The sequence below is a fragment of the Acidaminobacter sp. JC074 genome (assembly GCF_022496765.1).
GTDB lineage: Bacteria > Bacillota > Clostridia > Peptostreptococcales > Acidaminobacteraceae > JABXKX01.
Genome location: NZ_VANV01000030.1, coordinates 1 through 57,671 on the forward strand (window position 1 = coordinate 1; position 57,671 = coordinate 57,671).

Here is a 57,671-nt window from a genome sequence, read left to right on the forward strand (position 1 = left end):
ATGACTTAGAAAAACTTGATGATCTATTACCATGGTCAGATAAGTTACCTGATATTTGCAAAAAGAAAGCTGACTAAATGATAACCGGATTTGCATACAAATGCATATCCGGTTATTTCATTCTAGGTACGTATGATTGACCGTTTACCTTTTACTTGATCAAGGACATCAAACAAGTTGGTTAATTCTCCTTCTTTAGAATAGATTTCAGCTTGTAGAAGTAAGTTATAGACTTTTCCTAATCGGACTGTAGCAGCTCCACCTTTCATTTTATGTAGAACTCTTGTAATACCATCATAATCCTCTGTTAATCTTAATCCTTCTATTGTAACAAGCGATTCTTTCAACTGACTTAAAAAAGTATTGATTAACTCTTCACATATATCAATATCAAATTCTATTTCATCGCTCAATTTTTTAGCATGTTTTTTAATAAAAGTATCTTGCCTAACATGAGATAAATTACCTTTTCCAGAATCGAGACCCAAAATGCCTGTTAGATGACTAAAGTCAATTGGTTTTTTCATATAATCGTCAAATCCAATTGCCTTGCATCGATCTTTCACTTCTGTATCAGTATAAGCCGTCATGGCAATTATATAGACATCAGTAGAAATACTACGTATTATCTCAGTAGCAGCATAACCGTCCAGTATCGGCATTTGTAAATCCATAAAGATCAAATCAAATTGACCACTTTTAAATTTTTCTACTGCTTCTTTACCATCAAATGCAACATCATATGGCAAATGATATTTGTTGAAATATTGTTGCATAAGTTTCTGATTCACTATGTTATCCTCGACATAAAGTATACGAGAATAGTTTAAACTGATTGTTTCTTCTATATCAACAACCTTAGGAAGTTTAAAGCTGAATCTACATGTCGTGCCAACGTTTAACTCACTTTTAAAGTTAACATTACCTTCATAATGCTCCAATATTTCTTTGGTAATTGATAAACCCAGACCAGTGCCACCAAATTGGTGCGAAATATTTTGAGTGCCTTGTGTAAATGGTTCAAACAACTTGTCTCTTGTTTCATCAGTCATCCCTATTCCGGTGTCTTTTATATGACAATCGATTAAGATGCTGCCAGATAAATGACTGATATGAAAGGCAACTTCAATTTTTCCTTCTAAAGTAAATTTCATAGCATTATTCAGAAGGTTGTTCATAACCTGTTTTATTTTGGTTTGATCCCCTATCACTATGTAGTTTAGCTGATCGAGACCATGAACTTCAAAGTCTAACCCTTTATTTCTAGTAAGCAGCTTAAAGGATTCTGTTACTTCAAATATGTCTTCTTTCAAATTAAACTTTTCACTCTGAAAACTCATTTTTCCTGATTCATACTTCGCATAATCAAGAACGTCATTTATAAGTGATAATAAGACTTTTGATGCATTCAGAATAAGTGTAAGTGTTTCTTTGGTTGAATCATCCTCAATATCCAGAGAAAGCATATGAGAGAATCCAATTATTGCATTCAGCGGCGTTCGCATTTCATGACTCATCACAGCCAGAAACTTACCTTTGGCTTCGTTGGCAGCTGCAGCCAGCTTAGCATTTCTGTTAAGCAGTTCATTGGCATTCTCGAGTTCCTTTGTTCTTTCTAATACGATTGTTTCCAAAGAGCTACTAATTTGCTTAACTTCTTCTTCTGCCTTTCTTCTATCTTGTACTTCTTTTTCTAATTGTCTATTCTTGTCTATTACTTCATGGCTGCGTTTATTCACTTCTTCTTCTAAACTTAGATTCGTTTGATAGATTTGCTCATTTTTTTCTTTGATGTTTAATCCAATAGTAGCAATCAAACTGTCTAGCTTCTCAAATTCCAGGTATATAAGAGATTCGGTTTTCTCGGAAAACTCGTCCTCACCAATACCTGTAACACGATCAGATATAGTCTTGATATCAGATTTCATTCTTTTTACAATAATGCGTATAAAACCAATGACTATCAACATAAAAGAAAGTACAAGAATTAAAATCCTTATAATCACATTGTTGATGTTTTCAATCAAATCATGTGAGGATTCATGAATTGCAACGAATAGATTATCTACTTGTGTTCTTTTAACAACATAGTCATCCAAAACAACAGCATCATTAATACCTGATACATCAAACTGAGTCAAGGACATATCATGGTCGCCAGCTAGGACTTTGCCTTTTTCATTTAAGAGCAAGAAATTGTAACCTAAACTGTCTGCAACTTCACTTTCAAACTCCTTCAATGAAATTACTAACACATAATCCCTTAATGAACTTTTTTTCATGATATAGACACTGTTGTCAATGAGTTCAATGGACCAATCTGAGGTCATTTCATCAAATTTTTTATCAGAAAAAGACAAATAATCATATTTACTGTTGACGATTTCATTAAGATAATCATCACTTACATGTGATTCAAAGTTATCAATAATATCCAGAGCCTCCTCGATATGATTAACAACATCCTTTTCAAAAACCTCAATTGCAATAATCTTTCTTTCGTTTAAAGTCTTCTTTACAGTGTATTGAAGATAGGTTGTCATAAAAAATGAAATGATGATTGTCATACTGATGAAAAGGCCCATAAAAATATATGCTTGTTTACCTAAACGTCTAAACTTTTTCACTCTCACACCTTGTAACTTTCTGTATTAATTCCTTAATAGAATACCCATCATTTATAGATATAAATGAGTAATTCAGTTTTCTTGTCATACTTTCTTTCAATTTTTTTATAACGACTTCTGTATTTTCTAGGTTGGTTTCTGGTAATAATAGCAAAATCTTGTCTTTAGAGTAATCGCAATAACAGTCTAACTGTCTGGTATTATGATGTAAAACATGATATAAATCATCAAAGTATTTGTCCTCTATACATACAATTGAGAAAGGATTTCCATATCTAATATATCTTAATCTTTCATACTCACAGTTATTTAGAAAGTACTTTCTTGAAACATGTTTTGTTACATGATTTTCATCTATCTTAGGTAGAATCTTTCTGTAGTTTTTCTTGTTCATGGCGAGGATCTTTTTGTACTTTCTAATAACGCTTCTTACATCAATATCATTGATCAAAAGTCGCCACTGATGATTTTCATAGATCATCCTTCTTTTAAAATAGTCCTCTTCAACGTGATTCATCAAGCGATTAAACTCTTTAACTTTTACCTTGTAAGTAACTGTTAAACCTTTCTTATCATGATTATATGTTTCTAAACTTGCATTGTACTCTAAAAGATGATGTACTTCTGAAATCAGCTTCTGCCAAGTTACAAAATCTTTTTTATAGAGTTTTCCCTTGTTGTAATCACTTAAAAGATCATAAGCGTCTTCAAAGCTATTGTTACTGATCAACTTTAAATATCTCATTAAAACTTCCTTTACATGATACATGGTGATATCATATAAACTCGGTTTTAATTCTGCAAACTCAAAATCAGCTTCATGTATATAATGGTTCATCCAAGTTCTTATATAATCTTTTTTCTTATCCTTGTTAATCAAAGTCTCATAAGCTTCTTGGATTTGTACAAACTTGTCATGACCTCCTCCCTTATCAGGATGGTGGATTTGACTCAGCTTTCTATAGGCTGTTCTAATCATGTCGTCATTTGCAAAATAATGAACCTGTAATAAAAGATAATAATCAATAAAATCACTCATTTAAGATCTCAAACTTTCTTAATACATCATAAAACTTTGTTTTATTGATGGGTTTGGCAGCATAAGCATCCGCTCCTACTTCAAATGCCTCTCTTACAACTTTTTCGTCATCCAAAGCAGTTGTCATAATAACCTTTGATGCATCAAGATGCTCTTGTTTTTCTAAATCTCTTATAGTCTTTAAAACAGATAAACCGTCTATTTTAGGCATCATGATATCTAAACAAATGAGTGTATAAGGATTTTTTTCCTTTATAGAAAAATAAACAGCATCAACTGCTTCGATGCCATTCATAACTACATCACATTCTCCATAGGGTTTTAAGATTTTAAGCATTATCTTTCTACTGACCAAATCATCTTCTGCTATAAGTACTCGCATCTTTTTTCTCCATTTCATAAGCATGATCTACATGTTCTAAAGCTTCATCCATCCTACCTTTACGATAAGCGATTTTAGCCTTGAAGAGTAGATGGTGAATATGTTCACTTTGTGATTTTAAACGTAAATCCTCAATCAAATCATTAACAGTAACTGTATTTTTAAGCATCACAGCATCCTTTAATGTTTTGTATGCATCTTCATAACGGTAATAGGACAATTCACTTTGTGTCCGGTCTTTAAGGCAAGCCCTTAAATTGTCGTACTTGATTGGTTTAGATAAAAACAAATCAAAACCCGCTTTCATGACCTCTTCTCTCTCCCTCTTAGAAGACAGAGTAGACATAGCTATCACTCGTTCTGTAGGCTTTAATCTCTTTATTTCATAAATGACCTCATATCCATTTTTCTTAGGCATCTGAATATCAACCAAAGTTGTCATATAAGAGTTCATAAGGAATGACTTTAAACCATCTTCACCATTGTCAGTCATGGTCACTTCATATCCCATAGATTCTAACATTTTACTTATAATGATTTGCTGGACGATATCATCCTCCATCACGAGCACTTTATTGTTCATACTTTTATCTATCTTAAGATTTGGTGTTTCAAGTGGAAACAGTGTTGTAATGGCATTGTGATCTTCATTATCAATTTTGTAACGTATATGACCATTTAAGAGTTCAACAAGCTTTTTGACGAGTATCAAACTTGAAGATGGATGCAAGTCACATGGTGAACTTAGACCTTCATTCAAGAGTTTTTTACTTATGCCACAAGATTTATCAAACTTGCTGGAAGTGAGGATTTTTATAATAAGAGAGCCACCATGTATATATGCCTTGAGATGGATATTTCCATGATCAATTGCACCTACTACATTTTTTATCAGTTGCCTAATGATAAAACCTAATTTTTCTTTATCTTGATAAATTTTTGTATTGATCAAAGATGAAAGATCTGTTTGTATATTAAGGCCTTTATCTAAATAGAGTTTCTTAAACATGTCCACATTTTCTTTGATCATATCAGCGACTATAAAATGACTTGGATTCACCTTCTTATTTATATTTTCAAGACTTCTAAAATGCTTGATGCCTTCAACTTCTTTTCTTATAATTTTCGACTTATACTTGGTATCATAGAGATGCCTGTTCCGAACCTCTTCAGGAAATTCAATGAGTTTTTCAAGAGGATCAATCAAGTCTTCAACCATATCGACCAAGTCGTTAGAAACATAGGAATAAAATACGTCTTGTAATTGAACCTTGACAGATTCTTGTATCTTAGAAGTCACCAACTCTCTTCTAAAAGAGTTTTCCGTTGTAACATTTCTAATGACTACAAAAGTTTTATCCAGACGATTTTCCTTAAATGAAACTACATTGACTTCATAATCATCTTCAATCATCTTGTTATCTATTTGATGAGTCATTCTGCATTGAATGATCTGATTGTATGGTTTGTGGTTATTAAGGGTTGAAGACAAAAGACACTGATGACATGTGTCTGTACAGCCGCATTTGGAATCGCTGGTGTTCTTACACTTTAGAAGGTCGCCTATTTTTTCACCCTGGCCTAATTTGGTTTGAAAGCTTCTTTCAATGTATTCATTGCATGCTTCAACGTAATTGTCTTGATCTAAGAAAACAAGACCATATGGGAATTTATTAATGATCTGTTGGAGATTCTCTTTAGAATGATTGACTTCCTTTTCATGCATAACCATTTCTGAGACTTCACGAAAGTTGATGACGACTGTATCTGTATGATTATCTTTACTCACTCGACTGATACTAGCAGATATATACATAGCAATACCATAAGGCGTCATAATATAGGAATTTTTACAGAGTCCCGATTGTTGACCTGTTGTAAATACACCTGTAACAATGTCTTTTATGATAGGACCATCTTTAGACATGACATCAAACCACTTGTCTACAGGTTTCAAAAGTAGTTCATCAATAGAAACATTCAAAAGTTGCATGGCCTTTCTGTTAGCATAAACAATATTCAGTTGTCTATCTACGCATAGAACACCATCCCCAAGCGTGTTCAAAATCTCAAAATAATCCATTCATTCCCTCAAATAATCATCATTTGTTTTTTTATATTGACTTTACCGGTAGAAATATCAATTGAAACCGTACGGCTTACCCTGCCATGGGTTTCATCATCATCATATTTTACCCCATAACTATCCAGTATACTTCTGGCAGTTTCTACATTCTTTTCACCAATCTTAAAAAGATCATTCTTCCGTTTTGAAACCGCACCCCCAATAAGGGTGCATTCAATGTCCTTGACACGGCAATGTGCCGAATGTTTAAAATGTAAAAGCATTTTAGGTAAAAAGTCATCTACATAGTAGGCAGGTCTTACTTCTCTTAAGTGGATATCCTTTGGCTTATTGGCAAGAACAATATGAGCCATGCCTGTCAGTTTAGAGTGAGGACAATGCATAATAACTGCAACACATGTCCCAAGTGCATGAGTAATGATTGTCTCACTTTCATCATTTGTAATTATATATTCTCCTAAACCTATAGCTATCATATTTACCTCAATAAACGGACAATGTTTTGCCCCATTTGACTTAGAGAGACTTGTTTTTCAACAGCTCCTAACTCATATGCAGCCTTAGGCATGCCGTAAACGACGGACGATTTCTCATCTTGACCGATTGTCACTGCACCTCTTCTTTTCATTTTTCCAAGACCTCTAGCACCGTCATAACCCATGCCTGTCAAGATAACACCAAGTGCTCTTTCCTTTAGGACATTAGAAACAGAATTAAATAGTACATCTACGGAAGGACAATGTCCATTGACCTTTTCCCCAGTAAATACCTTTGTCTTGTATAAAGAACCTTGCTTTATTATCTCCATATGTTTATCACCTGGTGCTAGGTAAACGTGCCCAGATAATATTTGATCACCATCTTCAGCTTCTTTGACTTCAAAGTGGGTCTGATTGTTGAGTCTTTCAGCAAACATTCTTGAAAAGACAGGCGGTATATGCTGGACGATAACAATACCTGGTATATCTTTCGGTAACTGCTTAAGGACATTGAAGATGGCTTCAGTACCACCTGTTGAGGCACCTATGGCAATCATGTCATGTTTGGTGTATTGCTTATTATCTGCAACCAAGACTTTTTTCTCCTTAACATGTTCTTTAGCTACAACTTTTGCACCCACAGAAGATTTGATCTTATCTATAATATTATAGATGAACTTCTGTACAGAATCTGCTACTTCAATACTTGGCTTGGTTACAAAATCCACTGCCCCTGCTTCCATAGCATCAAAAACCCTATTGGATACTGAGCTTATGACAATAATAGGCAAGGGATACTGGGGCATCAAACGCCTGATAAACTCAATACCATCCATTTTAGGCATCTCTATATCACATGTGATAACATCAGGCCTCAGCTGAAGTATCTTATCTCTTGCATCAAATGGGTCCACAGCCTTACCAACGACTTGTATTTGTGGGTCAGAGCTTATGCCCTTGGCAATTACTTCTCTAAATATCAAACTGTCATCTACAATCAATACTTTTATAGCCATATTATACCTTCCTATATACTGCTGGTTTTACGTATTTAAACTTAGAATGATTTCTATCAATTGATTCAGAATGTCCTATAAAAAGATAACCGCCATACTCAAGTGCATTGTACATTTTCTCTATAACGGCTTTTTTAGTTGGTCCATCAAAATAAATGAGGACATTCCTACAAAAGATGACATGAAACTTGCCCTTAAAAGGAAATCTCGGTTCTAATAAGTTAAAACGTCTGTATATAACCTGGTTCCTGATGTTAGGTTTGATCTTATAGCCTTCTTCAAACCGCTCAAAATAGTTAAGCCGCCAAAGCTTTGGTACAGCATCAACTTTTTCCTTAATATAGAATCCCTCTTTTGCCTTAGAAAGCACATCTAAAGATATATCTGTAGCCAGTAGCTTCTTGTCCCATTTAACAATAGACTTGCCAAAATAGTCTTCTAAAAGCATGGCTAGTGTATAGGGTTCTTCACCAGTCGAAGATGCTGCACACCAGATTCTCAAATCACGGTTATGTACAGATGTTTGCAAGTAAGGAAACACTTGATCCACCAAGTAGTCAAAGTGTTCCTTTTCTCGCATAAAATACGTATGGTTTGTTGTAATTCTATCAATTACCCTACTGAGTAGTGCCCCATCATTATCCTTAACCAGATGGTCGTAAAAGTCCCCAAACGATTGCATATTAAGCTCATCTAACAAACTCGTTAAACGCCCAATTAACAATGTCTTCTTCTCCGGTTTAAGGTTGATGCCTGTATGTGATTTTATATACTTAGCCAGTTGAGTAAACTCACCATCTGTTATTTTTTTCATAGGACTCCTAATACTTTTCGAACTCGTTGTCACTTAATGCAATTCTCTGAATGTCTTGTGGCTTATGTTTCACAACCTTTTCTGGCATTTGAATGACCTTATGCTGATTCATTTGATCCAACATAGCTGCAACCTCAGGTGTCATGACCTCAGAATGAGAATATGACTTCAGCTTAAATGTTGCAACTTGTGACTTAAGTAGGTCTGCCTGACCAGAAAGTTCTTCACTTGCAGCAGCAGTTTCTTCTGCTGTCGCGCTTGTCGTTTGTACCACATCTGAGATTTGGTTCAAACCTTGATTAATCTGCTCAACACCAAGGGCCTGCTCATTACTTGCAACAGCAATTCTTTCAACTAAGTTGGTTGCCTCTGATACACCTTCAACGATTTCATTTAAGGCTTCTGCAGTTTCTCTGGCAATCTTTGTACCTTCTTCAACTTTACTCATTGAACCTTCAATCATATCGGTTGTTTCTTTTGCTGCTTTTGCTGATCTCGCAGCTAAGTTTCTTACTTCTTCAGCAACAACTGCAAAACCTTTACCATGTTGTCCAGCTCTTGCAGCTTCAACTGCAGCGTTTAAAGCAAGGATATTGGTTTGGAAGGCAATGTCATCAATAACCTTAATAATCTTTGAAATATTAGAAGATGACTCATTGATCCCATCCATGGCGCTTAACATACCCACCATATGCTGGTTGCCTTTTTCTGCAAAAGTATAGGCCTCTGTTGCCTTAGATCTTGCAAGTTCAGCATTCTCTGCATTTTCTCTAGTTTGAGCAGCAATCTCCTCAACAGATGCTGTTAATTCTTCAACTGATGATGCCTGTTCTGTAGCACCTTGTGACAAGGCCATACTTGAATCAGACAGTTGTCTAGAACCAGATGCCACTTCATCAGATGCAGAGTTGATGTTGGTCATGGCATTGTTCATGTTCTCATTCATCTTATTAAATGCCTTACCTAGTTGACCGATTTCGTCTTTAGTGTTGGCATCCAGCTCAACTCTTAAATCGCCATCTGCAATTTTTTCAGCAGCTGATAACATATCCTTAACTGGTCTTGAAATAATTCTTGAAATCATGACTGCCAAGAACATTGAAACCGCAAGACCAATTACTATGGCAATAATTAATACAGTAATAGATGATGAAACTGTGTTTTCTGCCGCTTCAACAGAGGCTACTGAAACAACACGGTTAATCTCAATAATTTTTAACAAGCTGGCTTCAGCTTGGAAAAAAGACGCTTCGTTTACATCTACAGATAAACTTCTCATCTCTTCAAGCATAGTCGACGCTTCAGCTCCTGATGCCTGGTCTCTACTTTGACTGAGTAGGATAAAACTTTCCACATCGCTTTGCCATGTTGACCAGTAGTCCTGGAATTTGCCCCATTCTACAGCTTCTTCGTCTGTTTGTGGAAGGGGCGCATAAACTGCCCAAGCACCTTCTATTCTAGCTTTGATGTCTTCGATGTTGTTATAACTTTCTTGTCTTTCAGCTGTTGTTAAAGCACTGTCTAACAGTGTTTTTTCTTCGAGTCTGATTGCTGTCTGTCCTTCACTGATTACTAAGAGACTTTCAATAGAAGGTAGTCTTACCTTACCGATTTCTTCTACTTGATGATTGACATTTGTAATACCTATGTAACCAAACACACCAATAATGCCCGCAATCAATGCCACTACTAAAAATGACGATATCAGTTTGTTTGCAATTCTCATATTCTTAAACCATTTCATATGCTTCTCCTTATCCAAAATGACTATTCATTGACCTGACTTATTTCTGAGAGCTCATCTTCATTGAGTAAAGCCTCACAATCAATAACCAAAATCACCTTATTTTCATGTTTAGCTATGTTTTTGATGTACTTTCTACCATCACCTCCAACCATCGGTGGTGGTACAATTTGATCGTCATCAATCGACAACACATCTCTTACAGCATCGACTATAATGCCTATTAGAAGTTGATTGACATCGATGACCACAATACATGTTCGATCATTGTATTCTAGCTCACTTTTACCAAATTTCACTCTTGCATCCATAACAGGTATGATGTCACCTCTTAAGTTAATGATGCCTTTCACGAATTCTGGTAATTCAGGTACTACAGTTATTGGTTGAATCCCAACTATTTCTGTGACGTAACAGATATCCAAACCATAGTTTTCCTCATCCAATGAAAAGATTAAGTATTTCCCCTTCATCGTATCTTCTAGCATGTCTTTACTATCCGTCATCCATTCACCTCCTGACTTTCATTCAGTACCTTGGGATCTAATATCAAACTAATATGACCATCCCCTAATAATGTACAACCTGCTACCCCTTTTACTTGTTTTTTCTTTTTTATATAATTAGGAAGTGATTTTACAACAACCTGCTGCTGGCCTAATAACTCATCAGCAAACAGACACATTAAGTTGTTGTAAGTCTCTACCATAATTAAAATACCTTTGTCACATGATTTGACATCAGTTTCTAGATTATAATAAGAATGTAGTCTAAGTATTGGATAACACTCACCTCTTAACATAATCATTTCCTGGCCATTAGGATTTTTAAAAACTTCTTCCTTCCTAGGTCTAAAGGACTCCTTAATGTCCATCAAAGGAAGGGTAAAATGAGATTCGCCAACCTTAAGATTCATACCATCTATAATTGCCAAAGTCAGAGGAATCTTTAACATAATCCTTGTAAACTGATCTTTTTCACTGTCAACTGTGACATGACCACCCAAAGTCTCCAGACTTTTTGACACCACATCCATGCCCACACCACGTCCAGAATAGGACGTTACCTGATCTTTTGTAGAAAAACCTGGTTCAAATATGTAGCTGAATATCTCCTGGTGACTTAAGTCCTCTTTGGATTTACCAGTTAAACCTTGTTTATAGGCCCGCTTGTATATCATTTCAGGATCTAAACCTTTACCATCATCCTCAATCGATATCAAGACATCTCCACCTGCATGTGATGCTTCAAGTGTGATCGTGCCCTCAGCAGTTTTATTAAGTTTAAGGCGTTCATCTTTCGATTCTATACCATGATCTATGGCATTTCTTATGATATGCATAAGTGGATCGGTTAGTTTATCAATGATGTTTTTATCAACTTCCGTTGTCTCACCTTTAACTCTTAAGTATACATCCTTATCCAGTTCCTTGTTCATATCCCTGACCAGACGGTGCATTTTGTTAAATGTTGAAGATATGGGCATCATCCTGATGGCCATTACCATATCCTGCAGGTCAGATGATATTTTCCGAAGGTGCCTTGAAGCCTTTGAAAAACTTTCAATATTTAAATTAGTAACTTCTGGATTTCTGGTAACTAGAGATTCTGCAACCACAAGTTCTCCAACCATATTCATCAGCGTATCTAGCTTTTCAACTGGTACTGAAACAAGCTTTTGTTTTAAAACTTGATCACCATCAGCCTCCTCTAGAACTTTTGGCATTTTAGGTTTAAAATCCTCTTCAACTTGATAAATCATGGCTAACTTTTCAAAGGTCTCTAAGGAGATTTCTTCTAGTTCAAGTGATTTTAAAAAGATGGTTTCCTCTAAGCGTTCTTTCAAAGTCTCATAGGTGTCATTTGTTTTAATTGCAATTGAAAAACCTTGATTTTTAACAACCTCAACAGATTCATCATTGTCTAAAATATCATTTGGAAAATAATATACCAAATGAGCACTTTCCATCAGCTGCTGAATCACTGTGTAAGCCCGGACATTCTCCATTTCACATCCGTCATCAAAAAATATCAAGGCTTTATAGTAATCACCAGCACCTGTTTCTTCTTTAGATATATAGTATTTTTCTTCTGACTCTTTCTTCTTGGGTTGACTTAGGTTATTCTTATCTTTTAAATCCAATATATAAAGTTTTAGGGCCTCCATGATCGATTTGGCATCACCATCTAAATCTTCGCCACAGGAAATTTTAAGCAGTTCCACTTTAAAAAAGTCAAGACTTTCTAAGACCAAATCTGTCAAACTCTGTTTATCATATCTTATGTCAACATGCTCTCGAATCAGATAAAACACATCCTCAAGCAAATGCGACAGGTCACTAATTTCATTAAACATCATCATGGAAGATGACCCTTTTAGTGTGTGCATATATCTAAAAATCTGATTGATGGAAGCTTGATCAAAATGAAGTTCCTGCTCAAAGCGAAGCATCAACTGTTCTAAATCCTCGAGTATCTGACTGGTCTCGAATATATAAACTTGTATCATGGGCTCATCTGTATAATTCGAGTTCATAATCGCTCTCCTCTCAACGCCATAATTACCCAATTCATCCATACATATTCATTAAAGGCTGAAATGTTAGCTGATACTAACAAAACGTTAATTTAAGTGTAATTACACGACACATCATTCAGTCTATTAGGTTTAAAGTTTTAAGTAATTCGTCAAACTTTTGTATGTCTATGGGCTTCCATGCATAACCATGACAACCAGAGTCATAGGCTTCTTCTACGGTATGTTTATCATTAAGTGCAGATGTCATAATGACTTTGCTCATACTTCTGTCTGGGTACTTCTTTTCAAGTTTTTTTATTTCCTTTAAAGTTTTTAATCCATCTATTTTCGGCATCATGACATCTAAACATATAAGGTCGTAGTATTGGTTTTTCTTAAGTGCATCTTCAACCAAATCAATTGCCAATAGGCCATTACTTGCATAGCTTACGTGTCCATATCTAGACAGATACTTTTCCATAAACATGCGACTTGTTAAATCATCTTCTACTAATAATATTTTCATTTTCTACCTCATTAAACTCATCGTTCTATTTATGACTGACTCTGTAAGATTGTATGACTTCCCCTTAAGTTTCCATTTAAAGACTTCCACAAATAGAAGTTCATTAATGGATAGTGCTAGCTCTCTAGGTAACAAGCTACAATCTTTTATAGGATATTTGTTCAACTGATTCTTTAGAAAATCATCTCTCATTTCCAATATGTCGGCAACCATTTTCTTAGTATTTTCATCATAGAAATACAAGTCCATGGAATAAAGTATTGTGGTCAGCTCTGAGTAAGATTGATAAAGCTCTGAATACCTTGTCACATAATAAATAACTGCATCCAGACCTTTCATTTCATTTTCAGAAATGGTATTCATGATTTTTTCATCATATGAAGACAACTCATTGATCATTGCAACAAATATTTCGTACTTGTTCTTAAACTGTCTATAGAGGGCCGGTTCCGAGATGGACTGTCTTTCGGCTAAATTTCGAGTGGTAACATTTAAAACCCCTCCTTGATCTAACAACTCCATTGCTGCAATAATGATTTTATCTTTTCTTCTTATCATAAATCCTCCGTTAGTTATCACTAACTTTTATACCACAACAATAGAATTTCAAACAAAAAAACAGGCAAAAGCCTGTTTGATAATTTATCTGATTTTTTCTCTAATGGTTGCCATAACTTGTTTAATTTCATAGTCAGCAAGTTTTGGAAATGATTTTATCAACCTTTCATGAACAAGGGATCTGTAATCTTTTTGATTCAGCAAACCAATTGTTGTAACAGTAAAGTCCAGTAAAAAATACGAAGTCATCAATAAGGCAAATGACTGCTGGACTGTCATTGTAACACTTTGCAAGCCAATCATCATCTCCGAATGCAAATAATTGATAAGCAAATAGCCAAGCATGCCCCAAATGATTGTAAATCTAAGACAGACTCTACCATGAATGTTAAAGGCTTCATTGGAGTAATCCCACCATTTCGAATGAAATACATTCTCTAATATGACAGCCGTGATGTACTCTATCACAGTTGTTACAACTATCGCCATTAAAATTTTAATTGGCAAACTGTTCATCAGACCTGGCAACTTAGACATTTGTTCAGACAAGGCTATAATGGACAAAGCGCCTACACCGTAAATGGGGCAAAATGGTCCAAATAAGAAGCCACTGTTAACAAACTTCTTATCTCTAATGGATTTAAGGGCAGTTTCAAAACCCCAACCTATAAAAGAATAAATAGTGAATAAAATAATGATTTGACTCATAAGACCTCCTTCGGACATACGTCCGATGCTTTGTAAAAAGATGGACCATATGACTATGGCCTATAAAAACTCCGGAATAATTGACATGGCTTTTAGTGTATCTTCATTCTCATCTGGATCTAAAGTATATTGAAGTGCGATACCAAATATTGCACCTGTAAGTGCCTTTGCAACAGTATCTTTTGAATACTCTTCAGTTATATTTGATGTTGGTATACATTTGATGATAAGGTCTGATATTTCCACCATTAAATTATTAAGCAGTGTTTTAAACTCATTTGACCACAAGGCTAAACTTGAAAGATCGAATAAGAGTTTAAATATCTCAGGCTTCTCTTTTACCATGTCTTGAACGTATTTTACAAAAGTGACCAATGGACTCTTTGACGATGCCTCTAATCCTTTCGAAAAATCTTCTATATACTCATTGACTAAATCCATAACAACTGCCTTATACAGGTCTTTTTTAGAACCGTAATAATAATGCAGTTGACTCAGCGCGACCCCTGCCTCATTGGCTATGCTTCTTAAAGAAACATGTGCATAACCTTTTTTAGTCAAACACTCTCTAGCTGATTGTAAAATCATACTTGATTGATTCATTTGCCCTCCATTCGGACGTGCGTCCAAGATTACTATAACCATAATCAGGCCTGTCGTCAAGGATTTAATAGTTTATTAATAAACCAAGGCCTAAAAAGCAGATGGAAAGTACCATTAATGCAAGTTGCAGCTTGATGATCCATTTAAACCAATTAGGATATGAAACCGATGCCAAACCCAGGGAAATCAGCAAAACCGCATTGGTTGGATAAAGTATATTTGAAAAGCCATCTCCCAACTGAAAGGCAAGTACTGAAAGCTGTCTGCTCATGCCCAGTAAGTCCATCAAAGGTGCTACAATCGGCATCACTATAAAGGCTTTAGCAGAACCACTGCCAATAAAAAAGTTCATACATAGTACCATCATATATATCACAAGTATGGCAAGCATATCTGGCTTATCCATAATCCAATTAGATACCTCATATAAAATCGTATCCATAACATGACCAGACTGAATGATATGTTTGATACCTGTTGCTAGGAGTATTAAAACAACAGCCGGAAGCATGCTGATAGCTCCTTTTAAAAAAACATTTAAAGTTTCTTTAACTGTCATATTTGATAAAATACCGCAGCCTATGCCTGCAACTAAAAAGAGCAAGGCAATAATGGGTAGATTTAATGATGCTACAGCTGGCACAAAAGGTGTTATAAGTATTAAAACAAACAAACATATGATTACAATAGTCAATAAATTTAATGACGCTTTTGAAATAACATCTTCAAAAGAAACATCACCCGATGATTTCTTATATACCTTGTTACCATAACGATTTAAAAACAGGTTTAAAAGTAGATAGGTTATGATAAATATAAAGACTCGGTAAAGCGCGCCAGAAAATATTGGCAAACCACTGAGTTCTTGTGCCACACCAATTGTAAAAGGATTGGATATGCCAGCTGCAAAACCAAGTCCTATTGCCAGAACACTCATACCTAAGCCCATCATATCATCATAACCGAGGGCTTTACTTAAAATTATCATCATAGGTACAAGGGGGACAACCTCTTCAAATATCCCCACAAAAGCACCCAAAGCCATAAAGGCAAAAGAAACGATGGCAATTAAGAGTTTTCTTCTGTCCTTAAAGCGTTTAACTATTTTTGCAATCAAGGAGTCTAAAACATGGACATGATTCATCACATGTATTGCCCCTCCTATAATCATAAGAAAAAGGATGATGGCAATGACAACTGTGTTACCATCAGTAAACAAGACCAGTATAGGTGCCAATAGCCAATCAATTATCCCCAGCCTTTCAAACTCTACATATTGAAATGAGTTTGGTATTATATGTACAAGACCATTAACTGACTCATATTCATAGGTGCCTGTTGGTAATAAACGCGTCAATAAGCCTGCAAGTAAGAGTAAGACAAACAAAATGATCACAGCAGATATAAATGTTCTTTTGCCTATATCCGTATTCATGACAAACCTCTGATGATCTTAACATAACATGCCACACTTTTAATGACGGTTTCCACCCTCATACGTTCATTGTTACTGTGGATTAGAGACAATTCTTCTTTGGTAATCTCAATTGGAGCAAAGCGATAAACATGGTCTGATATGTCATGAAAATGTCTAGAATCAGTACCAGCGATCATCAGATAAGGTGACACAATAGCATCAGGCCATAAGGATAATATCGTCTTCTCTAAAAATCTAAAACTGTCGCTATCATGTGATGATAATGGAGAAGCTTCTCTAGATTCAACGACATTTATCTTATGGTCTCCTTTTATCAAACTTGATACAAAAGCTTGAGTATCTTTTGCAGTGTCCTTATTTAAAAGACGTGCATTGATACCTATTTTGCCGTTTGGAGGTAACACATTAAAGGCTTTAGATCCCTCTAACTTGGTTACAGCTGTTGTTGTTCTTATAAGGGCATTCATTTGTCCACCTTGGCTTGTAAAGAGCATATTCAAAAGAGGTTTTGTCAACCACATATTTGCAAATATCAAACGGTAGCCAAAAGAAGAATGACGACCTAATCTATTAAATAATTCCTTAACAGGTGGTGTAAACTCCGATTTCATAGCCTTACTTTCAAGATCTTGCATAAGTTTACCCATTTGGCCTGTTATTCCCTTTTTAGGTGGCGCAGACGCATGTCCTCCTTGACTTTGAAACTGAACTTCAAGGTCTAAATAACCTTTTTCACCAAGTCCAATCAAGGCAGTTTTCTTATCAACACCTGGGAAGATACCCTCAATGATGACACCACCTTCATCTAACACCATTGCTGGCTTTACATGTTTAGATTTTAAATGAGAAACAATCGCCTGAGCAGAAGGACCCGAGACTTCTTCATCTCCAGCAAATGAAAAATAGATGTCGTTTGCTGGTACAAACTCCTGATTGATCAAATACTCAGCAGATTCCATAATACTTAGTAAAGTTATTTTAGTATCAATGGTCCCTCTCCCCCATATGACACCATCTTTAATCTCACCAGAAAATGGTGGTCGGTCCCAAGACTCCTCATCTGCTGGTACAACATCATAATGAGACATAAGTACAATAGGCTTATCAGATGATTTTCCTTTCCACTTATATAAGATACCTGTTGGACCAATAAAGTTTCTATCACAAGTTTCATGGACTTTTGGATAAAGAGTTTCCAAGGACTTTTGAAATGCCTCAAATTCTTTCATATCCATTTTTTCACTGTCCAAATGCGATACTGTTTTATGCTGAATAAGTCTTGAAAAATTTTTTACGATTAAAGCCTCATTTAAGGCTTCTGGACTGGCCTCTTTAACAGAATGTTGTACAGGTTTAAAAAGAACCGCATTTATAAGAAGAAATATTACTAAAATAAGTAGAAGATACATAATAATCATATAAGCCCCCTTTTATACATAATCCTAGCTGAAATAATGGCAATAATAGCGCCTACTGGTACAAACATCGAAACTGCTGACGCTAAAGATGGAACAAGTGAAAATACTAAAATCATAAAAATCATAGGTACTGCTGCGATTTTATAGTTCTTGCTCACATAAACGACCGCTAAACCTCCAAATAAGGAAGGTAATATCTGATCAAAGGCCGGTTTTAAAAGCTCAGAATTCAATATGGGTGTTAAGGGTGTCAACATAAATACACCTATTGCGATAACAATAATTGTTGTAATCGAAGATGCCGCTATTGCAATGGTAGAAATAATCTCACCCTCTTTAGAACCTTGTTTGTAACCTGAATTTTCAAGGGCCATTAAGGTACAAGGTACTTTTAAGTTGGTCAAGTTACCAGTCACAAAACCTAGATAAGAACCACCCGTACCAAGCATGGGTGTAAAAGTAATAATTTCAATCAAGGCTACTGTCCAAAATATAGGCGCAACCCCCATTAAGCCCTTTAGAACATCTTCGAATATTGGATGAGCATCATAATAGGAACCTACAACTGAAGGCACAAGTAACATAAGTATAAAAGTAGTCCCCATCCATAAACGACCATAAAAATGTGTTCTTTCAAAATATGTATCTTTCATATCAACCTCCAATTATCCTTGTAATTACTATCGAAAATACCATACCACTTAACATAGAAATTGGTAAGGCATAGTCTTCTAGTGCCTTGTATCTATAGACCTTTAAGATAAGACCAATGATGACCATGACAAGTGCTGAAAACATCATTACAAATACAGGTATAAAACCTACTATGCCGGAAGTGATATCCTTAAATACCACACCTAGAAAGGCAGAAATCATGCCTAGAAAAATGGCTGTCATAAAATGTTCACTCCATTGAGGATCCTTATTCTTAATAGATGACATACCACTTTGAAACTTCTTTAAAAAGAGTGGTATGATGACCATGGAAGGAATGATACCTAATGTCATGACCCATAATATGGTCACATAGGTCTGGGGTGATGTTATGGCTTCTGAAATTTGTATCCCCATGGTTGAAGCTGCAGAAGCTGCAGCTGTCAGTTCGTATGTAATAGCTCCCAAAATAGATAATCGTAACCATGGTAGAGGTAAACCTAAAAATTTAGATAAGGTGATGACACCAAGTAGTATAGATATTGCTGGTGCTATGGAAAATGCAATACTGGACTTAATGGTCCTATTTAATGTCTTTTTATCCATACCAGTAGACACACCTTCTCTATAGGCTCTAATGAGAAAGAACAATGCCTGGATGATAACAAATAGAATGAATATACCTGAAACCAAGTATAAAAACAATGAGTTTAAATTAAACACGCTTACCTCCTAACCAAACTTTTTCAATCAATCCAAATAATATATTTAAAGTATCAATGGCTTCAGTAACACAGCCTTTCATCAAGTAACTTTCTATTTGCTGAAACTCTTTATTAATGTCATCATGTCCAATACAGTAAGCTCCCACATTGATGATACCTGGTCTGAATTCATTCATCAGCATGATATATAAATCATTGCCGGTTTGTATACTATAATCTAATAAAATATCAAAGTAGTCCTCTGCACACTCAAATTGAATACATGTTTCTTCTTTCCCATTCTCAAAATACATGAACATATTGGTCATATTGTCCTGTATAAAACGGAGCATGTCCTTGTTAAACTTATTGTCTAAAAGATCCTTACTTCTTTTGCTGACTTCACTAATCAGTCCCATCCTACCATGCATTTTATAATCTAGTACTTGAATACCTTTTCTTGGTCTTATCTTCAAAACCCCTTTTTCTTCAAGACGAATAATGGCTCGGTGAACGACAGGCCTAGAGCAATTGTATTTTTCTGCTAAGTCACGTTCGGGTTCTAACAGGTCTCCTTTTTTAAGTTTACCTTTTAAAACTTCATCTAATAATATGTTTTCTATTTGCGCTTCTTTTGACATAAGACCTCCTGTGGTAATACCACAAGATAATTTTATATCAAATATTTGCATATGACAAGAATTTTCTGAATCTTAAAAAAACTACTTTATTTTTATAAAGTAGCTTTTAGTGTTCTTTATTTCGAAACCAAATGACTTATAGAGATCATAAGCTTTCATTGTTTTTTCAGTCCCTAGTGTTAGGTACTTATAACCTTCTAGATAAGCATAATACAGAACATGTTGTAAAATTTTTGTGCCATAACCCTGATGCTGGAATTTCTTTTTTATACACATACATGAAATATGCTTATGTCCTTCATTATCGTATGAAAAAACAAATCCAACAAGTTCATTTTCCTTAAAAATAGCTGTAGATGACTTTTCTTTTACCGCTAACTCATAATGAAGACAAGTCCAAAACTCTTTTTTTTCCAATCTAGATTGAAAGCTATAAAATTTGGCATCAGAGCCTGAAAAGGCATCGTGATAAACAGCTTTTAAATCTTCTTCTCTTATATCGGAAATCGATACGAATGCCTCATCAGGTAAGTCTGTTTTTTCAATAACCTTTATAAGATCTACGTACTGATAAGATAAGTCCATGGGAATGTTTTTATTTTCAAAATACTCACTTGGCCCGATCATCTCCAAACGTTTGTAAGCGGTTTTATTAAAGAAAATTACAGCTTCGTCAATAAGGTACTCAGCACCTTCACCAATTGGATAACCACCTAAGAACCAAGGATTTAAGGCTATATTGTCGTCATAAGGATATAAGACAACAAAACCAGAACCATCCTCATAATAAGCCAGATAAGCTCTATCTACCAAGGCATATTTTAGGGAAACCAGTAAATCTTCATTGAGTATTTTATTGTGGTTTTTCACATGATTTTTAAACCATGCTATCATTTTTAAGTATAAGTCATCATTTATTATTTTAATCATAAATCCCCCCATTAATTTATACCCTAAACGCAAAAAAAATACCAGATAAACTGGTATTAAAGTTCCTTGTTTATAAAAGTTGCTATGTTCATTGGTTTATCAAAATAGAAACCTTGTCCATATTCAACTTCAAGTTTTTCAAGTATCTTAATGATGGCAGATGACTCCACATACTCTGCTATAACCTTGGTGTTGTAATTCTTAGCCAAGTAGACAAGTGCATTAAGCGTTTTGATCTTTCTTTCATCCTTCTCTGCATTGTTGACAAAAACACCATCTATTTTGACATAATCCACTTCGAGTTTAGATAAAAGTTCCACATGTGCATAGCCCGTCCCAAAATCATCAATGGCAAGCTTAAAACCTTGTGAACTTAAATATCTTAACTTTCGAATAGACTCTTCAAGATTTTCAAAAGCAGCTGTTTCTGTAATTTCAATGGTAATATCTTTTGTTTTAACATCACATTTTTTAACCATGTTCATCAAATACTCAACCGTAGAATTGTTGATAGACTTACCTGAGAGATTGATACTGAGTTTAAGTCTTTTTCTCTTTTCAACAAGGACCTTGTTATAAAAATACATGGCTTGTTTAATAATTGACTTATCTATACTTTCAACCCAACCATTTTCCTCTGCTATCTGAATGATTTCTTCAGGTAGAAGCTGCACAATATTTTTAGGTCGCATGAGGACTTCATATTTAAAAGTCTCTTTGTTCTTTAAATCTACTATGCTTTGAAAATACGGCTCTATGTCGTTATTCAAAATCATAGACTCGACAATGTTTTTCTTATGAATATTTTCATTGTACTCATTCAACATCATGCTGTAATCATAGATTAAACGCTCTCTTGACATATTAAGAGGTTCATAATAATCTTCAACCTGGTTGAGTACAAAAGAGTCTATATCTTGTATTGGACCTTTGGCATCTAGTGAAAGCATAAGGACTTCACCACGTAAGAATAGGCTCTCATCAGATCTGTGTAAGAGATTTTCCTTTAACTTCTTAATGATCTTGAGCATCTCTGACCTCTTACCTTCTAAAACAAAGGCATAGTGGATCCTTGATATCCTGTACATGTCTTTATAGAGTGAAGAAAAAGACCTAAAGTAAGATGATATCTTATAAAAAACTTGATCATCATTAAATGTATACTGGCCATCTGATGAAATGACATTATTGATCTTAAGGATGACCAACTTATCTTTACCACTGCTTTCTTTAGCATAATGTTTTCTAAAGGCACGGTTATTTTTAACTTCTGTAAAGTAATCCGTATATTTCATCAGATAAATATATCTAATAAATACATAGGCACCTATAAATGAACATATAATCAAAGGGACAACTGTTCTTACTGTTGCTATGTACTGAATGTTCTTCATTTCCGTATAGTTAGCTGCCAGTATAATGGTACCTCTAAAGGTTTGTAGGTTTCTTGAAAAGGCAACTTTTTCAATGTGATAAGCATTGTAATTAAAACGCTGGTCTTTAGCAATGGTATTAATAAGTGTTTGGTAATCAGATTCAGATAGACCTGCTTCTTTTTTTACTAATTCTTTATGAATAAAAATATTCTTGCCATAGATATCTTTATCTGGATGATACAAGAAGTAACCATCATTAGACAATAAGTAAGGATAAGAATCAAATGCTGTAATCGAACCTGGGCTGATGACTGCATTGATGTATTTGTAATTCAAGCCAACTAAAAGCAAATATGACTCACCATTTGGCTTGGTAATCTTGTTAACAGCATAAAATTTATTGTCTACAGTTTCACTTTCGATCATACCTGCACACATTGTGTTTTCTTCATCAATGAAAAATGGGCGTGCCATAGACAAATCAATCTCATCTTGGCCAGCGCCAATCACTTCACCTGTATCCTTAATAATGATAAAGTCCTCAATATATATAGAAGACGATGCTTGTTGTTCAATAATATGATCAACCATATCCTCATGATTTAACATCTCTATTGTATACTCTACATTGCTACAGATCTGTAAGAAAACAGTATCATACTGGTGCTGTATAGAATCTGTTAGATTTTCAACCGCTTCAGTGTTTTCTCTTAGTGCAACATGATAGTTTTTATTATAAGTAAATACAGATGCAACAATAACAACTGTTAATAAAACAGAAAAAGCGACGATATACCTGCTTTTTATCATAAAACCTCCGATAAATATGCCGGTTGCGTCACCTAACGTTTGCAACCTGGCAGTCATAGATTAACTCCTTAGACCCATAGCTTTGCGTCCCAAGATTTCTCTTGGTTTGCCGATACATCTTGTATGCTACCACCCAACACATTGCAAGTCAACGAAATGTTACCGTTAACACAATTTTTGTTACTTTCTCACAATTTTACATAAAACAACTGGAATCCAACTAAATATGTGATATAAGCTTGAACACTTGCTTACTTAGTAAAAAAATGTTAAAATTCATATAGCATTTAATCATTTATGGTTATTACTAGCCATACCACTTCACCGATTGAATGCATAAGAAAAACACTGCTTTCGCAGTGTCTTTTTTTATACTTTGAATCTCATAATCAATTGATGTAGATTTTGAACAGATTGTCTCAAATGCTCCGTTTGACTTGTGATTTCCTCCATAGAGGCAAGTTGTTCTTCAGTAGAAGCTGAAACCTGCTGAGATGCTGCTGAAGTTTGCTCGGTGATTGAAGAAACATTGTTCATAACATCTAAAAGTGAGTTGGAGTCATTTTCAATATCATTGTTTTGAGTTTTTATCTCTTCAATGCTACCTAAAAGCTCGTTTAATCTATTGAAGATATTATTAAATGTCTCTTCTGTTGTCTTAACTGCTTCAAATTCCTCAGAATCAATTTTTCTACTTTTTTCAACCGTTTGTACCGCTTCAGAAGATTGATTGAGCATGTTGTCAATAAGCTCTTTAATGTCATTACTAGCATTTGATGATTGTTCTGCTAATTTTCTAATCTCATCTGCAACGACTGCAAAACCTCTACCTGCTTCTCCAGCTCTAGCCGATTCTATAGAAGCATTCAGTGCTAGCAAGTTGGTTTGATCAGCTATTGATGAAATAGTTGTTGTGATCTCACTAATTTTCTTAGATTGCTCATCCACAGACGTAATGATAAAAGATAACTGCTCTGAAGATGCTTCTTTTTCTTTCGCCTTATCAATTAATGTCTTCATAGTATCAAGTCCAGCTTCACTTTGTACCTTTACTGTATCAGACAGCTGACCCATGTTGTTAGATAGCTGATTCACTTGATTAATCTTTTCACCAACCGATGCCGTTCTTTCTGAACCATCACTGACTTCCATTGCCTGTGTGGTCGTACCAGACGCAACGTCTTGAATGGATTGAGCAATCTCCTCTGTTGCCTTTGTTGTCTCATTGATGGCATTGGTCAGATTGTCAGCATTCATTTTTACATCTTCTGACGTTGAATTAATTTCATTAACGATCTCATTTAAAGTATCAATGGTCTTATTAAGGTTGTCTCCCATTTGACCAATTTCATCTTTTCTCTTTAGTGAAACTTTCTCAGTTAAATCACCATCAGCAACCTTTGAAAGCGTGACATTTACCTTATTTAAGTCTTTTGTAATTCTAACTGCTACAATGACAGCAATGAGAATACCACCAATGATACAGACAATCGTAAAGACAAATCCCAGTATTTGAAGTGGTTGGATGTCTGGTTTTAATTCATCTTCAGCAAATGTAACGGCTATCTTCCAACCTGTGTTTGGTTCTGTTACAAAGTACAATTCCTTTTCGACTCCCTCAAAGGTATATTCAACTGACCCACTATCTGATTGAGACATTGGTGCCCAAAAGTCTTTATCATCTATAAATTCACCAATTTCATCAGGATTAGGATGTGAAATAACAGCTCCAGAACTGTCTGTTATAAACAGTGCACCAGTATTGCCGACTTTAAAATCTTTATAAGTTTCTGATATTGTAGAAAGAGAAATATCTGCACCAATAACACCAAGTGCCTTACCGTCTTCACCGACAATTTTCTTAGCCACCGTGACTACTGGTAGGCCAGTAAATGCATCAATGTATGAATCTGTCCATACAACTTCATTTGAACCCATTGCCTGTCCATACCAACCACGGGCGCGTGGGTCATATTCTTGACTATAGAAATGTGGATAAGCAAAGAAACCCTTGTCTGCATTCAATGTGGCTTCATCTGTTAACGAAGCGCCTTTATCAGTCTTTTGATTGCCATAAAAGGCTCTGACATGTTCCTTCATATCTTCTCTGAAATTACTTGTATCTTCATAACCAACATAAATGAAGTCTGCTGCAGCATGAGAATCAACAAAGTTGTTGAAAGTCTGCATAAGCCAGGTGATGCTTGGCTTATAATAAGGTGTTGAAAGTACATTGGAATCAACACTCATCATTTGCATGGCTTCATTATAAGTCACTAAATATTCCGTAATTGTGTCTCTGGTTTGTTCAGTTAATTTAACAGATGTATTTTGTCTCATATCACCTAATCTATTAACCGACATGGTCACCAGTAATACACCAATAATACTCGAGACCACTAATATCGTCAGACCGAAGTACAACGATAACTTAAACACAAAACTTTTCTTCATAAAACTCCTCCTAAATTGCTAAAACAAATAGTGTGGTCACACTATACATTACGTACTATATATATATACCAAATAGTACGTGTTTAAAACAATTATTTAACAAAAAGTAAATTTCTTTCGTTGAAGACTGGACTTACCTGTGCTAACATCATATTTAGGAGGCGCTCATGAACATACTACTCACCGGTCCAATACAAATAGGAAAGTCGACAATTCTAAGAAAAGTCATCACACATTTGAAACTCCAAGTGACAGGTTTTTATACTGGACCCTTTACAATAAATAATGAGGTCATTGGCTATAAGATGTATGATTACAATAAGCTTACAGAACCTTTTATAATAGGCTTAAAAGATACCCCTGTCTCTTGCAAGCCTTATACAGAAATGTTTGAGACAAAAGGCTTAGAAATACTAGAAAAAAAACCTAAAGATGCCTATTTACTAGATGAACTTGGCTTTCTTGAAAGACATGCCCACACCTATCAAAAGAAGATTCATGAGATCTTGGATGGAGATGTATTGGTCTTAGGCGTCTTAAAGGATAAGCATAATGACTTCTTGGACTCTATACGAAATAGAGATGATGTTACAATCATCAGGGTAAGCAAATCCAATAGAGATTACCTAGCCTTTGAAATTATAAGGCTCATAGAAAGTATGTAATATATGACAATTCACAATCGGCTATGCCGATTTTTTGTTTTATCATACAACAAGAATATATTGGTCTTGTAACTTGAAGATGATTATGGTATAGTTTTGTCTTGTGTGTCACTTATATAACAAGGAGTAAAACAATGTACTTAATAAAAGAAAAAATGACATCTACGTTAAAAGACAATATCTTATCAGGTTTAACAGTTGCACTTGCACTGGTACCAGAAGCTATTGCCTTTTCGTTTGTTGCAGGCGTTGAACCATTGGTAGGTTTGTATACTGCATTTATAATAGGCTTAATTGCATCTATATTCGGGGGACGTCCAGGAATGATTTCTGGTGCCACGGGTGCTATTGCGGTTGTAATTGGGTCTTTAGTTGTATCTCATGGTGTTGAATACCTATTTGCAGCGGTCGTTCTGATGGGTCTACTTCAGATACTGGCTGGTCTACTTAAATTAGGTAAGTTCATCAGATTGGTACCTCACCCAGTAATGATCGGTTTTGTTAATGGACTGGCTATTGTTATCTTTATCTCTCAGTTTGAGCACTTTAAGGTAGGACACGAATGGATGGCAGCACCACAACTTGCCATTATGTTTGGTCTGATCTTGTTGACAATGGTCATCATCAAGTTTTTCCCGAAACTTACCAAGGCTATACCTTCTACACTGGTTTCAATTCTAGTTGTTTCAGGTCTAGTTGTATTTTTAAACATTGATACAGTAACAGTTGGTGATATGGCTGAGATTTCTGGTGGTTTACCAAAGTTTCATTTACCACTTGTACCAATTAATTTAGAGACTTTACAAGTTATCTTCCCTTATTCACTTGTTATGGCGACTATTGGTTTGATCGAATCACTTATGACTATGACTTTAATTGATGAAACAACTGATACCAGAGGTCATGGTAATAGAGAATGTATCGGTCAGGGACTTGCTAACCTAGTTTGTGGTTTCTTTGGCGGCATGGGCGGCTGTGCTATGATTGGTCAATCTATGTTGAATATACAGTCGGGTGGTAAAGAAAGAGCTTCAGGTATTACAGCAGCCTTATCACTTTTGGCATTCATCTTATTTGCCTCAGGTCTCATTTCAATGATTCCTATTGCAGCTTTAGTTGGTATCATGTTTGTCGTTGTTATTGCAACTTTTGAATGGACTTCTATTGGGCTTTTAACTAAAATACCAAAGTCAGATGCACTTGTTATAGTTGCTGTAACAATCATCACAGTATTTACAAATCTTGCAGTTTCAGTGGCACTTGGTATTGTACTTTCTGCCCTTGTATTTGCATGGGAAAAAGGTAAAAGAATCTCAAATACAACTACAACTGATGAAGATGGCAGTAAAGTTTACCACTTAAGTGGTCCATTGTTCTTTGCCTCAATCCAAAGCTTTAATGACTTATTTAATGTTCAGGAAGATCCTGACCATGTCATCATTGACTTTATGAATGCACATGTACATGACCATTCTGCTATTCAAGCAATAGATGCTTTAACAGCTAAGTATCTATCAAATGGCAAAGAGATTCATTTAAGACACCTGAGTCCTGAATGTAAGGATCTCTTAAAGAATGCAGAGTTTGTAGAAGTAAACATACTTGAGGATCCACATTACCATGTGGCATCAGATAAACTGGCTTAATTAAGGACTTTTTAGTCCTTTTTTTAATTTTTTGATTAAATCTGCCGATATGTGTTATAAGAGTATACATAGAAGGAGATCATTATGCGCTTTTTACCTGTTTCACATTTAAAAGGCAATGAGACTCTTGCAGTGAACATCTTCTCTAGCAATCTTCAAATTCTTGTTCGTGAAGGAGCAACATTGTCACCTAAAATGATTCATAGACTTAAGCAGTACGGGATTAGGTCTGTATACGTTGTAGATGAGAAAATGTCAAAGATTTTACAAGGCCATGTCAAGGATGTCATCGATACTTCCGTACGTGAAAAATCAGCTTACAACCTAAAGAATTCTTTTGAACGCTTCCATAAGCAAGTCAATATGCAAAAGAATAGCCTCCGTTATGGAGATGTTGGTCAACTGCTTTTTAAACAAGTTAAAGATATCTCACATGATCTTATCAAGGAAATACTCACAGCAAATGATCTTCAAATTACCATGCAAGATATAAAAAGCCTACATGATTATCAATTCAAACATGCCGTGAATGTGGCTGTTTTATCTCTGATCATAGGTGCTGAACTGAACTTGAAGCCGGATCAGTTAGAAAACCTAGCCCTTGGTGCACTGCTTTCTGATATTGGCTTTAACTGGATTGAAAAAGAGATTGTTTTAAAGGAAGATAAGCTAAATGATCTGGAGATGGGCGAAATTCAAAAACATGTTGCTAGTGGTTACCAATACATTAAAGACAACACCACCTTTAATGCACATGTTAAAAGCATCATCATGCATCACCATGAGAGGATGAATGGTATGGGCTATCCTATGGGTCTAGGTGAAAATAATATTCATGATCTTGCTAAAATCGTCATGATCGCAGATGTCTATGATGCCTTAACTTCTGACAGACCACATAGAAAAGCATACAACCAGCATGAAGCCATTGAATATATCATGGCCAATGCAGGCACCTTATTTGATTTTAGGTATGCCAACATTTTTACTAGAAAGGTAACACCATATCCTGTCGGTTCATATGTACAACTGTCCAACCAACAAAAGGGTGTTGTTATAGAAAATAACAAGGACCACCCTCTTAGACCAATCGTAAGAACTTTTGGTATTTCCTCTTATACAGACCAATCGTCTTTTCAGGTCAACTTATTAGAGGAAACCAATATTGTCATAGAAAAAATCATCTATACATTACATTAGGATAATGCTAAGCATTATCCTAATTTTATCTGAGATATTCTCTTAAAGGCTTTTTCTAATGTATTTTCATCAACAGTACATGCAATTCTAACATAACCTTCACCACACTTACCAAAAGCATTGCCTGGTATGGTCAAGACTTTTGCTTCTTCTAAGATAATTTTAGAAACTTCTTCACTGGTTTTTCCAGTCTTTTTAATGTTGATAAAGAGATAAAATGTCCCCTTTGGTTCTAGAACAGACATCCAAGGTATATTTTGAATCAAGTCATAGGCTTTTAAAACACGTGATTTATAAAGTGAAACCATTTCTGGCTGAAGTTCTCTTTTATGTTTTAAGGCATATATAGCCGCTCTTTGAGAAATAGATGGTGCTGTAAATACAACGTTTTCATTGATCATCTGACAGGTTTCAACAATATAATCTGGACCAATGATATTACCAACACGCCATCCTGTCATGGTATAGTCTTTAGAGAACGAGTTTAAAATAATCAAACGGTCTCTGATCTCTTCAAACTCTATCAATGATACAAACTTATCTTTAAAGGTATAAGCACCATAAATCTCATCTGAAATAATTAAAAGATCATACTTTCTAGCAATCTCACTGATGACTTTTAATGTATCTATATTAAAGACTGTACCGGAAGGATTATTTGGTGAGTTAATAATCATGGCTTTGGTTCTTTCAGTAACAGCTGCTTCTAAATCTTCTAAAACCAGTTGAAAATCATTTTCTTCATAAGTTGCAACTTCTACTGGAACCCCACCAGCCAATTGAATTTGCTGAGGATAAGGTGTAAAGTATGGTGCGTGTATAAGCACTTCATCCCCTGGATCTAAAATGGCCTCTAGGGACAAATACATACCTAAACAAGCGCTAGCAGTAACCATAATCTCTTTGTCATCAATTGATACGCCAAACGACTCTTTATAATCATCTGCTATAGCAAGTCTTAGTTCAGGGTCTCCCCTAAAGTCTGTATATTTGGTATGACCTAAATGTGCCTGTTCAAAGGCATAGTCAATTATCGGACCAGGTGTTGTCATATCAGGATCACCTAAACTCAGATTGATTACATCATCATACATTTTTGCCAGTTCATCGACAGCCCCCATAGGTGTGGACATGTCTTTCCAATATTTTTTAGAGATATACTTATGTTTCATACAAAGCCTCCAATATCTGAATTGTTTGATAACTTATTTTAAAAAGAAGCCTAAGACTTCTTTCTAAATAGAGATTTCAAACTGAACTTCTTCTTTTCTTCTTTTTTTATGACAGCTACTTGTTTCGGCTGATTAATCGGTACAAAATTCTTTTCAATCACACGTCTAACAGGTTCCTGATGCATCTTCGGATGTTCCCTTCTATCAGGTGTACGGTGCCTATTATCATGTCTTTTATCAGAAGCGTGTTGCCTTCTATTGTTTTGACGTCTCTTATCTTGATTAGGCTTTCTATTTTGTTTATGTCTGTCAGTATGTTTTCTTTCTCTAGGTTTTTTATCTTTTGCAGCAGCATCATGTCTTGCCTTTCTAGCATTGTAGATTTCTTGCCAGATATCATTTAACTGAGCTTGCCCCTTAGAAACAACTTCCTCATCATATGCTTCCATTTCATCAATTCTTGCGCCAGCATGTTCTTCGACTTCGTATAGTGCATAAATGTCATCGCTCGTTACCATTGAAATGGCACGGCCACCGCTGCCTGCACGGCCTGTACGGCCTATTCTATGAATATAGCTGTCTTTGTCTTGTGGTACATCATAATTGATTACAAGGGCCATATCATCGATATGAATACCTCTTGCAGCAACATCAGTAGCTACAAGAACCTGTATCTTGCCGTCTTTAAACTCCTGAATGGTTCTCATACGTTTATTTTGCGTATTGGCACCATGTATGGCTTCAGAAACAATACCGTTTCTAAAAAGGTATTGATGGACCCTATCTACATCGACCCTCATGTTGCAAAATATCATACAAGATTTAGGTTTCTCAGCATAAATAAGACGCTTTAGCTGTTTTCTTTTCTCATTGGCTTCAACTCTTAAATAAAACTGATCAATAGTATCTACGGTCTTTGTATCTGAATCCAGTTCAATGGCCTCAGGCTCATTCATATACTTGGTACAAATTCTTTGTATTTCTGGCGGCATAGTAGCTGAAAATAAAAGGGTTTGTCTTTGTCTAGGCATAGACTGAATGATTTTATGAATCTGGTCTATAAAACCCATATCAAGCATTCTATCAGCTTCATCCAAAACCAGGTACTTCATACCCTTGGTTTTTAAGTTACCTTCTTTTATATGATGAATCACTCTACCTGGTGTACCCACTACAACTTTAGCACTCTTAAGATCTTGAATCTCCTTTTGCATGTTGTGGCCACCGTAAATTGGTGTAGCCTTTATCGGCGCATATTTCGTATATAATTTGATATCGTTACATACCTGAACGGCTAACTCTCTTGTAGGTGCTAAAATTAAGACCTGTGGTCTTTTTTCTTCTGTTAATTGCTCCAGTACCGGCAGAGAAAATGCACCTGTCTTTCCACTACCTGTTTTAGCCATGACAATCAAATCTTTTTTATCAAGAACTCTTGGTATAGCAAGCGCTTGTACCTCTGTTGGATTTTCAAATCCTAACTCAGAAATGGCTTTTAAAAGATTATTGTCATTAATTAATGTTTCAAATTTCATATTTTCCTATTCTTTCTTATTGTCTTACAACCACTATAGTATTATGTTCTGTCAAAAAATACAAGCTATCTGGCTAAAACAGTATGCATTAAAAAAAGGTTCCTAAGGAACCTGATTATAAACAAGATCTGTTTTTTTCTTTTTTGTCATCAAAACAACAGACGATGAGATCAAGATTAAAGCAATCACATCTTTTGTATAGATGGGTTCATGTATTAAGATAACTGCACTGATTACTGAAAAGACAGGTAACAGATTCATAACAAAGGACATGTATGCAACACCGAGGTGTTTTAGGCCATACATATAACACAGATAACCACAGCCAGAAACTAAAAACGCCAAAACTATCATATTACCTACAACCGACATGTTTGTAAATAGATTAATCTGTCTAATAAGAGTTTCCTTGGAAAATATCACAAGTGGTGTCATGACAATAGAACCTATCAAACATTCATATGTTAGTATTTCTAGAGAAGTATGTCTGACAAAAAGTTTCTCATTAATAAAAGTAAATATAACCCATGCAACAAGTGAAAGAATCATTAATGCTGCACCTAAGAGTGGTGCTTTAGAAGTCTCAGATTCCCCCGTAAGAAGGGCTATACCTATCAACGATATCAACAAAGCCATAATGGTACGTTTCGTTAAAGACTTGCCTCTAAAGAAACGTTCACCAAGTATCGTAAGCATTGGTATGGTACCATTTAAAATACCTGCAAATGATGCTGAAATATAGGAAACTGAATAACAGGCCATTATAGGATAAATTGTAATACCTAATAAGGCTGAAACTATAAGCGTTTTCTTTTCCTCTTTGGTCCAGTTGTTTGTTTTATTCCTAAGCATAAATCTATAGAAGATACCAGCTAGTAAATATCTATAGAAGACAACTTCAATTGGTGTCATATAAATCAACAGTTGTTTTGTAAAGACAAAACTTAGACTCCAAAATACAGCACTCAATAATCCAACAAGATGTTTCATAATCTTATTTTATACCTCAACTTCTAAACTCGATTGATTCACTCTAGTTTTTACTGATTAATTATTCTCATAAAAAATTGATGATTTCAATGAGATTATAAACCTATTATTTATGAAACACAATACTTTTTTAATCATGATTATGTACTTTTTTTAGTACACTTTTCTTGCTGATTAATGATGTTTGATTATGCCACTCTTTTATCATCTAAAACTAAAAAAGATACTACAACAGTATCTTATTTGTCTTTAAAACTTTCATATTCATCATCGTCATAACAGAAATAGTCTTTTCTTATTAGGTCTAAGGCTTTTTCATACTTATGATCATCAATTTGATAGGAATAAGAGTTGATCATAACATCATGGGCAATAAAATCATCTTTTATGTCTATCTCCCCAGGTTCTTGTGTCCAGGTGACTCTAGAAGTTCCTTTTTTTGAAATAACGCCTGATATAACATGGCTGTTATCAACAACGACTATGATGTACCTATCCTTTTTTTCAGCTACATATCGCTCAATTCTTCTATGGGCGACCAAAGTCTCAATAGGACTATTCTGACCAAAATAAACACCTCTAACGGATACACCATCTTTTATTTTTTCTTCTACCATAGGTAAAAGCTCATGTAGCTCCTCATCCCATATGGAAAAAGCAATTCTATCATTAGCATCCTTTAATATCAGATTGATAAAGGCTATGATGTCACCACGCCCTTTAATGATCTTTTGCTCATATTCTTCATGTTTTGTATTGTAGATCTGTTCAGCATAATCATTTAGTTCATCAATCATCAAAGCATATTCATCTTTTAACTTCATAAAAAGAAGTCTAGGTTCTAAGGGTGTAAAAAGCCGTTGATCATTTTCAATATGTTCAAAAGCCGCAGATTTTTGAATCAAACTTTCAACGACTTCATAAATTCTTGACCTAGGTATTTTAGATTGTTTACTGAGACTATAGCCATTAACAGGATGATGTTCTAATAGCGTAAAGTAAGCCTTAATCTCATACTCAGTAAAACCCAGTTTCTTCATGTATTCAACCATAAAAGCTCCTTATATACTCAACAAGAGAAAAACAGTAAGTATTGATGCAAACACCGGCAGTATCATACCACCTCTTTTCCATGCAATAACAAAGGCAACAAGTACACCCACTAATGATATCATCCATGAACCTTCAATGGCTGAAAACATACCCGGTACAATCAAAGCTCCCAATGCTGCAAATGGGACAAACTCCAGAAACTGCTTAACATACTTGGGAAGTTGTCTATCTGATATCGTTACAAAAGGAATCACTCTAGGAATATAGGTTACCAGAGCCATACCTAAAATTACCATCATTGTTTGACTCATGATGCCTCCTTTCTGTAAATTACAACACCAAGTGTTGATACTACCACTATAGTCAGTACAACGCTCCACCCTTGAGGAAAGTGAAGGCCCCATCTAAATATTGTATTAATAAGACCTGCCATCAAGGTTAAAACAACAGCCTTTTGGTTCTTTTTAATTTCCGGTACAATAATTGAAACAAACAAGGCGTATAGACCTATACCCATACTTATTTGAAGGACTTCGGGGAAGAAATTCCCCATAACAAATCCTAAACAAGTACCTGTGACCCAGCTTAAATAAGATACCAGTTCCAATGTCAAAAGATAAGAAGATGTCAACTCACCTTCAGAAAATGAGGCAACAGAAAAAACCTCATCTGTCACAAAGAAACCCAGTATAGGTTTTAAAGGATTTGGGACATGGTGTAGCTTTTCTACCAAAGAAGCTGACATAAAGAAATGTCTAAAGTTTAGAAGAAGTGTCGCCAGTACGACCTCGCCCATACCTGCACCTAAAGCCAGCATGGACACACCTATAAATTGACTAGCACCTGCATATAATATAAATGAAAAACTTAATGTTTCCATGAAGTTAAAGCCATTTCCCTTTGATAGTATACCAAAAGCCATGGCAACCGGAAAATACCCCAACATAACTGGAAATCCAGCTTTTACACCGTCTTTACAACTTAATTTCATACAACCTCCTATTAGTAATTATTCTAGTAACTACTAAGTAGAAAGTCAAGAAAAACTTTAAGCTATGCCTAAAGTTTTTATAACCACATTTTTTTCACTTTGAATAAAGCAAGTTTTAAATGATCATTTGATAAACTAGAATCAGATATTATCAGCCATTCCTCTAATGTTTCATACAAACCAATGACAAGCTCAGAATAATTGCATTGTAGTACATCTAATTTCAGCAACTGATAAATGTGTTTGAGACCTGATTTTAATTTAGATAATGACTCCTCATTTACAATATCCACCCGATTCAATCCTTTAATAAACTTTTTACATATTACATCCACATTGAGATCCAAAGAATAAAGGATTTCTAAGGCTTCCAAGGACATAGACTTACTCTTGTACTTGATGAGCTGATCAATATCATCACTGATTTCACTATCTGATAAAAGACGGTGTTTTTCCATAATCGCCTCTTCGTGTGACACTTTTGTTAACTTTTCAAGCTCTTTGAAGTAAGCATTAATCTCTTTCAACTCATCGGTCATACAGTCATGTTTTTTTATCAACCAGATGATTGCACGAACTTTTTTTGAGTAATCATGGAGGTTTACAGCACTCATGGACATATAGTCTGTTTCGATTAAAAACCTTAAAGCATCCGGATTATAATTCATAACAAGTTGATCTTTAGTCTCAACAGCGACTAAGGCTCTAAAACTTTCGTACTCATCCATATCTTCATGATCGTACTCATGGGCCATAGCATCGGCATCTTTAATCATTTCGTCATAAGGGCCATGTATGAGGTCTTTCTCACTGTGATGAAAAATGGCATGAGAAATTAGTTCGATTTTGTCTAAATCAAGTTCGTAGTGATTAAGTAAACGTTCCGCTTCTACAGCACCCGTATGACCGTGGGGGTCACCAAGAGACTTCATACGTCCTATATCGTGTAACCAACCAATCAATTGAGCATCGTCTTCATCGAGTTGCCTCAGTTTTGCAAGTAACTGCATATTTTCAGAAACATGAATGGCATGGCTAAAATCCTTATTTGGATGACCACTAATTTCAGTTAATCCTAAAACATAATTTCTAATGCGTGTAACAATTAAAGATTCTTTCATACAAAACCTCCCATTTAAGGAATACCCCTATTCTCTATGATTATTCAAAAAAAACTTCACACCATCTACAACACCTCTTTGTGTAACACTATAAGCAGCAACTTTAGATGCACTTTCAAGTGCCGTCTTAAAGTTTAATTTTTTCAGATATCTGTAATAGCAATAAGCACCATGAAATACATCACCTGCTCCTAATGTATCGTGCACTTTAACCTTAATGGGATCGATCCATCCGCTACTATCAGAGTCTCTATAATAAAAAGACTTTTCGTTGTCCGTGATGGCTAGATTTTTCTTAACAAAATCTTTTAGATTTTTCTCTGGATGTGTACAGTTAGTATATGCAATGACATCCGTTGCAAGTGACATACACTCTCCCATATGCGCTTTCCAAGACCCCGCATCAAGTACACTTGGAAGAGAACAATTCCTTAATACCTGTAAGGACACATTAGGCAAGTTACAGTCAAGTAAAACGCAGTTGACGTCCTTAAAAACAGTGAAATCTTCAAAATCATCTGCAATTAGATTTTGACCACTTATAACAGTTCTATCACCTTTGCCATCTATATGGATAGATGAAACAAAAGGCAAAATGTCTTTCCCTTCTGCTAAATCAATTATTTCAATATCATAGCTTCTTAGTTGATCTTTGATCATGGTACCAATCAAACTGTCTCCTATATGAGTAAGCAGCTTCGCCCTACCACCTAGTAGACAATAAGTGATGGCCGCATTGGCAGCTGGACCACCAATGTAAGACTTGTAATCATTCGTTTTAGTTTTTTCATTACTACCAATATGTTTATCTAAATAATAAACATAGTCCAATCCTGTTATTCCAACAAATAAAGCACGTTTCATAATATTCTCCTTTGAGAATATTTTAACATAATTTTCTATTTGTTGTGAAACAATTCTCTTTTCATACATTTTGTAATAATGTAAGAAAATTATGGTATTTTAGTAATATATGTTAAAAATGAATTTACAAATACAAGCTTTTACTATACTATATAAGTAGGTTTACATTTTTTACTAAGAAAGGGTAATTTAATGAAGTCAACAGGTATTGTTAGAAAGGTCGATGAACTGGGTCGTGTGGTAATTCCAATTGAGTTAAGAAGAACATTAGGAATTGATATCAAAGACGCATTAGAAATTTTCACCAGTGAAGATACTATCATTTTAAGAAAATACAATCCTCTTTGCTACATTTGTGGAGACTCTGAAGATTTGATTTCTTTTAAAGGCAAAAGAATCTGTGGAGATTGTGTCAGTAAATTAGGCGAAATGAAGTAATTAAATCCCTCAGGGGATTTTTTTATTGCCCTCGATAATTACATATACAAAGAAAAAGACTGCTTTCGCAGTCTCTGTAGTGATTAAGATTCATAATAATTGCCAACATATTCAACTTCTGAGCTAAAGCCCATATAAAGCATAAAGAATGGTGTAAAGAAGAAATACAGAAGAAATCCTCCAATACCAAAACCATAGCTTTCTACAAACTTATAAGCGAAGTAAATGCCTATTACACCATTGATCAATGGCACCAATAATAATAAAATAAATAATGGATTTAAACCTGAAATCTTTAACATTTCCCAAATATTAAGAAATGGAATGAGTGATTTCCAACCATCTACATCAGCCTTTTCAAATACCTTCCACATTGCTATGATTGATACAACAATCATTCCCAACCACAAGAGGAAAAAACCACTTGAAAAAAATGCAAAAGCTCCTAATTCTGCGCCTGAATAATTCATAAGACCCCTTTCTTTCACTACTTATATATTTTATCAGACATCTTAACTTGGATACATTAAGTAAATCTTAAATAAAACTAAACATTTTTAGTTTCAATCCATATTTCTAGATGATCTCTATTGTCTGGATTGACATACATCTTATAACCTAGGCCTCTGGTCGCAATATCATAGGCAATGAACATTTCTAGGCCATGTTTATCAGAGTGGATGTTTACATCAAAATAAGCTTCAAATATACGCAAGAACTTCTCATCAAATAAAATACTGGTATCGGCATATTTTATTGTATCGTTTTCATATTTTATATCTACCTTCATACCTGTTTGATTCTCTTTATAAGAATATAAAAGAATATGTGCAAACATTTCTAAATAAAGGTTAGAGACTCCTTGTATTTCAATATCCTCAGTGACCAAGTTTTCATAAGGTATTTTGACATCATTTTCAAACATGAACTTTTTAACACAATAGTCAATGGTTGTTTTAAGGTTGAGCTGAGTAACATTCATATCATCGTAATTCTTTAAAAGTTTACTCATGCCATCAACAATCTCTTTAAGGTTTTGCTGTGAAGTATGAATAATATCAATTGAAGTTAAGACTGCTTGATCAGTCGAAAAATCTATGGACTTTAAATAATCTGAGGCAATTAAGGTTGAACCTATAGGTGTATTCAAACGATGTGCAAGATTTTGAATCAAATACCTTGATGTTTTTGATTTTTCAGCTTCCAGAATGACTGCCTGCTGACTCTCTAGTTGATCTAAAGATGCCTCTAACTCAGCGTTTACCTTTGAGAGCTCTGCAGTTCTTTCATTTACAAGCGACTCCAAATGCTCATTGTCAAATCTTACCCTATTCAAATCATCAATCAGATGTTTTCTCATTGATTCTGCTGATTCTACCAATCGAGATATCTCTGTATTACTATTTAACAGTTCATCTGGTATTGTTTTAGCCAAGTTACCATGACTGATATCACTTAAGATTGTAGAAATGCTGACTATTGGATTAGAGAGTCTCCTACTCATATAATTAGAAATAATAAATGCAAATATAATAGTCAAGGTAACGATTAAAATCATAACCACAATCAAGTTTCCAAAGACATCAAATACCTCCCCCTTTGGTATCATACTTGCCATTGTCCAACCATTTTCTAATTTCATGTAAGCTAAAACAAACATTTGCTTTTCGGCTTCTACTTCAAGACTACCGTAATCATTGGCGTTGATGATATCCAACCACTGATTAAAATCATTGATTTCATCAGGTACTTTTCCGAACTCATATCTCGGGTGATAGATGGTTCTTCCATCAGGATAAAGAAGATAGACTTCACCAGACTCATAAAGTCTTGAGTTTTCAAGGTAACGGATCACATCCGTAAGATATAAGTCCATGCCTGCTACACCAATAACTAAACCATCTTTTTCTAACGGTACAACATAGGAAGTAATAATTTGATCTATAGAACCTCCGGCAATTGATAAATACGGAAAAGTCCAAACTGGTCTTTTTTCTGCAATCGGCACTTCATACCATCCTCTATAATTTTCATCAAAAAATTCCATAGATAAAACTGCTTGTCTTTCATAGACTCCTTCATCTACACGTAACATCCAGGTATCTATAGCCTGACCCCAGAGATCATGGTTGAAATATACATAGACAGAAGAGGCTAAGTCTGTTCTTTCGCCAATGAGTTCTAAATCATCAACTATGCCCTCATTATATTCAAATACATAATTCGTATCAGCTTCAGCTTTTTTTACGTCAAAGTTTGAAAGAATCACACTCTCTAAAACTGTTACTGCAGATTCGATATTAGAAAACTCCTTATTAAACTCATTCACATTGACTTGAAGTTGAGTATCTGCCATCATAAGAGATTCTTCAGTTAGTACATTTCTAATATAAAAAAAGAGCACTATAAAGACAACAGCCAAAATGGAAATATTAACTGTCATAATTGCTCTTCTAAACTGACCTGATATACTGATGTTGTCTCTAAACTTATTCACAAATAACTCACCTCATGTTTGTTATACCCATAAAGCGAATAGATTATAGCTTTTTTATCATTTCTTTCATCACATGTTTCTGATATTCAAGTGTCATCCGTTTGATCTCGGTATGTTTAAGATGCACCAGTCGGTGATCATCTTCACCAGAAGCGACTTGCTCAATAAGTTTCACCTCATAACAATGACCAATTAACTCGTAGTAATTTTTAGATCTAAATGATTGGTGATACTCTCTTTGAACACCTAAATAATCACCAATCTCAATGGTATAACCAACTTCTTCTAAAAACTCTCTTTTTAAACATCTCTCATGACTTTCGCCATCTTCTAGGCCACCACCAACAAAGAAATAACCATCATTAACTTTTGCCACTACAAACTCGCTTCTAGTGTAAACAAGACCATATACACCAACCCTTTCCTGGTATCTTACACCTTCTTGCTTTTCACCAAACTTATTTCCCATATGTCACTTCCCTTGTTATATATTTTGTTAGATGACCATCTCTATAGGATTTCTTTTCTACATAGTCTCCTTTATCATTATACACATACTCATATTCTCTTGTCATAAAAGGGGATATTTCTGATACTCTGTTACCATGTTCGTCATATGAAATAGACATTTCAGAGATTTCTCCATTACTTGTAGAGATTGTACGGATAAGATTGTCCTTGTCATCGTAAACATTTGTTGTTTCATCTCCATCCTCTGATAAGTAATGTTCAGCTTTACCATTCTCATGTAAAGTAATTTGTAATGTATGTTTTGTCTCATCTGGGTAGCTTATTATTTCTGTATATCTCATATTACCATCTGTTTTTTCAATAGATTCAGAATAAAGCTCACCATTAATATAGATAATAGCTTTTACAGTATCCTCATTATATTCATAAAGTGTTTTATTGATTTCCACATCATTATGGTATACCTTAACAGATTTCGTTTGATCACCTGCATATGTGTACTCTGTAAAATACTCGTTGATACCATCTATTCTTTCAATGGTATCTAACAAGCCACGCTTATACTTGTAAGTACTGATATTATGGTGACTACCATCAGGTGCCATGGTATAAGCCTTCATGAGTAAACCATTCTTGTATTCCTTACACTCCGAATAGGATATTTCTCCTGCTGTGTATGTATCATTTATATATTCAATATTATGATAATGTATGATCTCTTTTGTTATAAGTCCTGATTCGTCTTCTTGGCATCCAACCAATAAAAGTAGAATCAAGACAAATAGTAATCTCTTCATAAATTTTCCTTACTCTAGTGTGAACTCATCTATCAATGTTATTTCATCTTCTATTGCATAAGCTTTTACTTGAATTTTATTTTCTAAAAACATGACTTTAACAAATACAGGATTATCCTCGTCATATACCACATCTTGCCATGACCTTTCAACAGCTTGTTCATAGTACTTAGAGCCTGAACCGGAACCACCGACTACATAATAGGTGCCTTGATCATCTTTTTTATCGTCTTTCATCTGCGTACGGGAATAGATATGATCATGCCCACTTAAAACAAGGTCAATTCCAACTTCGTCAAAGGTCCCGTAAAAGTCTCTTACAGATGAGCCATCATACTTGATTGGGTATAAACTCCTATGCATGAATACAAGCTTAAACTTGTCTACATCCATAATTTCTTTAAGCCACTCTTTTTGCCTTGTATGAGAACCCTCAGTGTTTATAACAGCTACACGGGCATGAGGTAGATCAAAGTAATAATTCTTGTTTGAGCTTCCATTATCAGGGTAATTAAAACTATCAATATAGTTTTCTGGCGTCCCATAAGTATCATGATTGCCCATACATGTGGCTAGGATTTCAAGATTAGTATCTGCCATGGCCTTGTGAAAATAGGTCCACTCAATAAGTGAATCCCCTCGGTCCACAAGATCTCCTGCTATGTATGCCATATCAAAGTCTTTTGCCATTTCATAGTTTTCGCGAAATCTCATGTACTGCTTTTGACTGTAGGCTTGAATATCCCCAAAGTAAGCCATTTCAACTTCATCATCAGGAAGTGATTTGAAATGATAATATGTAGATATCACCTGATCATTGCCAACTCTGAATCGATAGGTAGTATCCTCTTTTAAATCATCCACTATTAGCTTATAAATATATTTATCCGAAGTTTCAGAGTATTCATATGGTATTTCTTCCTCAAGATCATCTATATAAAGTCTATAATCTTCTGAGTGATCGAGTGCAAATGTTATGCCTACCTTTGAAATATCTTCTCCTATGGATACATGAACCCTATCAAGTTCCAAGAGTTCTCTTTTGCCTCCAATAAATAAAATCCCATTAAACTCATAATCAAATCCCAGAATGTCATGGGCAATTTCCCAAGTTAAAGGCATATAAACGATGTCCTTGTAGAACAACAACGGATAATCTGACTGTATCTTCTTATTATCTACTTTCACATCAAAAGGCACAGTAGTGACTTTGAAGCTTTGTCCTACTTCATAATCACCGTCATTAAACATAGGGACAAAAGCTTGTGCCTTAACCTTTAGTATATTAAGCCCTCTTTCACCTGAGTACTCAAGTCTTAAACCTAAGCCTTTTACATAATCTGATGTCATAGGTACATAGGTGATATTCTTATAAGTAAAAATGGGATATGTACTATGAGTCTTATCAACAACAACACCCTTAATAATGACATCAAACTCAGGAATTGTTACATCATTGTCACCGTATGTCACTGGTAACAACAAAAGAAGTATAATGATTAAAACTTTTTTCATTTTATCACTCCTCACGTTCAATATTATTAGTCAACTTAAATCTTAAAGGTACGAAATGTCTTACTTCTATATTTTCACCTTCGAAGAAATCACTTTTATCATAGTTTATATGACATTTTATGAGATAATCATCATATTGAAACTGATAGCCTTGTTTACAATTAGACAACTTATAATTTTTGAACAAACTTACTAAATTAACTTCTTCATCATACAAGAAATCAATTTCTATTTCTTTCAAAATCGGATTGTAACCAGTAAAGTGATATGAATTTGGCCCTATCCAATTAGCAAGCCTTACATAGACCAATTGCAGTCGCTCCTGATCATTTAAAAATCTAGGATTGTAATGACCGTAAGTAACACGGTCTAACCATCTGCCATCTATATATGTATGCTTGTAAAGGTGACCTTCTTTGAACATACCCAGCTTTTTCATAATGTTTTCGGACCGATTATTCAAATAGACACACCCTGTTGTGATCTTCTGAATCCCCATCTCAAAGGCATAATCGACAACTGCCTTGCTGGCCTCGAAGGTATAACCTTTGTGCCAAAACTTCTTATGGATAAAGTATCCAAGTTCAGCATTGCCACTGTCACCTTTTTCAAGAAGAGTAAAGCCTACAGAACCGACATGTTCATTATTCTCTTTTAAGAAGATGCCAAAAAAATAGCATTTTCTATCTTGCCTATGAGCTTCATCAATACTAAAGACTAGATTTTCTCTAGACGCCTCATATGAATGGGTTTGAATATCCTGTATGTAATACATGACCTCATCATTAGATATTAAGTCATGGTGGGCTTCTAAATCATTTATCATCAAGTCTCTAATATAGAGCCTCTTAGTTTCAAGTCTTACCATTATACCTCCTAACTTCTATACAATAAGGATACCCAAAAAAAACCATGATACATAAGAAGTTCTCAAAATTTAATAAAAAAAAAAGAAATGAAAAACTTATTTCATTTCCGAATCATTTTCTGCAAAGTTTAGAATGGCCTCCCTTAAAGCTTGTATGCCAAGTAAAGAACAATGAACTTTTTCATCTGGCAAGCCCCCGAGTGCTTGAATGACATCATGATCACTTAACTTGTAGGCGTCAATAATATTTTTCCCCTTTGCAAGTTGGCTAACCATACTGGATGTGGCAATAGCCCCTGCACAACCATGTACCAAATACTTGATGTCACCTATATAAACATCTATTATTTCATTACCAGATTTTTTCTTATCTATTCGTAAGGTGAGCTCCATATAATCACCACAGTCTTTATCACCAGCATAACCTTTGCCGTTAGCGTCTTCTAGAATCCCAACATTTTTGGGATTCATAAGATGTTCCATAACAATATCCGTATATATTTCCATTAAAAAATAAACTCCTTTCCACTAGAAAGTCTATGTAAGCGTCCTTTTAAATGCTTTTGTAGGTATCTATAGGCATATCTACCTGTACAGTGTCCTGTGTAAAATATTGTAGACATTCTTAATAGTTCATCCTTCAAGCCTTCAAATTCATAGGTCTCTTCATAATCTTTGAGATGCATCCCACCGAAAGCATGACTTACAGGCTTACTAAACTTATTTTCTGCTGTATAAATCATATTGCTTATGCCTTGATGGGAGCAGCCAGAAAACAGGACTAAGCTAGATGGCAATTCTATTACCAGCATGAGTTCATGAGAAAAATCATCCAAACAATCATTTCTGAACAAATGATCATTATCAGGAACAAAGCCAAACTTAGACTGGTTTGTAAGTAGATGAATGTTAGATTCTATTGTAGCCTCCTTGTCTACTCGAATACAATCATAGTCTGGCATGCTGATATCACGATGCCTTGAACTTAAAACTTCTGAGGCACCTGTTTGTATGTATACAGGCTTGTCCTTTAGGTAATTTAAGCCACCTGTGTGGTCTAGATGACCATGTGATAAAACAACATAATCTACTTCATCGATAGCCACATTCAGCTTTTTTGCATTCTCTATAAAAGTCCTGTCAGGACCCAGGTCATAGAGTATCTTAGTTCCATCATATTCTATATACAAAGATAAACCAAATGCAGCGTCTACTTGCGAACTTTCTTGAGTATCTTCAACCAAAACGATAACCTTCATAACACCCTCCATTAGCATATGCCAATAATAATATAAATCATTCGTACAAAAAAGTCAAAAGTAGAAGTCTCCTTCTACTTAATGTCCCACTGATCAAGCTTAGCTTCAATTATCCCACTTTCAATGTAAGGATCCCTATTCAAATCAAGCTTAAGTTGATCTTTATCTCTGGATTTAATGACCATCAGAGCACCAAAAGCGGTTTGTCCATATGTTAAGTCATAATCATCTTTCAGACCATCCATATAGACTTTTCTAAAGTTCATAAGTTCTTTATCAGCTTCTTTTACACTTCTCTCTATACGGATATATGTTATGATCGGTTTTTCAACTGATATATCTTCTTTTTCTTCCTCTGCTAAAACTACTTTTACAGGTAACTTATATTTAGATGATAATAGATAGAGATATGTTTTTAACAAAATCTCATCTTCGTATTCACGGATGTCTATGGTCAAATCTTTGGTCTTTAGTTCTGCTTCCGTTTTAGCCACAAAACGAATACTTTCTAAATTTTCATTAAATGATAACTCAATGAAGCTCAACTCTGTTAGATAAGCTGAGTACCTAGAATGCATGTCCCTTTCCATGTCGTTTTTCTTCATCCAGTTGATAAATAGCTTTTTATCATGACTGTAGTTAAAATCTATATATTCCTTTCTGTGATAAACACCGAATAAAAAGGAACCTAGAAGTATTGGCAAACCAACAACAATTAATAGTACCAGAAGATCCATTTCACTAGAAGACCCAACTAAAAACATAGCAAATAATGAGCCCAAAACTCCAATAAACCATATCATTGACTTTTCTCCTACAACCCCATACTTAAAATCTCGAGTAGGAAGCCAATCACTGATATCAAAACTTTCTTTTAGGCCTGAAGTATCCAACAAGCCTTCCTTTTCATAGGCCTGATCAACAATACTTCTAAATAACCGCTTGTCTATGGTTTCTTTATGGTCTTTGATTTCATTGCCACAAACCCTACAAGTCCCATAGTAAGGATTCTTCTTACTACCACAGAAGTTACAGGTTTTTTCTATAAACTTAAAGGTCACTTTGTCTTTCTTATCAACGTCTCTCTCATTAATAGTCCCGCATTTAGGGCATTCTGGTTCATAATCTTCATACTTTCTAAAACATTTTCTACATCTAATCATCATATATTTCTCCTAGTACAACAAATCTTTTTCTTCAGCTTCTTTTTCTTTTTTCATACCAATGACGCTACCTAAACATAAACCAAGGCTTAAAAAAATTGCCAGACTGCTTGTTATAATAGATGTTAAGGAAACACCTAAACTCACACCAAATAAAAGACCCAAACCCGCATAGTGATTACGAATACTATCCTTTTGTTTAAAACCGTATCTTTCATCAACAGTCTTTCTTAACTGGTCATATAATTTCTTAAAAATTTTGCTATCTACGGTCTCGTCGAGAAATAGGTCATTTATAGAATAAAGCATTTTACTGATATCTTTATCATCTGCCTTAATTTTGTCAGATAAATTAATGATATGGTCTATTTGGTACTTTTCTCTTTCTTTATCTCCAAGATCCTTGGTGTTTGATATAAATGTATGTTTAAAATCATTATTCATAATCTTATCCTCCTATATACATAATAGACCAAAAAACTTATAAAAAGCATCTACTCGCCTCAAAATGTAATATTGTTGTACAAAAATGTAATTTTGACATATAATTATATGTGTGTAACCTTAGGGGCAAGAACATTTAATTGTTTGTGCCCTTTTTTGTATATTGGAGGAAATATGAAAAGAATAATTGATCGATTTGGAGTAAATGATGCATTTAATAATGAAGATTTATTAGAAAGCATAAAAAAAGCAGAAGGAAGAACCATGGTCAGCGAAATCATATGCCCGATAACACCCCTACTTTATGATGTGAGCAATGTAGAACTAGCCGCAGCCTTTGGGGCAGACATAGTCCTCTTAAACATGTACGATGTCAACATGCCTATAATATCAGGCATTGACTGTTTGCCAGACGAAAGTCCTATTCAAGCATCTAAAAGGCTGACAGGAAGATTTATCGGTGTCAATCTAGAACCTGTTGATGAAAGCTTAGAACAAAACAGCATTCCTCCAGGTAGACAAGCTACACTGGAAAATATTCAAAAACTCATCCATCAAGGAGCTGATTTTGTCGTATTAACAGGCAATCCAAAAGTCGGGGTCAGTCATGCATCCATGGTCAAATCCATTAAGGAAATTAAAGATAAGTTTAAAGATAGAATCATAGTTGTCGCTGGCCGTATGCATGCATCTGGTGACATAAATGCCATTGGTAGAAACTTAATTGATTCAAAGAAGTTAAATGAAATTATCGACGCTGGCAGCGACATTATTCTCTTGCCAGCACCTGCAACCGTACCAGGTATTTCAAGAGAAATAATCAGCGATATGATACAAGAATGTCATTTGAAAAATAAACTGGTCATGACCACAATTGGTACCTCACAAGAAGGCGCTGACAAAGATACTATTAAACGTATTGCCCTTATGGCAAAAGAAGCTGGCAGTGATCTTCATCATATTGGTGACTGCGGCTATGGACCAGGTATCACAGTACCGGAAAATATCATGCACTACTCTATCGTCATCAAAGGCAGACGTCATACTTATAGAAAAATGGCCGCTTCCATCAACAGATAAGTAGTTTTTCTTTCATAAATATGTTAAACTGATTTGTAGTAAAATATGAAGGAGCGCTTATGAACATTCAAATATTTGGTAAGAAAAAATGCTTTGACACAAAAAAAGCTGAAAGATATTTTAAAGAAAGACGTGTTAAGTTTCAAAAGATTGATATGGTCTCAAAGGGTATGAGTTTGGGAGAACTAAAATCAGTGGTTCAGGCCATTGGACTAGATAATTTAATTGATGAAAATCATGCAAACTTTCATGATAGCCTATTTCCCTATACAAGTGATTATGATAGAAAACTAGAAATCCTAACTGAATATCCAGAAATTATCAAAACACCAATTGTTAGAAATGGAAAAAAAGCCACACTTGGTTATCAACCGGATGTATGGCAAGAATGGAAATAAGCGTATGAATGCGCTTATTTTTTTACCTAAACTTATTTTTCTAAGCTTTATGGTGTTATTATATATAACATTTAACTTTTAAAATACCTTTTTTTAAAAAATGTCAACTGATTTTTTAACTGGACAAATAGTTTAACCATCGGCCTATTGGAGATTATATACAGTTACTGAAACCTTGGAAAAACTGGGCTCTCAGTGTAGAAATATTTATATTCTAAGCAGAACTTTAATGAACACAATATATTGTGTAGGAATTATACAAACCACCCTTTATCTTGTGCTTTCCCTTTACATAATTTGATGCTGGTGGTACGATGTATATAGCTCATTATTTAGGGGAGGAAATAATGTCATTTGCAAGTACTTATAGAAAAAATTATATTAATAAAGGAGAGTTTTGTAACATGTCAATTGTTGTAGACGGAATTATCGGGGCTGGTAAAACCACTGTTGCCAAAATGGTATCTGAACATTTAAATATTCCAATGTTTGAAGAATTAAAAAATGACGATCTAGAGAATACTCTAGAGCATAGAATGTTAAATAGATTTTATGACGATCAATCTAGATGGAGTGCAATCATCCAAGTTATGTTCTTAAATGAACGTTTCAGAGACTTGAAGTCTATTGAAAAAGACAATCAGTTTGCTATTATGGACAGATCAATTTACGGTGACGAGATTTTCGCTAAAACAATTAACAAACGTGGTAATATGACAGATGATGAGTTAACAATTTACCAGGAACTTTTACATAACATGTTAGAGCATATAAACCCACCTAAACTATTAATTTACTTAGATGTATCAATTGATACTGCAATGGAAAGAATCAAACAACGTTCAAGAGGAACTGAAGCTGATACGATTCCTGAAGATTACATGATCGATTTAAGAGATACTTACGAAGAATGGTATGACAAGTTCAACTTATGTCCAAAGATTCGTATTGACTTAAACGAAAGTGCCGTTGATGAGAATGGTGAAATCATCCCTAGAGTACAAGAAAAGATTTTAAAAGCAGTATGTCAAGCATATGAGCAATGCAACCAAATGGTATCATAAAAAAACAGCCACCTAATTAGGTGGCTTTTGTATTGCCTATACCTGCAACAAAAGCAGTTTTATTAAATCGACTTTTTACTGAATAATCGAATCCATTTTCATTTAATGATTCAAGAAAGTCTCTATTCAAGTGACAATTAGAAGCCATTTTACGCCAAAGAGGTGTAACAGCATCCGAAAGTGTATCCAAAGGAGATAGCTCGGGTCTGACATGTTCTATAAAAATAATTTTCCCCTCTGACTTTAAAACCCTTTTGATTTCACTTAATCCCCTATTTACATCTCTTACAGAGCAAAATACTAGAGAAATTACGACTGTATCAAAAGTCATATCTTTAAATGGTAAGTCTTGTACATCCGCCTCTACAAACTCTACATTTTCACTTAATCTAGTCTCTACAAGGGGACTTAATTTCAAATCCGTTAAAGTCAATTTGTCAATTGCATCATAGTCATAGTAGCTTAAGTTCACACCCGTACCAACACCAATCTCTAATACATGTCCACTTGCAAGTTTCATTAAATTTTTTCTTACCTGACCAAGTTCCCCCTTTTCAAATACACTCATAAAAGCATTGTAAAAATTCATTCAATTCCCCTACTTTTTTCTTTATTTTTGTATAAGTTTAAATCTGCAATCTTGAACAGTTGTTTATAGGTTAAACCATCTTGCGGGTATTTTGACATGCCATATGAAAAGCCTAGACTGCTACTCTTAAATAAGTCTAAAACTGTACTAGAAAATTTATCATTCATTTCAATCAATGTAGCTTCCACATTATTACCATTTACTAAACATGCAAATTCATCTCCACCAATTCTACCAATAGAAGTTCCGGGGAAAAACTCTCTTAACATTTGGCTCAAGGTATCAATGTATAGATCGCCTGCATCGTGACCGAATGTATCATTTACAGATTTAAGCTTATCCAAATCAAATAAGATCAAGTTAAATGTATTTCCTTCTTTTTCCGCTTCATTGATTTTTATTTTAAATACTGAATCAAAATAGGCCCTATTCATAAGTCCTGTCAAACCATCGTACCTTGATAAATTCAGTGTATGTAGATAAAGTTTGAAAAACTGTAGAATGAAACTCATTTCCTGACGTACATATTCTGACATGCTTTTATCATCTTCATGAAAAGCATTGTATTCATTTGAGAAATACATGAAAAACCAAACAACATCATTTTCATCTTTAACTGGGATCAACATCATAGACTTTGCAGGGTTTGTCATAAGAAAGTCTCTGCCTGGGTCATTTTCATGAAAATCCTCTGGATCTAAATGATTAAAAATTCCTACTTCTTCAAAGGACTTGACCATCTCAGACAACATAGTCATCTCTAAAGGAATAGATGGCGTTGGAGTCTCTTCATTTGTATTTACAGAATCATAAAAAGTCAAAAAATTATCTTTCAGATGTAAGAGAATTGCAGAATCAATATTTGATAATGCATGCTTAAACTGTTTAAGTATCTCACTTAAAAACTGCTTTTCTTCCCTATACAAATGAACTTCCCTACTCAACTTAAGAAGAATGTCTTTAGCCTCATATAGTTTCTCTAACTTTCTCTGAACTTGTCTCTGTTCTGTAATATCATGCATAATACCGACAAGTCCCTTGACTTCACCACCTTCATCTAAATGGGCAGATTTAGAGAAAATCACATCATGAACACTCTGATCAGCATACTTAACCTTCGTTTCATAGACTTGCTCACCTTTACTTGTCATCAAGTCCTCATCTGCATGATAATATATATCTGCCAAAGGTTTCGGCGATATATCGTAGACCGTTTTATCCATGATCTGATCATAGTCTAATCCAAGAAAATCCTCAAAAGCTTTGTTAAAATATTTATACCTCCCCTCACGATTCTTATAAAAGATTGGATAAGAGATAATCTTGAGTAAGGAATCTTTAAAATCCAGGTGTTCCTTTATTTCTTTTTCTCTTAGGACATCATTTGTAACATCCATCATTAAGCCAGTTAACTTATACAATTTCCCATCTTTATAGATAGGCTGACTGTAAAATTTCATCCATTTTTCAGCTCCATATTCTGTATTTACCTTATAGATGCCATTAGGAATATCTTCCTTGTTCATTACTTTTGATAAAGCTTCCTTAAATGACTCAACCGTATCCTTATAAACCACATTATTAAGTATAAAATCAATTGTGCCATCAAACTGATTCTTAAATCCAATCAGCTCAAAACATTTGGCATCAAATGTAATTCTACCTTCACCGACATACCATTCCCAAGTTCCTAAAGAGGCAATATTCAATGCATTCTCAAATTGAGTTTTTATACCTTCTACAGTCATTTTCTTATTATCGAGCATGATGTCACCCCTTTCTTGTATCTATATATACCCATTAATTGAGGCTTTAACATAAAACAAAAGAGGCCATCAGGCCTCTAGATTACTTTGCTTAAAAATTGCTTTGTTCTATAATGTTTTGGATCTGTAAAAAAGGATTCTGGATGACCCTCCTCTATAATTTCTCCTTCATCCATGAAAATCACCCTATCTGCAACTTCCTTAGCAAAACCCATTTCATGGGTAACTATAACAATGGTTACATCTGTCATAGCCTTTATAACATCCAGTACTTCTCCGACCATCTCCGGATCCAAAGCTGAAGTGGGTTCATCAAACAACATTACTTTTGGCTTCATCGCAAGAGCTCTTGCAATGGCAACTCTTTGCTTCTGTCCACCTGAAAGTTTATTGGGATAAGCATTGGCCTTTTCTTTTAAGCCAACGCTGTCCAAGAGATCATAAGCATCATTTTCAGTCACTTGCTTCTTTAGAAGAGATGGTGCTACTAGTACGTTTTCTATAACCGATTTGTGGGGAAATAGATTAAAGCTTTGAAATACCATGCCTAGATTTTCTCTGTACTCATGTAAGGATTTAAAGGTTTCAATAGGATGGCCTTCAAAGAAAATATCGCCTTCACAAGTTTCTAGTGCGTTGATGCAGCGAAGGAGAGTTGACTTTCCAGAGCCACTCGGACCAATAATTGCCACAATTTCATTTTCATCGACTTCTAAATCTACACCTTTCAAAACATGGAGTTTTCCAAAGTGTTTTTGAATATTTTTTAGCTTAATCACTGATCTGTAACCTCCTCTCTAATTTGCTTACACCTTTAGACAAGGTAAAGGTCAAAATAAAGTATATACCTGCTGCTATGATAAGTGGTTCAAAGGGTCTGTAAGTTAGACCTCTAATAGTATCTACCTTGTACATAAGATCATGTAGTCCAATAACAGATACAATAGCAGATTCTTTTATCAATACAATAAACTCATTACCAAGTGCAGGCAAGATATTTTTAAATGCCTGAGGTAATATGATTTCCTTATAAGTCATCGTCTGTGTTAAGCCCAAGGCTTTTGAAGCTTCAAATTGCCCCTTGTCAATGGATGCTATACCTGCTCTTATAATTTCTGCTATATAAGCTGAAGAGTTGATGGTCATCGCCAGGACACCGGCCATATACATAGGCATATCTTTTACACTGAAGTAGACCAGATAAAGTTGAACCAATAGGGGCGTACCACGTATAAAGGCAATATAGCCACCGCTTATTTTTTCAAGTATTTTAACATTTGATAATTTCATCAAACATAATAGGGTCCCCCCTATAAGGCCGAAAATTACAGTTAATAAACTAAGTGTGATTGTATTAAAGGTTCCTGTTATTAAGAACTGATAATATTTACCTAAAAAACTAAAATCCATTACTCTTCCTCTGCTAATGCCATTGCATCTAAAATAAATTGATCTAAAGTACCATCTTCTAAAACTGTCTCAATCGTCTTGTTCATTGCTGCTAAAAGGTCCTCTTGTCCTTTGTTTACAGCAATGGCAACACCACCTTCAGAACCTAAATCCATACCATTGATAGAGATATCAGCATTGGCTTCAGCATACTGCTTGGCAACAACTTCAGCTAAGATAATGCCATCAATCTTACCACTTTGAAGCTCCATAATTAAGTTAGGAATCTTAGATAATGCAACTTTTTCAGCACCTATAAACTGCTCATCAAATATGGATTCTTGAAGTGTCGCCTTTTGAACACCAATCTTTAAACCCTCAAAATCTTCAATTGATGTTAATGTGTCTTTGTTTTCATTTATGACAAGCATGGTTTGTGTTGTATCATAGTAGATATTTGTAAAATCTACAGATTCTTTTCTTTCTTCTGTGGGATTCATACCAGCAGCAATAAAATCAATTTTGCCAGCTTTTAAGGCTGGTAATAAGCCTTCAAAGTTCATATCGACAATTTCTAACTCCACACCTAAATCCACTGCTATCTTCTCTGCTAAGGCAACATCAAATCCTACAATAGTATCTTTTCCAGCGATTACTTTGTGAAACTCATACGGAGGATAATCAGCACTTGTACCAACAACTATCGTGCCTTTTGATTTAATACTTTCAAAGCTACTTTCTTCATTTCCTAATACAGTACAACCTGCTAATAGAACAACCATAATTAATAACAATACTTTTTTCATTTTTCTTCTCCTTTACATACTTATACACTTTGGTAGATTTTTATGCAAAAGTGATAACAAAAAAACTCCCATCCCATATAGGGACGAAAGTCATATTCCGCGGTACCACCCAAATTAACATCAGTTCACTTATCGGTACGGAGTCTCCACTCGATACCTATCCAATATAACGGTAGGAAGCCGCATAGCTCTCAGTTTGCACAGTCGGGCTATGAACTCAAAGAAGCTCTCAATATGGTTGTTTTATTATCGAACTCACACCAACTTCGACTCGCTGAAATTTACTTCCATATATTTTCTTCTTATCACTGTCTTTGCATAAATATTTAACTTGTATGTAATATTACACGAATAATTATTAGATGTCAACATCTTATTTTTATTTTTTTATAATTTTATGAAGTCGATTTAAATAATCAAGATTCTCTTCAAGGCTATAGCCATCTACAGACAAAGTCCTCTCCCCTGTAAGGCCATCTACAGAACCTAATGAAACGATACATGCCAAAGCTTTTTTCTCGAGTTCAAGATCATGTAACAAGTTTTTTGCTGTTAAAACTTCCATCATAGCTACTAAAACATAAGCCCCCCAGTTAGATACTCCAGCAACCAATAACTCCTTAGCAGCAAGATTTGCACATATTTTATCGCCACTCGGCACATGATCTTTTATATAGTCATAGACCTTACCAAAGCCTACTTCGTTTCCACCATCACCTAGTGCAATAAAAGGCGTGCCTTTGTTGATGTAGGATTCAATCATGGTATCGGTATCTTCAACAATATCTGATATGTCATTGCCTCTCATATTGTTATAAGTGCCCTCGTTACTTTTGCCAGGTCTTTCAATGGCAAAGATACAATCAGTTTCAGAATAAGAAAAATCACCTGTCACTTCTGTATTCAATTTAAGAAGTTTTTTAAGGCCCAATAATTGATCTAAACTATAGACATCTGTAACGACTCTAACCTCTTTACCTAAGATTTCGAGTGCTCTTGCTAAAAACATAGCGCCTAAAGGTCCATCTGTTTCTCCCGACATGCTAGATCTAATTGCAAAGCCAGTCACAAGGGTTATATGATTTTTATCGAGTATGAAACTGGCCATCTTTTTGAGTTCGTTTTGCATGACCAAACCGCTTAAGCCTCTGTTATAGGTTTTCCATAAAAGCATACCGTTGAGCGCTTCTTCTATGTCATGACCTTTGATAGACCTTAAAAGGTCATTGGTAATAAGCATATGACCAGGTGCATGTGTGTAAAAATCTTCTTTGAGTGAGTTTTTTATGGAATTAAGTGCTGTTATCCCACAAGCCCAGAAAACGGGTAACTCATCCTCTTTTACTTCTACATGGTCTCCATAATCAGGACTTTGAAGATCCTTTATGCCTATGGCACTTGGATGACCTATATGGATTGGAATGCCATGTGTTTTAACATAATCCGATGTGATATGGATGACATGTTCTATATCATTTTTTTTGATAGGACGCATGGAAACAACCATCTTACCTGAAAATATATCACTTGATTCACATGGAATACTGGTTTCATACATGGCCACATTTTTACCTTCATCAAAATGTCTAAGTTTAATATTTTCAGATAGGAGTGCATGTTCAAAAGAAAAGGAACATCCGAGTGTAAAGGCTACATAATCTGTTAAATCTACTTGAGACAAATCTAGAAGTTCTTCTACTTTCGTACCATTTCTGTAATGAAAATATCTAGGAATGTCTCTTTTGATATCAATGGTCTTATCAGTAAAATTTAAGTCAAAATCGCTTCTTTCGATTAAAGGACAGGCTTTTTTATTTTTTTTACAGAATTCTTCAAAATCATCTGCATGTTCTATAGGCAGTATCATGACATTTACTTGTAAATACTCACTTAATAGACCTGATGTTGGTCTGTCAAATTCATTGTTTCTAATCTTTTCTCTAATCATATAGTACTCCTTTTGTTTAGAATAACACAAAAAAAAGTCCCTGTAACACAGAGACTTTAAACTTATTTATTCATACAGCACTTTTTGTACTTTTTACCTGAACCACATGGACAAGGATCATTTCTACCGATCTTATCACCCTTGACAATAGGCATCTGCTTTTGGTGCTTAGAAAGCTCCATTGGTGCATGACCCTTTAACTCCCAGTGAGGAATTTCATTGTTAATGGTGATGGTAGCATCAGCAAACTCTTTGATACCTTCCATCTTTGCATCTTCTTCTTTTTTCGAGAAAAGCTGGATATAGTCAGAAACACCATGGTTATAGGCAAGCATAACCAACAGCTCATCAATCTGGTCTACTGGGTCTTTATGAGGAAAGAACTTGTCCAGTACACCTGCCATTCTTTTATAAGCATCTGCCCATAAAGAATTGCCATTTTTTACGTAAGACTGAAGCATTTGATGATCAATCACTTTCATTTGGATTTCATCTTTGCTCTTAATATCTTTTAGAACTTTTTCAAACTCACCCAATCTATAATAGTGAAGTACATCATTTTCTAAAATTGTGTTTTTAGTTCTTGAAGCTGTATATTGGACAGCAGCTTGTAAAATATCCTTTTCAATAGCCTGTTCATTAAAGTTATATAAGTTTTCAACAAAGTCTTCAACCTCAATAACACCATATAGGTCTATACTCAACTCCATATAGTCTTTTACAATTGTATTGAAAGTTAAGTTTTCATGATACTTATTGTAGAAGTCAACAAATCTGCTAGCAATTTCATTAGGCATAATGACCTGCATATTACCTTCTAAGTTACCTTCTAACACAAGACCTAATGAAATCAGTTCATTGGCTGCTACTGGGTAAGTTGAAAAAGTATTTTCTCCTTTTAAAAGGCCATTGATAACCGCGTAATGGTCTAAGTTAAAATAACAAAAGCTTTCTTCCAAGTTGTTCAAAACAAATTCATAGATAGCATCTGTTAATTCGTCTTTCTTAAGTTTAGAAAGACCCTTCATACCCCAAAGCTTTGCAACTTCTTTTAAGTCAGTAGCTGAATAGCTCTTTAACATTTCTTTATAGCCTTTATCGACGACTATTTTTCTTTTCATCAATTTCTTATCTGACATAATTTCTCCACTACATTTAAAAAGGAATCTTTACAGATTCCTATGCTGACATTTTTTTTATTTTGCCAAGAACATCATCTGGTTTAAAAGGTTTAACGATAAAGTCTTTTGCACCACTCTTAACCGATTCAAGAATGATCTTTTCCTGACCCATAGCTGAAACCATACACACCTTTGCATCTGCATCTATCTTTAGTATTTCTTGTAAGGCAAGAATACCATCCATCTCAGGCATTGTAATATCCATAGTAACAATGTCTGGCTGGTGCTTTTTAAATTCCTCAACTGCCTCTAAACCGTTAGAAGCCTCTACAATCTCATAACCTTCTGGCACTAAGATGTTCTTTAATACAACTCTCATAAAAGCTGCATCATCCACAATTAACACTTTTCCCATAGCATCCTCCATATTAAGCAATACGAAAGTTTTTCGGTAGCCTGACAATCATAGTTTCCCTTAGACTCATGGCTTTGCGTCTTAACTTTTCAGTTAATTTGCCTTTTCGTATGCGTTATTAATTACCTCATACATAATACTATTCTACCTAGTAAATGTCAAATAATTAATCGATATATACCATCTTTTTAGTCATACCGCCATCTATAACCATATTATGACCATTGACAAAATCATTTTCCTCATGAGCTAAGAACAAACATGCATTAAGAATGTCTTTTGGTTTGCCAACTCTTCTAGATGGATGCTGCTCATGGTCCTCTTTTGTTAAAAGATGATAGTCCTCACATTGAATCCAACCAGGACTTACAGCATTAACAGTTATTGATGTCTCAGCTAAGGAAATAGCCAATGAGTTGGTCATAGAAATCAAAGCACCCTTTGTTGCTGAATAAATGGCCCAATCCGGCTCATTTTGAAGGGCTCTAGTTGATGACATGTTGATGATTCTACCATAATCACCTTTATGCTGTCTGACAAACTCTCTTGTACATAAATAAGCACCTTTTAAATTAACATCTACTACATTATCAAATTCTTCTAAACTCGTCTCTTTGATATCCATTTGGAAAGATGATATTGCAGCATTATTAATTAGAATATGAATCATACCATACTCTTTTACTACTTCAGCTATAGCCTTCTTAACAGTCTTAGGCTTTCTTAAATCCACTTTCATAAACTTTATACCTTCAGGCAATCTCTTGTGACCCATGCAATCAAAGCCGATTACCTGATAGCCTGCTTCATGAAATCCTAAAGCTAAATGATAGCCTATACCACCTGTTGCACCTGTAATTAAACATACTTTTTTCATTCTC

55 protein-coding genes, 1 pseudogene and 2 riboswitches are annotated in these 57,671 nt (G+C 34.8%); of the genes and pseudogenes, 7 read left to right on the forward strand and 49 right to left on the reverse strand.

Annotation, left to right across the window (positions count from 1 at the left end; all coding sequences use genetic code 11):
• Window positions 1–122: 122 nt before the first annotated feature.
• From EZV73_RS24805 to EZV73_RS24910, 22 genes are all read right to left on the reverse strand, one after another.
• Window positions 123–2,627, reverse strand: coding sequence for an ATP-binding protein (locus tag EZV73_RS24805; RefSeq protein WP_240843148.1), 2,505 nt, complete (start codon window positions 2,625–2,627; stop codon window positions 123–125).
• A complete protein-coding gene (locus EZV73_RS24810; RefSeq protein WP_240843149.1) occupies window positions 2,614–3,666 on the reverse strand; it encodes a DnaJ domain-containing protein in 1,053 nt (350 codons plus the stop codon). The genes EZV73_RS24805 and EZV73_RS24810 overlap by 14 nt, the downstream gene beginning before the upstream one ends.
• On the reverse strand, window positions 3,659–4,048 hold the full coding sequence (locus tag EZV73_RS24815; RefSeq protein ID WP_240843150.1) for a response regulator: 390 nt from the start codon (window positions 4,046–4,048) through the stop codon (window positions 3,659–3,661). Before EZV73_RS24815 ends, EZV73_RS24810 begins: the two co-directional genes overlap by 8 nt.
• Entirely contained in the window at window positions 4,023–6,131 is a 2,109-nt protein-coding gene (locus EZV73_RS24820) for a response regulator (RefSeq protein ID WP_240843151.1), read from the reverse strand. Before EZV73_RS24820 ends, EZV73_RS24815 begins: the two co-directional genes overlap by 26 nt.
• A gap of 8 nt (window positions 6,132–6,139) precedes the next feature.
• Entirely contained in the window at window positions 6,140–6,610 is a 471-nt protein-coding gene (locus EZV73_RS24825; protein ID WP_240843152.1) for a chemotaxis protein CheD, read from the reverse strand.
• A gap of 2 nt (window positions 6,611–6,612) precedes the next feature.
• The gene (locus EZV73_RS24830; RefSeq protein ID WP_240843153.1) at window positions 6,613–7,629 is read right to left on the reverse strand and encodes a chemotaxis response regulator protein-glutamate methylesterase; all 1,017 of its coding nucleotides are present in this window, start codon (window positions 7,627–7,629) and stop codon (window positions 6,613–6,615) included.
• Window position 7,630: 1 nt separating this feature from the next.
• On the reverse strand, window positions 7,631–8,443 hold the full coding sequence (locus tag EZV73_RS24835) for a protein-glutamate O-methyltransferase CheR (protein ID WP_240843154.1): 813 nt from the start codon (window positions 8,441–8,443) through the stop codon (window positions 7,631–7,633).
• Window positions 8,444–8,450: 7 nt separating this feature from the next.
• The gene (locus EZV73_RS24840; protein ID WP_240843155.1) at window positions 8,451–10,187 is read right to left on the reverse strand and encodes a methyl-accepting chemotaxis protein; all 1,737 of its coding nucleotides are present in this window, start codon (window positions 10,185–10,187) and stop codon (window positions 8,451–8,453) included.
• A gap of 23 nt (window positions 10,188–10,210) precedes the next feature.
• Window positions 10,211–10,693, reverse strand: a complete 483-nt coding sequence (locus EZV73_RS24845; RefSeq protein ID WP_240843156.1) for a chemotaxis protein CheW — start codon at window positions 10,691–10,693, stop codon at window positions 10,211–10,213.
• The gene (locus EZV73_RS24850) at window positions 10,690–12,723 is read right to left on the reverse strand and encodes a chemotaxis protein CheA (RefSeq protein ID WP_240843157.1); all 2,034 of its coding nucleotides are present in this window, start codon (window positions 12,721–12,723) and stop codon (window positions 10,690–10,692) included. The genes EZV73_RS24845 and EZV73_RS24850 overlap by 4 nt, the downstream gene beginning before the upstream one ends.
• 118 nt (window positions 12,724–12,841) lie before the next feature.
• Complete coding sequence (locus EZV73_RS24855; protein WP_240843158.1) at window positions 12,842–13,231, reverse strand: PleD family two-component system response regulator; 390 nt, start codon at window positions 13,229–13,231, stop codon at window positions 12,842–12,844.
• Window positions 13,232–13,234: 3 nt separating this feature from the next.
• Complete coding sequence (locus tag EZV73_RS24860; RefSeq protein WP_240843159.1) at window positions 13,235–13,789, reverse strand: TetR/AcrR family transcriptional regulator; 555 nt, start codon at window positions 13,787–13,789, stop codon at window positions 13,235–13,237.
• 84 nt (window positions 13,790–13,873) lie between these two features.
• Complete coding sequence (locus tag EZV73_RS24865) at window positions 13,874–14,497, reverse strand: putative ABC transporter permease (protein WP_240843160.1); 624 nt, start codon at window positions 14,495–14,497, stop codon at window positions 13,874–13,876.
• A 60-nt stretch (window positions 14,498–14,557) separates the two neighbouring features.
• On the reverse strand, window positions 14,558–15,100 hold the full coding sequence (locus tag EZV73_RS24870) for a TetR/AcrR family transcriptional regulator (protein ID WP_240843161.1): 543 nt from the start codon (window positions 15,098–15,100) through the stop codon (window positions 14,558–14,560).
• 64 nt (window positions 15,101–15,164) lie between these two features.
• Entirely contained in the window at window positions 15,165–16,535 is a 1,371-nt protein-coding gene (locus tag EZV73_RS24875) for a YfcC family protein (protein ID WP_240843162.1), read from the reverse strand.
• A complete protein-coding gene (locus tag EZV73_RS24880) occupies window positions 16,532–17,956 on the reverse strand; it encodes a M20/M25/M40 family metallo-hydrolase (RefSeq protein ID WP_240843163.1) in 1,425 nt (474 codons plus the stop codon). Before EZV73_RS24880 ends, EZV73_RS24875 begins: the two co-directional genes overlap by 4 nt.
• Window positions 17,953–18,609, reverse strand: a complete 657-nt coding sequence (locus tag EZV73_RS24885) for a hypothetical protein (protein ID WP_240843164.1) — start codon at window positions 18,607–18,609, stop codon at window positions 17,953–17,955. Before EZV73_RS24885 ends, EZV73_RS24880 begins: the two co-directional genes overlap by 4 nt.
• Before the next feature lies 1 nt (window position 18,610).
• Entirely contained in the window at window positions 18,611–19,333 is a 723-nt protein-coding gene (locus tag EZV73_RS24890) for a DUF5058 family protein (RefSeq protein ID WP_240843165.1), read from the reverse strand.
• Entirely contained in the window at window positions 19,326–19,955 is a 630-nt protein-coding gene (locus EZV73_RS24895; RefSeq protein WP_240843166.1) for a winged helix-turn-helix domain-containing protein, read from the reverse strand. The genes EZV73_RS24890 and EZV73_RS24895 overlap by 8 nt, the downstream gene beginning before the upstream one ends.
• A gap of 81 nt (window positions 19,956–20,036) precedes the next feature.
• Window positions 20,037–20,885 (reverse strand): GNAT family N-acetyltransferase, encoded by an 849-nt coding sequence (locus EZV73_RS24900; protein ID WP_240843167.1) that lies wholly within the window; start codon window positions 20,883–20,885, stop codon window positions 20,037–20,039.
• A gap of 56 nt (window positions 20,886–20,941) precedes the next feature.
• A complete protein-coding gene (locus EZV73_RS24905; protein ID WP_240843168.1) occupies window positions 20,942–23,071 on the reverse strand; it encodes an EAL domain-containing protein in 2,130 nt (709 codons plus the stop codon).
• Between the two features lie 37 nt (window positions 23,072–23,108).
• Window positions 23,109–23,192: riboswitch (cyclic di-GMP riboswitch) on the reverse strand.
• Between the two features lie 248 nt (window positions 23,193–23,440).
• A complete protein-coding gene (locus EZV73_RS24910) occupies window positions 23,441–25,525 on the reverse strand; it encodes a methyl-accepting chemotaxis protein (RefSeq protein ID WP_240843169.1) in 2,085 nt (694 codons plus the stop codon).
• Between the two features lie 167 nt (window positions 25,526–25,692).
• On the opposite strand from EZV73_RS24910, the gene EZV73_RS24915 reads away from it, so the two are divergent.
• The 3 genes from EZV73_RS24915 to EZV73_RS24925 all read left to right on the forward strand — a co-directional run bounded on the left by EZV73_RS24915 (window position 25,693) and on the right by EZV73_RS24925 (window position 29,036).
• Complete coding sequence (locus tag EZV73_RS24915; protein WP_240843170.1) at window positions 25,693–26,190, forward strand: nucleoside-triphosphatase; 498 nt, start codon at window positions 25,693–25,695, stop codon at window positions 26,188–26,190.
• A gap of 134 nt (window positions 26,191–26,324) precedes the next feature.
• A complete protein-coding gene (locus EZV73_RS24920) occupies window positions 26,325–27,836 on the forward strand; it encodes a SulP family inorganic anion transporter (RefSeq protein WP_240843171.1) in 1,512 nt (503 codons plus the stop codon).
• An 84-nt stretch (window positions 27,837–27,920) separates the two neighbouring features.
• A complete protein-coding gene (locus tag EZV73_RS24925; protein ID WP_240843172.1) occupies window positions 27,921–29,036 on the forward strand; it encodes an HD domain-containing phosphohydrolase in 1,116 nt (371 codons plus the stop codon).
• A gap of 14 nt (window positions 29,037–29,050) precedes the next feature.
• Here the strand turns inward: EZV73_RS24925 and EZV73_RS24930 are convergent, their stop codons facing one another.
• The 8 genes from EZV73_RS24930 to EZV73_RS24965 form a co-directional block, all read right to left on the reverse strand.
• Window positions 29,051–30,208 carry an aminotransferase class I/II-fold pyridoxal phosphate-dependent enzyme gene (locus EZV73_RS24930; protein ID WP_240843173.1) on the reverse strand — a complete coding sequence of 386 codons (1,158 nt, stop codon included), beginning with the start codon at window positions 30,206–30,208 and terminating at the stop codon, window positions 29,051–29,053.
• Window positions 30,209–30,258: 50 nt separating this feature from the next.
• Window positions 30,259–31,743, reverse strand: coding sequence for a DEAD/DEAH box helicase (locus tag EZV73_RS24935; protein WP_240843174.1), 1,485 nt, complete (start codon window positions 31,741–31,743; stop codon window positions 30,259–30,261).
• A 102-nt stretch (window positions 31,744–31,845) separates the two neighbouring features.
• Window positions 31,846–32,733, reverse strand: coding sequence for a DMT family transporter (locus EZV73_RS24940; protein WP_240843175.1), 888 nt, complete (start codon window positions 32,731–32,733; stop codon window positions 31,846–31,848).
• A gap of 239 nt (window positions 32,734–32,972) precedes the next feature.
• Window positions 32,973–33,785, reverse strand: a complete 813-nt coding sequence (locus EZV73_RS24945; protein ID WP_240843176.1) for a TrmB family transcriptional regulator — start codon at window positions 33,783–33,785, stop codon at window positions 32,973–32,975.
• A 9-nt stretch (window positions 33,786–33,794) separates the two neighbouring features.
• Window positions 33,795–34,097, reverse strand: a complete 303-nt coding sequence (locus EZV73_RS24950; RefSeq protein ID WP_240843177.1) for an AzlD domain-containing protein — start codon at window positions 34,095–34,097, stop codon at window positions 33,795–33,797.
• Window positions 34,094–34,777: an AzlC family ABC transporter permease gene (locus EZV73_RS24955; protein ID WP_240843178.1), complete on the reverse strand. Its 684-nt coding sequence runs from the start codon at window positions 34,775–34,777 to the stop codon at window positions 34,094–34,096. The genes EZV73_RS24950 and EZV73_RS24955 overlap by 4 nt, the downstream gene beginning before the upstream one ends.
• Window positions 34,778–34,854: 77 nt before the next feature.
• Entirely contained in the window at window positions 34,855–35,898 is a 1,044-nt protein-coding gene (locus EZV73_RS24960; protein ID WP_240843179.1) for an HD domain-containing protein, read from the reverse strand.
• Between the two features lie 27 nt (window positions 35,899–35,925).
• Window positions 35,926–36,762 (reverse strand): PfkB family carbohydrate kinase, encoded by an 837-nt coding sequence (locus tag EZV73_RS24965; RefSeq protein WP_240843180.1) that lies wholly within the window; start codon window positions 36,760–36,762, stop codon window positions 35,926–35,928.
• 192 nt (window positions 36,763–36,954) lie between these two features.
• Here EZV73_RS24965 and EZV73_RS24970 point away from each other — a divergent pair, with 192 nt between their 5' ends.
• On the forward strand, window positions 36,955–37,200 hold the full coding sequence (locus EZV73_RS24970) for an AbrB/MazE/SpoVT family DNA-binding domain-containing protein (protein ID WP_240843181.1): 246 nt from the start codon (window positions 36,955–36,957) through the stop codon (window positions 37,198–37,200).
• Between the two features lie 83 nt (window positions 37,201–37,283).
• Here the strand turns inward: EZV73_RS24970 and EZV73_RS24975 are convergent, their stop codons facing one another.
• The 10 genes from EZV73_RS24975 to EZV73_RS25020 all read right to left on the reverse strand — a co-directional run bounded on the left by EZV73_RS24975 (window position 37,284) and on the right by EZV73_RS25020 (window position 46,214).
• Window positions 37,284–37,670 (reverse strand): DUF5684 domain-containing protein, encoded by a 387-nt coding sequence (locus EZV73_RS24975; protein ID WP_240843182.1) that lies wholly within the window; start codon window positions 37,668–37,670, stop codon window positions 37,284–37,286.
• Between the two features lie 77 nt (window positions 37,671–37,747).
• Window positions 37,748–39,697 (reverse strand): cache domain-containing protein, encoded by a 1,950-nt coding sequence (locus EZV73_RS24980; RefSeq protein ID WP_240843183.1) that lies wholly within the window; start codon window positions 39,695–39,697, stop codon window positions 37,748–37,750.
• Window positions 39,698–39,740: 43 nt separating this feature from the next.
• A complete protein-coding gene (locus EZV73_RS24985) occupies window positions 39,741–40,166 on the reverse strand; it encodes an NUDIX domain-containing protein (RefSeq protein ID WP_240843184.1) in 426 nt (141 codons plus the stop codon).
• Complete coding sequence (locus EZV73_RS24990) at window positions 40,156–40,965, reverse strand: hypothetical protein (RefSeq protein WP_240843185.1); 810 nt, start codon at window positions 40,963–40,965, stop codon at window positions 40,156–40,158. Before EZV73_RS24990 ends, EZV73_RS24985 begins: the two co-directional genes overlap by 11 nt.
• 9 nt (window positions 40,966–40,974) lie before the next feature.
• The gene (locus EZV73_RS24995) at window positions 40,975–42,480 is read right to left on the reverse strand and encodes an FN3 domain-containing metallophosphoesterase family protein (RefSeq protein ID WP_240843186.1); all 1,506 of its coding nucleotides are present in this window, start codon (window positions 42,478–42,480) and stop codon (window positions 40,975–40,977) included.
• A gap of 4 nt (window positions 42,481–42,484) precedes the next feature.
• Window positions 42,485–43,348, reverse strand: a complete 864-nt coding sequence (locus EZV73_RS25000; protein WP_240843187.1) for a GNAT family N-acetyltransferase — start codon at window positions 43,346–43,348, stop codon at window positions 42,485–42,487.
• A 96-nt stretch (window positions 43,349–43,444) separates the two neighbouring features.
• On the reverse strand, window positions 43,445–43,855 hold the full coding sequence (locus EZV73_RS25005; protein ID WP_240843188.1) for an iron-sulfur cluster assembly scaffold protein: 411 nt from the start codon (window positions 43,853–43,855) through the stop codon (window positions 43,445–43,447).
• Window positions 43,855–44,607: an MBL fold metallo-hydrolase gene (locus tag EZV73_RS25010; RefSeq protein ID WP_240843189.1), complete on the reverse strand. Its 753-nt coding sequence runs from the start codon at window positions 44,605–44,607 to the stop codon at window positions 43,855–43,857. Before EZV73_RS25010 ends, EZV73_RS25005 begins: the two co-directional genes overlap by 1 nt.
• Before the next feature lie 74 nt (window positions 44,608–44,681).
• Window positions 44,682–45,773, reverse strand: a complete 1,092-nt coding sequence (locus EZV73_RS25015) for a zinc ribbon domain-containing protein (RefSeq protein ID WP_240843190.1) — start codon at window positions 45,771–45,773, stop codon at window positions 44,682–44,684.
• 9 nt (window positions 45,774–45,782) lie between these two features.
• On the reverse strand, window positions 45,783–46,214 hold the full coding sequence (locus tag EZV73_RS25020) for a hypothetical protein (RefSeq protein ID WP_240843191.1): 432 nt from the start codon (window positions 46,212–46,214) through the stop codon (window positions 45,783–45,785).
• Window positions 46,215–46,388: 174 nt separating this feature from the next.
• Between EZV73_RS25020 and EZV73_RS25025 the strand changes: the two genes are divergently transcribed.
• The 3 genes from EZV73_RS25025 to EZV73_RS25035 all read left to right on the forward strand — a co-directional run bounded on the left by EZV73_RS25025 (window position 46,389) and on the right by EZV73_RS25035 (window position 48,756).
• The gene (locus tag EZV73_RS25025; protein WP_240843192.1) at window positions 46,389–47,294 is read left to right on the forward strand and encodes a haloacid dehalogenase-like hydrolase; all 906 of its coding nucleotides are present in this window, start codon (window positions 46,389–46,391) and stop codon (window positions 47,292–47,294) included.
• 59 nt (window positions 47,295–47,353) lie between these two features.
• On the forward strand, window positions 47,354–47,692 hold the full coding sequence (locus EZV73_RS25030; protein WP_240843193.1) for an arsenate reductase family protein: 339 nt from the start codon (window positions 47,354–47,356) through the stop codon (window positions 47,690–47,692).
• Window positions 47,693–48,039: 347 nt separating this feature from the next.
• A complete protein-coding gene (locus EZV73_RS25035; RefSeq protein WP_240843194.1) occupies window positions 48,040–48,756 on the forward strand; it encodes a deoxynucleoside kinase in 717 nt (238 codons plus the stop codon).
• Between the two features lie 16 nt (window positions 48,757–48,772).
• Here EZV73_RS25035 and EZV73_RS25040 read toward each other — a convergent pair whose 3' ends face one another.
• From EZV73_RS25040 to EZV73_RS25080, 9 genes and pseudogenes are all read right to left on the reverse strand, one after another.
• Window positions 48,773–49,345: a class I SAM-dependent methyltransferase gene (locus EZV73_RS25040; protein WP_240843195.1), complete on the reverse strand. Its 573-nt coding sequence runs from the start codon at window positions 49,343–49,345 to the stop codon at window positions 48,773–48,775.
• Window positions 49,342–51,111, reverse strand: coding sequence for a diguanylate cyclase (locus tag EZV73_RS25045; RefSeq protein ID WP_240843196.1), 1,770 nt, complete (start codon window positions 51,109–51,111; stop codon window positions 49,342–49,344). The genes EZV73_RS25040 and EZV73_RS25045 overlap by 4 nt, the downstream gene beginning before the upstream one ends.
• Before the next feature lie 77 nt (window positions 51,112–51,188).
• Window positions 51,189–51,890, reverse strand: a complete 702-nt coding sequence (locus EZV73_RS25050; RefSeq protein WP_240843197.1) for an ATP-binding cassette domain-containing protein — start codon at window positions 51,888–51,890, stop codon at window positions 51,189–51,191.
• Window positions 51,883–52,521 carry an amino acid ABC transporter permease gene (locus EZV73_RS25055; protein WP_240843198.1) on the reverse strand — a complete coding sequence of 213 codons (639 nt, stop codon included), beginning with the start codon at window positions 52,519–52,521 and terminating at the stop codon, window positions 51,883–51,885. Before EZV73_RS25055 ends, EZV73_RS25050 begins: the two co-directional genes overlap by 8 nt.
• Entirely contained in the window at window positions 52,521–53,306 is a 786-nt protein-coding gene (locus tag EZV73_RS25060; RefSeq protein ID WP_240843199.1) for a transporter substrate-binding domain-containing protein, read from the reverse strand. The genes EZV73_RS25055 and EZV73_RS25060 overlap by 1 nt, the downstream gene beginning before the upstream one ends.
• A gap of 379 nt (window positions 53,307–53,685) precedes the next feature.
• Window positions 53,686–55,254: a DUF1445 domain-containing protein gene (locus tag EZV73_RS25065; protein WP_240843200.1), complete on the reverse strand. Its 1,569-nt coding sequence runs from the start codon at window positions 55,252–55,254 to the stop codon at window positions 53,686–53,688.
• A gap of 62 nt (window positions 55,255–55,316) precedes the next feature.
• Window positions 55,317–55,400: pseudogene (locus EZV73_RS28965) on the reverse strand (SEC-C metal-binding domain-containing protein); the annotation flags it as partial.
• Window positions 55,401–56,433: 1,033 nt separating this feature from the next.
• Window positions 56,434–56,790, reverse strand: a complete 357-nt coding sequence (locus EZV73_RS25075; protein ID WP_240843202.1) for a response regulator — start codon at window positions 56,788–56,790, stop codon at window positions 56,434–56,436.
• A 32-nt stretch (window positions 56,791–56,822) separates the two neighbouring features.
• A riboswitch (cyclic di-GMP riboswitch) is annotated at window positions 56,823–56,903 on the reverse strand.
• Between the two features lie 53 nt (window positions 56,904–56,956).
• Window positions 56,957–57,667, reverse strand: a complete 711-nt coding sequence (locus tag EZV73_RS25080; RefSeq protein ID WP_240843203.1) for an SDR family NAD(P)-dependent oxidoreductase — start codon at window positions 57,665–57,667, stop codon at window positions 56,957–56,959.
• Window positions 57,668–57,671 lie beyond the last annotated feature (4 nt).

Bases quoted from the DNA above. Each gene is read 5' to 3' on its own strand.
- EZV73_RS24810 (WP_240843149.1), bottom strand. From the start codon at position 3,666: ATGAGTGATTTTATTGATTATTATCTTTTATTACAGGTTCATTATTTT.
- EZV73_RS24815 (WP_240843150.1), bottom strand. From the start codon at position 4,048: ATGCGAGTACTTATAGCAGAAGATGATTTGGTCAGTAGAAAGATAATG.
- EZV73_RS24820 (WP_240843151.1), bottom strand. From the start codon at position 6,131: ATGGATTATTTTGAGATTTTGAACACGCTTGGGGATGGTGTTCTATGC.
- EZV73_RS24825 (WP_240843152.1), bottom strand. From the start codon at position 6,610: ATGATAGCTATAGGTTTAGGAGAATATATAATTACAAATGATGAAAGT.
- EZV73_RS24830 (WP_240843153.1), bottom strand. From the start codon at position 7,629: ATGGCTATAAAAGTATTGATTGTAGATGACAGTTTGATATTTAGAGAA.
- EZV73_RS24835 (WP_240843154.1), bottom strand. From the start codon at position 8,443: ATGAAAAAAATAACAGATGGTGAGTTTACTCAACTGGCTAAGTATATA.
- EZV73_RS24840 (WP_240843155.1), bottom strand. From the start codon at position 10,187: ATGAAATGGTTTAAGAATATGAGAATTGCAAACAAACTGATATCGTCA.
- EZV73_RS24845 (WP_240843156.1), bottom strand. From the start codon at position 10,693: ATGACGGATAGTAAAGACATGCTAGAAGATACGATGAAGGGGAAATAC.
- EZV73_RS24850 (WP_240843157.1), bottom strand. From the start codon at position 12,723: ATGAACTCGAATTATACAGATGAGCCCATGATACAAGTTTATATATTC.
- EZV73_RS24855 (WP_240843158.1), bottom strand. From the start codon at position 13,231: ATGAAAATATTATTAGTAGAAGATGATTTAACAAGTCGCATGTTTATG.
- EZV73_RS24860 (WP_240843159.1), bottom strand. From the start codon at position 13,789: ATGATAAGAAGAAAAGATAAAATCATTATTGCAGCAATGGAGTTGTTA.
- EZV73_RS24865 (WP_240843160.1), bottom strand. From the start codon at position 14,497: ATGAGTCAAATCATTATTTTATTCACTATTTATTCTTTTATAGGTTGG.
- EZV73_RS24870 (WP_240843161.1), bottom strand. From the start codon at position 15,100: ATGAATCAATCAAGTATGATTTTACAATCAGCTAGAGAGTGTTTGACT.
- EZV73_RS24875 (WP_240843162.1), bottom strand. From the start codon at position 16,535: ATGAATACGGATATAGGCAAAAGAACATTTATATCTGCTGTGATCATT.
- EZV73_RS24880 (WP_240843163.1), bottom strand. From the start codon at position 17,956: ATGATTATTATGTATCTTCTACTTATTTTAGTAATATTTCTTCTTATA.
- EZV73_RS24885 (WP_240843164.1), bottom strand. From the start codon at position 18,609: ATGAAAGATACATATTTTGAAAGAACACATTTTTATGGTCGTTTATGG.
- EZV73_RS24895 (WP_240843166.1), bottom strand. From the start codon at position 19,955: ATGTCAAAAGAAGCGCAAATAGAAAACATATTATTAGATGAAGTTTTA.
- EZV73_RS24900 (WP_240843167.1), bottom strand. From the start codon at position 20,885: ATGATTAAAATAATAAATGATGACTTATACTTAAAAATGATAGCATGG.
- EZV73_RS24905 (WP_240843168.1), bottom strand. From the start codon at position 23,071: ATGATAAAAAGCAGGTATATCGTCGCTTTTTCTGTTTTATTAACAGTT.
- EZV73_RS24910 (WP_240843169.1), bottom strand. From the start codon at position 25,525: ATGAAGAAAAGTTTTGTGTTTAAGTTATCGTTGTACTTCGGTCTGACG.
- EZV73_RS24915 (WP_240843170.1), top strand. From the start codon at position 25,693: ATGAACATACTACTCACCGGTCCAATACAAATAGGAAAGTCGACAATT.
- EZV73_RS24920 (WP_240843171.1), top strand. From the start codon at position 26,325: ATGTACTTAATAAAAGAAAAAATGACATCTACGTTAAAAGACAATATC.
- EZV73_RS24925 (WP_240843172.1), top strand. From the start codon at position 27,921: ATGCGCTTTTTACCTGTTTCACATTTAAAAGGCAATGAGACTCTTGCA.
- EZV73_RS24930 (WP_240843173.1), bottom strand. From the start codon at position 30,208: ATGAAACATAAGTATATCTCTAAAAAATATTGGAAAGACATGTCCACA.
- EZV73_RS24935 (WP_240843174.1), bottom strand. From the start codon at position 31,743: ATGAAATTTGAAACATTAATTAATGACAATAATCTTTTAAAAGCCATT.
- EZV73_RS24940 (WP_240843175.1), bottom strand. From the start codon at position 32,733: ATGAAACATCTTGTTGGATTATTGAGTGCTGTATTTTGGAGTCTAAGT.
- EZV73_RS24945 (WP_240843176.1), bottom strand. From the start codon at position 33,785: ATGGTTGAATACATGAAGAAACTGGGTTTTACTGAGTATGAGATTAAG.
- EZV73_RS24950 (WP_240843177.1), bottom strand. From the start codon at position 34,097: ATGAGTCAAACAATGATGGTAATTTTAGGTATGGCTCTGGTAACCTAT.
- EZV73_RS24955 (WP_240843178.1), bottom strand. From the start codon at position 34,777: ATGAAATTAAGTTGTAAAGACGGTGTAAAAGCTGGATTTCCAGTTATG.
- EZV73_RS24960 (WP_240843179.1), bottom strand. From the start codon at position 35,898: ATGAAAGAATCTTTAATTGTTACACGCATTAGAAATTATGTTTTAGGA.
- EZV73_RS24965 (WP_240843180.1), bottom strand. From the start codon at position 36,762: ATGAAACGTGCTTTATTTGTTGGAATAACAGGATTGGACTATGTTTAT.
- EZV73_RS24970 (WP_240843181.1), top strand. From the start codon at position 36,955: ATGAAGTCAACAGGTATTGTTAGAAAGGTCGATGAACTGGGTCGTGTG.
- EZV73_RS24975 (WP_240843182.1), bottom strand. From the start codon at position 37,670: ATGAATTATTCAGGCGCAGAATTAGGAGCTTTTGCATTTTTTTCAAGT.
- EZV73_RS24985 (WP_240843184.1), bottom strand. From the start codon at position 40,166: ATGGGAAATAAGTTTGGTGAAAAGCAAGAAGGTGTAAGATACCAGGAA.
- EZV73_RS24990 (WP_240843185.1), bottom strand. From the start codon at position 40,965: ATGAAGAGATTACTATTTGTCTTGATTCTACTTTTATTGGTTGGATGC.
- EZV73_RS24995 (WP_240843186.1), bottom strand. From the start codon at position 42,480: ATGAAAAAAGTTTTAATCATTATACTTCTTTTGTTGTTACCAGTGACA.
- EZV73_RS25000 (WP_240843187.1), bottom strand. From the start codon at position 43,348: ATGGTAAGACTTGAAACTAAGAGGCTCTATATTAGAGACTTGATGATA.
- EZV73_RS25005 (WP_240843188.1), bottom strand. From the start codon at position 43,855: ATGGAAATATATACGGATATTGTTATGGAACATCTTATGAATCCCAAA.
- EZV73_RS25010 (WP_240843189.1), bottom strand. From the start codon at position 44,607: ATGAAGGTTATCGTTTTGGTTGAAGATACTCAAGAAAGTTCGCAAGTA.
- EZV73_RS25015 (WP_240843190.1), bottom strand. From the start codon at position 45,773: ATGATGATTAGATGTAGAAAATGTTTTAGAAAGTATGAAGATTATGAA.
- EZV73_RS25020 (WP_240843191.1), bottom strand. From the start codon at position 46,214: ATGAATAATGATTTTAAACATACATTTATATCAAACACCAAGGATCTT.
- EZV73_RS25025 (WP_240843192.1), top strand. From the start codon at position 46,389: ATGAAAAGAATAATTGATCGATTTGGAGTAAATGATGCATTTAATAAT.
- EZV73_RS25030 (WP_240843193.1), top strand. From the start codon at position 47,354: ATGAACATTCAAATATTTGGTAAGAAAAAATGCTTTGACACAAAAAAA.
- EZV73_RS25035 (WP_240843194.1), top strand. From the start codon at position 48,040: ATGTCATTTGCAAGTACTTATAGAAAAAATTATATTAATAAAGGAGAG.
- EZV73_RS25040 (WP_240843195.1), bottom strand. From the start codon at position 49,345: ATGAATTTTTACAATGCTTTTATGAGTGTATTTGAAAAGGGGGAACTT.
- EZV73_RS25045 (WP_240843196.1), bottom strand. From the start codon at position 51,111: ATGCTCGATAATAAGAAAATGACTGTAGAAGGTATAAAAACTCAATTT.
- EZV73_RS25055 (WP_240843198.1), bottom strand. From the start codon at position 52,521: ATGGATTTTAGTTTTTTAGGTAAATATTATCAGTTCTTAATAACAGGA.
- EZV73_RS25060 (WP_240843199.1), bottom strand. From the start codon at position 53,306: ATGAAAAAAGTATTGTTATTAATTATGGTTGTTCTATTAGCAGGTTGT.
- EZV73_RS25065 (WP_240843200.1), bottom strand. From the start codon at position 55,254: ATGATTAGAGAAAAGATTAGAAACAATGAATTTGACAGACCAACATCA.
- EZV73_RS25075 (WP_240843202.1), bottom strand. From the start codon at position 56,790: ATGGGAAAAGTGTTAATTGTGGATGATGCAGCTTTTATGAGAGTTGTA.
- EZV73_RS25080 (WP_240843203.1), bottom strand. From the start codon at position 57,667: ATGAAAAAAGTATGTTTAATTACAGGTGCAACAGGTGGTATAGGCTAT.